Annotated in this window: 54 protein-coding genes and 2 pseudogenes (2 of these 56 running past the window's edge); 39 read left to right on the plus strand and 17 right to left on the minus strand. The window is 64.3% G+C overall.

Annotated features, from left to right (window positions below; genetic code table 11):
• The 8 genes from AC56QQ_RS25670 to AC56QQ_RS25705 form a co-directional block, all read left to right on the plus strand.
• On the plus strand, positions 1-294 hold the 3' end of the coding sequence (locus AC56QQ_RS25670) for a FadR/GntR family transcriptional regulator (protein WP_497123850.1). The gene continues 507 nt to the left of window position 1, outside the view; only the last 294 of its 801 coding nucleotides appear in the window; its start codon lies off the left edge, out of view; the stop codon is at positions 292-294.
• Positions 291-2,018 (plus strand): IlvD/Edd family dehydratase, encoded by a 1,728-nt coding sequence (locus AC56QQ_RS25675; RefSeq protein ID WP_497123851.1) that lies wholly within the window; start codon positions 291-293, stop codon positions 2,016-2,018. Before AC56QQ_RS25670 ends, AC56QQ_RS25675 begins: the two co-directional genes overlap by 4 nt.
• An 11-nt stretch (positions 2,019-2,029) precedes the next feature.
• Positions 2,030-2,809 carry an SDR family NAD(P)-dependent oxidoreductase gene (locus tag AC56QQ_RS25680; RefSeq protein ID WP_497123852.1) on the plus strand — a complete coding sequence of 260 codons (780 nt, stop codon included), beginning with the start codon at positions 2,030-2,032 and terminating at the stop codon, positions 2,807-2,809.
• A gap of 32 nt (positions 2,810-2,841) precedes the next feature.
• Positions 2,842-3,840 (plus strand): AraD1 family protein, encoded by a 999-nt coding sequence (araD1, locus tag AC56QQ_RS25685; protein WP_497123853.1) that lies wholly within the window; start codon positions 2,842-2,844, stop codon positions 3,838-3,840.
• 52 nt (positions 3,841-3,892) lie between these two features.
• Entirely contained in the window at positions 3,893-4,918 is a 1,026-nt protein-coding gene (locus tag AC56QQ_RS25690) for an ABC transporter substrate-binding protein (protein WP_497123854.1), read from the plus strand.
• A 76-nt stretch (positions 4,919-4,994) separates the two neighbouring features.
• Positions 4,995-6,098: an ABC transporter ATP-binding protein gene (locus AC56QQ_RS25695; RefSeq protein WP_497123855.1), complete on the plus strand. Its 1,104-nt coding sequence runs from the start codon at positions 4,995-4,997 to the stop codon at positions 6,096-6,098.
• Positions 6,095-6,967, plus strand: coding sequence for an ABC transporter permease (locus AC56QQ_RS25700; protein ID WP_497123856.1), 873 nt, complete (start codon positions 6,095-6,097; stop codon positions 6,965-6,967). The genes AC56QQ_RS25695 and AC56QQ_RS25700 overlap by 4 nt, the downstream gene beginning before the upstream one ends.
• Positions 6,964-7,764: an ABC transporter permease gene (locus tag AC56QQ_RS25705; RefSeq protein ID WP_497123857.1), complete on the plus strand. Its 801-nt coding sequence runs from the start codon at positions 6,964-6,966 to the stop codon at positions 7,762-7,764. Before AC56QQ_RS25700 ends, AC56QQ_RS25705 begins: the two co-directional genes overlap by 4 nt.
• Positions 7,765-7,779: 15 nt before the next feature.
• Here the strand turns inward: AC56QQ_RS25705 and AC56QQ_RS25710 are convergent, their stop codons facing one another.
• The 7 genes from AC56QQ_RS25710 to AC56QQ_RS25740 all read right to left on the minus strand — a co-directional run bounded on the left by AC56QQ_RS25710 (position 7,780) and on the right by AC56QQ_RS25740 (position 13,685).
• On the minus strand, positions 7,780-9,183 hold the full coding sequence (locus tag AC56QQ_RS25710) for an FAD-binding oxidoreductase (RefSeq protein WP_497123858.1): 1,404 nt from the start codon (positions 9,181-9,183) through the stop codon (positions 7,780-7,782).
• Between the two features lie 145 nt (positions 9,184-9,328).
• Positions 9,329-10,588, minus strand: a complete 1,260-nt coding sequence (locus tag AC56QQ_RS25715) for an ABC transporter substrate-binding protein (RefSeq protein WP_497123859.1) — start codon at positions 10,586-10,588, stop codon at positions 9,329-9,331.
• A 48-nt stretch (positions 10,589-10,636) separates the two neighbouring features.
• Complete coding sequence (locus tag AC56QQ_RS25720) at positions 10,637-11,068, minus strand: DUF4440 domain-containing protein (protein WP_497123860.1); 432 nt, start codon at positions 11,066-11,068, stop codon at positions 10,637-10,639.
• Positions 11,065-12,120: an aldo/keto reductase gene (locus AC56QQ_RS25725; RefSeq protein ID WP_497123861.1), complete on the minus strand. Its 1,056-nt coding sequence runs from the start codon at positions 12,118-12,120 to the stop codon at positions 11,065-11,067. The genes AC56QQ_RS25720 and AC56QQ_RS25725 overlap by 4 nt, the downstream gene beginning before the upstream one ends.
• Positions 12,117-12,470: a TIGR04076 family protein gene (locus AC56QQ_RS25730; RefSeq protein WP_091576721.1), complete on the minus strand. Its 354-nt coding sequence runs from the start codon at positions 12,468-12,470 to the stop codon at positions 12,117-12,119. Before AC56QQ_RS25730 ends, AC56QQ_RS25725 begins: the two co-directional genes overlap by 4 nt.
• Positions 12,463-12,954: a DUF3830 family protein gene (locus tag AC56QQ_RS25735; RefSeq protein WP_497123862.1), complete on the minus strand. Its 492-nt coding sequence runs from the start codon at positions 12,952-12,954 to the stop codon at positions 12,463-12,465. Before AC56QQ_RS25735 ends, AC56QQ_RS25730 begins: the two co-directional genes overlap by 8 nt.
• Positions 12,951-13,685, minus strand: coding sequence for a GntR family transcriptional regulator (locus tag AC56QQ_RS25740; RefSeq protein WP_497123863.1), 735 nt, complete (start codon positions 13,683-13,685; stop codon positions 12,951-12,953). Before AC56QQ_RS25740 ends, AC56QQ_RS25735 begins: the two co-directional genes overlap by 4 nt.
• 127 nt (positions 13,686-13,812) lie before the next feature.
• Here AC56QQ_RS25740 and AC56QQ_RS25745 point away from each other — a divergent pair, with 127 nt between their 5' ends.
• Genes AC56QQ_RS25745 through AC56QQ_RS25765 form a run of 5 tightly spaced genes read left to right on the plus strand, consistent with a single transcriptional unit; the run spans position 13,813 to position 18,545 of the window.
• A complete protein-coding gene (locus AC56QQ_RS25745; protein WP_497123864.1) occupies positions 13,813-14,613 on the plus strand; it encodes an ABC transporter ATP-binding protein in 801 nt (266 codons plus the stop codon).
• On the plus strand, positions 14,610-15,359 hold the full coding sequence (locus AC56QQ_RS25750; protein ID WP_497123865.1) for an ABC transporter ATP-binding protein: 750 nt from the start codon (positions 14,610-14,612) through the stop codon (positions 15,357-15,359). Before AC56QQ_RS25745 ends, AC56QQ_RS25750 begins: the two co-directional genes overlap by 4 nt.
• Positions 15,356-16,264, plus strand: a complete 909-nt coding sequence (locus tag AC56QQ_RS25755; protein ID WP_497123866.1) for a branched-chain amino acid ABC transporter permease — start codon at positions 15,356-15,358, stop codon at positions 16,262-16,264. Before AC56QQ_RS25750 ends, AC56QQ_RS25755 begins: the two co-directional genes overlap by 4 nt.
• Complete coding sequence (locus tag AC56QQ_RS25760; protein WP_497129120.1) at positions 16,261-17,244, plus strand: branched-chain amino acid ABC transporter permease; 984 nt, start codon at positions 16,261-16,263, stop codon at positions 17,242-17,244. Before AC56QQ_RS25755 ends, AC56QQ_RS25760 begins: the two co-directional genes overlap by 4 nt.
• Positions 17,241-18,545 carry an NAD(P)/FAD-dependent oxidoreductase gene (locus tag AC56QQ_RS25765; protein WP_497123867.1) on the plus strand — a complete coding sequence of 435 codons (1,305 nt, stop codon included), beginning with the start codon at positions 17,241-17,243 and terminating at the stop codon, positions 18,543-18,545. Before AC56QQ_RS25760 ends, AC56QQ_RS25765 begins: the two co-directional genes overlap by 4 nt.
• Positions 18,546-18,564: 19 nt before the next feature.
• On the opposite strand, the gene AC56QQ_RS25770 is transcribed toward AC56QQ_RS25765, so the two are convergent.
• From AC56QQ_RS25770 to AC56QQ_RS25785, 4 genes are read right to left on the minus strand one after another with little or no spacing between them, the layout of a single operon-like run.
• The gene (locus AC56QQ_RS25770) at positions 18,565-19,221 is read right to left on the minus strand and encodes a GntR family transcriptional regulator (RefSeq protein WP_497123868.1); all 657 of its coding nucleotides are present in this window, start codon (positions 19,219-19,221) and stop codon (positions 18,565-18,567) included.
• 16 nt (positions 19,222-19,237) lie between these two features.
• A complete protein-coding gene (locus AC56QQ_RS25775) occupies positions 19,238-20,548 on the minus strand; it encodes an aspartate aminotransferase family protein (protein WP_497123869.1) in 1,311 nt (436 codons plus the stop codon).
• Positions 20,549-21,607 (minus strand): phosphotransferase, encoded by a 1,059-nt coding sequence (locus AC56QQ_RS25780; protein WP_497123870.1) that lies wholly within the window; start codon positions 21,605-21,607, stop codon positions 20,549-20,551.
• Positions 21,604-22,905: an ArgE/DapE family deacylase gene (locus tag AC56QQ_RS25785; RefSeq protein ID WP_497123871.1), complete on the minus strand. Its 1,302-nt coding sequence runs from the start codon at positions 22,903-22,905 to the stop codon at positions 21,604-21,606. Before AC56QQ_RS25785 ends, AC56QQ_RS25780 begins: the two co-directional genes overlap by 4 nt.
• A 177-nt stretch (positions 22,906-23,082) precedes the next feature.
• On the opposite strand from AC56QQ_RS25785, the gene AC56QQ_RS25790 reads away from it, so the two are divergent.
• The 8 genes from AC56QQ_RS25790 (at position 23,083) to AC56QQ_RS25825 (ending at position 32,105) form a co-directional block, all read left to right on the plus strand.
• Positions 23,083-23,730: a GNAT family N-acetyltransferase gene (locus AC56QQ_RS25790; RefSeq protein WP_489860190.1), complete on the plus strand. Its 648-nt coding sequence runs from the start codon at positions 23,083-23,085 to the stop codon at positions 23,728-23,730.
• Positions 23,727-26,438: a winged helix-turn-helix domain-containing protein gene (locus tag AC56QQ_RS25795; RefSeq protein WP_497123872.1), complete on the plus strand. Its 2,712-nt coding sequence runs from the start codon at positions 23,727-23,729 to the stop codon at positions 26,436-26,438. Before AC56QQ_RS25790 ends, AC56QQ_RS25795 begins: the two co-directional genes overlap by 4 nt.
• An 84-nt stretch (positions 26,439-26,522) precedes the next feature.
• Positions 26,523-27,644, plus strand: a complete 1,122-nt coding sequence (locus tag AC56QQ_RS25800; RefSeq protein ID WP_497123873.1) for a class II histone deacetylase — start codon at positions 26,523-26,525, stop codon at positions 27,642-27,644.
• Between the two features lie 4 nt (positions 27,645-27,648).
• Positions 27,649-28,506 (plus strand): urea ABC transporter permease subunit UrtB, encoded by an 858-nt coding sequence (gene urtB / locus AC56QQ_RS25805; protein WP_497123874.1) that lies wholly within the window; start codon positions 27,649-27,651, stop codon positions 28,504-28,506.
• Positions 28,503-29,489: a branched-chain amino acid ABC transporter permease gene (locus AC56QQ_RS25810; protein ID WP_497123875.1), complete on the plus strand. Its 987-nt coding sequence runs from the start codon at positions 28,503-28,505 to the stop codon at positions 29,487-29,489. The genes urtB and AC56QQ_RS25810 overlap by 4 nt, the downstream gene beginning before the upstream one ends.
• The gene (locus AC56QQ_RS25815; RefSeq protein WP_497123876.1) at positions 29,486-30,190 is read left to right on the plus strand and encodes an ATP-binding cassette domain-containing protein; all 705 of its coding nucleotides are present in this window, start codon (positions 29,486-29,488) and stop codon (positions 30,188-30,190) included. Before AC56QQ_RS25810 ends, AC56QQ_RS25815 begins: the two co-directional genes overlap by 4 nt.
• Positions 30,191-30,192: 2 nt before the next feature.
• Positions 30,193-30,894, plus strand: coding sequence for an ABC transporter ATP-binding protein (locus AC56QQ_RS25820; RefSeq protein ID WP_497123877.1), 702 nt, complete (start codon positions 30,193-30,195; stop codon positions 30,892-30,894).
• Positions 30,895-30,935: 41 nt separating this feature from the next.
• Positions 30,936-32,105, plus strand: a complete 1,170-nt coding sequence (locus AC56QQ_RS25825; RefSeq protein ID WP_497123878.1) for a substrate-binding protein — start codon at positions 30,936-30,938, stop codon at positions 32,103-32,105.
• Between the two features lie 51 nt (positions 32,106-32,156).
• Here the strand turns inward: AC56QQ_RS25825 and AC56QQ_RS25830 are convergent, their stop codons facing one another.
• The gene (locus AC56QQ_RS25830; RefSeq protein WP_497123879.1) at positions 32,157-33,803 is read right to left on the minus strand and encodes an acetolactate synthase large subunit; all 1,647 of its coding nucleotides are present in this window, start codon (positions 33,801-33,803) and stop codon (positions 32,157-32,159) included.
• Positions 33,804-34,159: 356 nt separating this feature from the next.
• Between AC56QQ_RS25830 and AC56QQ_RS25835 the strand changes: the two genes are divergently transcribed.
• Entirely contained in the window at positions 34,160-34,453 is a 294-nt protein-coding gene (locus AC56QQ_RS25835; protein ID WP_497123880.1) for a TFIIB-type zinc ribbon-containing protein, read from the plus strand.
• A 76-nt stretch (positions 34,454-34,529) separates the two neighbouring features.
• Complete coding sequence (locus AC56QQ_RS25840; protein ID WP_497123881.1) at positions 34,530-35,522, plus strand: Tim44 domain-containing protein; 993 nt, start codon at positions 34,530-34,532, stop codon at positions 35,520-35,522.
• A 22-nt stretch (positions 35,523-35,544) separates the two neighbouring features.
• On the opposite strand, the gene AC56QQ_RS25845 is transcribed toward AC56QQ_RS25840, so the two are convergent.
• Positions 35,545-36,642 carry a lactonase family protein gene (locus AC56QQ_RS25845; RefSeq protein WP_497123882.1) on the minus strand — a complete coding sequence of 366 codons (1,098 nt, stop codon included), beginning with the start codon at positions 36,640-36,642 and terminating at the stop codon, positions 35,545-35,547.
• A gap of 199 nt (positions 36,643-36,841) precedes the next feature.
• Between AC56QQ_RS25845 and AC56QQ_RS25850 the strand changes: the two genes are divergently transcribed.
• From AC56QQ_RS25850 to AC56QQ_RS25885, 8 genes are all read left to right on the plus strand, one after another.
• Positions 36,842-37,393, plus strand: a complete 552-nt coding sequence (locus AC56QQ_RS25850; protein WP_497123883.1) for a MaoC family dehydratase — start codon at positions 36,842-36,844, stop codon at positions 37,391-37,393.
• A 2-nt stretch (positions 37,394-37,395) separates the two neighbouring features.
• Complete coding sequence (locus AC56QQ_RS25855; protein ID WP_497123884.1) at positions 37,396-38,556, plus strand: CaiB/BaiF CoA transferase family protein; 1,161 nt, start codon at positions 37,396-37,398, stop codon at positions 38,554-38,556.
• A gap of 14 nt (positions 38,557-38,570) precedes the next feature.
• Entirely contained in the window at positions 38,571-39,716 is a 1,146-nt protein-coding gene (locus AC56QQ_RS25860; protein WP_497129122.1) for an extracellular solute-binding protein, read from the plus strand.
• Positions 39,717-39,742: 26 nt separating this feature from the next.
• Complete coding sequence (locus AC56QQ_RS25865) at positions 39,743-40,930, plus strand: ABC transporter substrate-binding protein (RefSeq protein ID WP_497123885.1); 1,188 nt, start codon at positions 39,743-39,745, stop codon at positions 40,928-40,930.
• An 88-nt stretch (positions 40,931-41,018) separates the two neighbouring features.
• On the plus strand, positions 41,019-41,756 hold the full coding sequence (locus AC56QQ_RS25870; protein WP_497123886.1) for an ATP-binding cassette domain-containing protein: 738 nt from the start codon (positions 41,019-41,021) through the stop codon (positions 41,754-41,756).
• On the plus strand, positions 41,749-42,498 hold the full coding sequence (locus AC56QQ_RS25875; protein ID WP_497123887.1) for an ATP-binding cassette domain-containing protein: 750 nt from the start codon (positions 41,749-41,751) through the stop codon (positions 42,496-42,498). Before AC56QQ_RS25870 ends, AC56QQ_RS25875 begins: the two co-directional genes overlap by 8 nt.
• Positions 42,495-43,445 (plus strand): ABC transporter permease, encoded by a 951-nt coding sequence (locus tag AC56QQ_RS25880; RefSeq protein WP_497123888.1) that lies wholly within the window; start codon positions 42,495-42,497, stop codon positions 43,443-43,445. The genes AC56QQ_RS25875 and AC56QQ_RS25880 overlap by 4 nt, the downstream gene beginning before the upstream one ends.
• A 1-nt stretch (position 43,446) precedes the next feature.
• Positions 43,447-44,418: an ABC transporter permease gene (locus AC56QQ_RS25885; RefSeq protein ID WP_497123889.1), complete on the plus strand. Its 972-nt coding sequence runs from the start codon at positions 43,447-43,449 to the stop codon at positions 44,416-44,418.
• Between the two features lie 21 nt (positions 44,419-44,439).
• Here the strand turns inward: AC56QQ_RS25885 and AC56QQ_RS25890 are convergent, their stop codons facing one another.
• A complete protein-coding gene (locus AC56QQ_RS25890; protein ID WP_497123890.1) occupies positions 44,440-45,279 on the minus strand; it encodes an amidohydrolase family protein in 840 nt (279 codons plus the stop codon).
• A gap of 66 nt (positions 45,280-45,345) precedes the next feature.
• Positions 45,346-46,131, minus strand: a complete 786-nt coding sequence (locus AC56QQ_RS25895) for an IclR family transcriptional regulator (protein WP_489860171.1) — start codon at positions 46,129-46,131, stop codon at positions 45,346-45,348.
• A 168-nt stretch (positions 46,132-46,299) separates the two neighbouring features.
• On the opposite strand from AC56QQ_RS25895, the pseudogene AC56QQ_RS25900 reads away from it, so the two are divergent.
• From AC56QQ_RS25900 to AC56QQ_RS25935, 8 genes and pseudogenes are all read left to right on the plus strand, one after another.
• Positions 46,300-47,618: pseudogene (locus tag AC56QQ_RS25900) on the plus strand (ABC transporter substrate-binding protein).
• A gap of 164 nt (positions 47,619-47,782) precedes the next feature.
• Positions 47,783-48,679 carry a carbohydrate ABC transporter permease gene (locus tag AC56QQ_RS25905; RefSeq protein ID WP_497123891.1) on the plus strand — a complete coding sequence of 299 codons (897 nt, stop codon included), beginning with the start codon at positions 47,783-47,785 and terminating at the stop codon, positions 48,677-48,679.
• A 2-nt stretch (positions 48,680-48,681) separates the two neighbouring features.
• Positions 48,682-49,549, plus strand: a pseudogene (locus AC56QQ_RS25910) (carbohydrate ABC transporter permease).
• A 4-nt stretch (positions 49,550-49,553) separates the two neighbouring features.
• Positions 49,554-50,651 carry an ABC transporter ATP-binding protein gene (locus AC56QQ_RS25915; RefSeq protein WP_489860168.1) on the plus strand — a complete coding sequence of 366 codons (1,098 nt, stop codon included), beginning with the start codon at positions 49,554-49,556 and terminating at the stop codon, positions 50,649-50,651.
• A 5-nt stretch (positions 50,652-50,656) separates the two neighbouring features.
• Positions 50,657-51,769 carry a mandelate racemase/muconate lactonizing enzyme family protein gene (locus tag AC56QQ_RS25920; protein WP_497123892.1) on the plus strand — a complete coding sequence of 371 codons (1,113 nt, stop codon included), beginning with the start codon at positions 50,657-50,659 and terminating at the stop codon, positions 51,767-51,769.
• A gap of 10 nt (positions 51,770-51,779) precedes the next feature.
• Positions 51,780-52,109, plus strand: coding sequence for an L-rhamnose mutarotase (locus tag AC56QQ_RS25925; RefSeq protein WP_497123893.1), 330 nt, complete (start codon positions 51,780-51,782; stop codon positions 52,107-52,109).
• Positions 52,102-53,178, plus strand: a complete 1,077-nt coding sequence (locus AC56QQ_RS25930; RefSeq protein WP_497123894.1) for a Gfo/Idh/MocA family protein — start codon at positions 52,102-52,104, stop codon at positions 53,176-53,178. The genes AC56QQ_RS25925 and AC56QQ_RS25930 overlap by 8 nt, the downstream gene beginning before the upstream one ends.
• A complete protein-coding gene (locus AC56QQ_RS25935) occupies positions 53,175-53,630 on the plus strand; it encodes a MaoC/PaaZ C-terminal domain-containing protein (RefSeq protein WP_497129124.1) in 456 nt (151 codons plus the stop codon). The genes AC56QQ_RS25930 and AC56QQ_RS25935 overlap by 4 nt, the downstream gene beginning before the upstream one ends.
• Before the next feature lie 19 nt (positions 53,631-53,649).
• Here the strand turns inward: AC56QQ_RS25935 and AC56QQ_RS25940 are convergent, their stop codons facing one another.
• On the minus strand, positions 53,650-54,306 hold the full coding sequence (locus AC56QQ_RS25940) for a GntR family transcriptional regulator (RefSeq protein WP_497123895.1): 657 nt from the start codon (positions 54,304-54,306) through the stop codon (positions 53,650-53,652).
• Between the two features lie 176 nt (positions 54,307-54,482).
• Positions 54,483-55,267: the 3' portion of an S-formylglutathione hydrolase gene (gene fghA / locus AC56QQ_RS25945; protein WP_497123896.1), read on the minus strand. It continues 79 nt past the right edge of the window; 785 of the gene's 864 nt are visible here — the last part of the coding sequence; its start codon lies off the right edge, out of view; it ends in the stop codon at positions 54,483-54,485.

Genomic DNA, 55,267 nt, shown 5'->3' on the forward strand with positions numbered 1-55,267 from the left:
GACCTGCTGTTTCACCAGACCATCCTGCGCATGACCGGCAACGAGCTGATCGGCTCGCTGGCGGCCCTGGTCGAAACCGCATTGGTGATGAGCTTTCGCCTCTCAAACGACAATCCGGAAGGGCAGCGCCACTCTTTGCCGCTGCACCGGGAGGTGGCCGAGAAGATTGCCGCCGGCGACGCCACCGGCGCGCAAAAGGCACTGCTGGTGCTCATCGACAATGCCGAGGAAGACGTGCGCCGCAGCGTCGAGAACCGCAACAAGCGTCGCCAGGATCGGGAACAGACATCGTGACGGACAAGAAACGCAAGCTGCGTTCGCAGGCGTGGTTCGGCGGTGAAGGCAAGAACGCCTTCATGCACCGCAGCTGGATGAAGAACCAGGGCATTCCCGCCGACGCTTTCGACGGCCGCCCCGTGATCGGCATCTGCAACACCTGGTCGGAACTGACCCCGTGCAATGCCCATCTGCGCGCGCTGGCCGATCACGTCAAGCGTGGCGTCTATGAAGCCGGCGGCCTGCCGCTGGAGTTTCCGGTGATGTCGCTGGGCGAGAGCAATATGCGCCCAACCGCGATGCTGTTTCGCAACCTGGTCAGCATGGATGTCGAGGAGTCCATCCGCGGCAATCCCATCGACGGCGTCATCCTGCTGGTCGGCTGCGACAAGACCACGCCAGCGCTGCTGATGGGTGCTGCGTCGTGCAATCTGCCGACCATCGCCGTGTCGGGTGGGCCGATGCTCAACGGCAAGTTCCGCGGCAAGGATATCGGTTCGGGAACGCATGTCTGGAAATTCGCCGAGGAGGTGAAGGCCGGCCGCATGCCGATCGCCGATTTCCTGGCGGCCGAGCAGGGCCAGAGCCGATCGGCGGGCAGTTGCATGACAATGGGGACGGCCTCGACCATGGCCAGCATGGTGGAAGCGCTCGGCATCGGCATGCCGGACAATGCCGCGATCCCGGCGGTGGATTCGCGCCGTGGCGTGCTCGCCCAGATGGCCGGACGCCAGATCGTCGAACTGGTCCACAGGGACGTGACGATTGCGCAGATCCTCACCAGGCAAGCGTTCGAGAACGCCATTCGCGTCAACGGCGCGATCGGCGGCTCGACCAATGCGGTGCTGCATCTCATCGCCATCGCCAACCGGCTCGATGTCGATCTCAGCCTCGAGGACTGGGACCGCCTTGGCCGCGACGTTCCAACCATTGTCGACCTGATGCCGTCGGGCCGGTTCCTGATGGAAGATTTCTACTATGCCGGGGGGCTAGCTGCGGTCATGGCGTCGCTTGATGAAGTGGGGCTTCTTCATCGCGACGTCATGACCGTCAGCGACAAGACAATCGGTGAATTGATCGACGGCGCGCCCAACTACAACAGCGAGGTCATCCGGCCGCTGAGCCATCCGCTGACCAAGGAAGGCGGCATCTCGATCCTGCGCGGCAATCTGGCGCCCGACGGGGCGGTCATCAAACCGTCGGCGGCTACGCCCGAGCTGATGCAGCATCGTGGCAAGGCGGTGGTGTTCGAAAACATCGAGCACTACTACGCCCGCATCGACGATCCGGAATTGGATATCGACGCCTCCTCGGTGATGGTGCTCAAGAACTGCGGACCGCGCGGCTACCCGGGGATGGCCGAGGTCGGCAACATGCCGCTGCCGGCGAAGCTGCTCAAGCAGGGCGTCTCGGACATGGTGCGCATCTCGGACGCACGCATGAGCGGCACCGCCTACGGCACCGTCGTGCTGCACGTGGCGCCGGAGGCCGCGGCAGGTGGCGTGCTGGCCCTGGTGCGCGACGGCGATCTCATCGAGCTCGATGTCGCCGGCCGCCGCCTGGAGCTTTTGGTGTCGGAAGAGGAGCTGGCGATCCGCCGGCGCGACTGGCAGCCGCCGACGCCGCCCGAAGGCGGCTACCAGAGCCTCTATGTCGAGCGCGTGCTGCAGGCCGACAAGGGCTGCGATTTCGACTTTCTCGTCGGGCGGCGCGATGCCGGCATCCCCCGGCATTCCCACTAGAGAGGCGCGCGATGACGAATGAAATCGGCAGCTACGCGACCTACCCAAGCCTCAAGGGCCGCAGCGTCTTCATAACCGGCGGCGGCAGCGGCATCGGCGAAAGCCTGGTCCGCCATTTCTGCGCGCAAGGCAGCCGTGTCGCCTTCGTCGACCTGGCGGAGGAACCTTCACGGCGCCTGGTCGACGCGATCGCGGCCGACGGGCATGCCGCGCCGCTGTTCATTCCCTGCGACCTGCGCGATGTCGAAGAGCTGCAAGCAGCCACGGCGCAAGCAATGCGGCACAACGGTCCGATCCAGGTGCTGTGCAACAATGCCGGCAATGACGACCGCCACCAGACCAAGGACGTGACGGTCGCCTACTGGGACGACCGCATGGCGGTCAATCTGCGCCACCAGTTCTTCGCGGCGCAGGCGGTGCGCCCGCAGATGAGCGGGCTGGGCGGCGGCTCGATCATCAATTTCGGCTCCATCACCTGGATGGTCGGCGATCCCGATTGCCCAGCCTATGTCACCGCGAAAGCCGCCGTTTACGGCATGACGCGGGCATTGGCGCGCGAACTCGGCCCCGAGCGCATTCGCGTCAACTGCATGGTGCCGGGCTGGGTGATGACCGAGCGCCAGATGCGGCTGTGGCTGAACCCGGCTGGTGAGCGTCAGATCGAGGAGAGGCAGTGCCTGCCCGACCGGCTGCAGCCCGCCGATATCGCGCGCATGGCGCTGTTCCTCGCCGCCGACGACAGCCGCATGTGCACAAGCCAGCAGTTCATCGTCGATGCGGGCTGGGTGTGACCCACACGGTCTCAAGGGAAGAAGGGTATTTCATGCGTCTTGTTCAGTACAGAATGCCAGATGGCAGCAGGCGGGTCGGCCATGTCTCCGATGACGGCAATCACCTGCACCCGCTCGAAAAGACCAGCACCGTGCTGGAACTGGCAGAGGCGGCAATCGCCGAGGGCGCGTCGATCGCATCGCTGGTGGAGAAGCGGACAGGCGTCGCAACGATCGACTATGACGAGCTGTTGCGCGATGGCCGCGTGCTGGCCCCTGTCGACCATCCGGAACCGGCGCGCTTCCTGGTCACCGGCACGGGCCTGACCCATACCGGAAGCGCCGCCGCGCGCGACAAGATGCATGTGCTGACCCACGGCGAGGATGCCGAGGAATCGGATTCGCTGAAGATCTTCCGCATGGGCTTGGAGGGCGGCAAGCCCGGCGCTGGCAAGATCGGCGTCCAGCCGGAGTGGTTTTTCAAAGGTGTCGGCACCTGCGTTGTGCCGCCCGGTGCTGAGCTGCCGATGCCGGCGTTCGCGAAAGCCGGGGCAGAGGAAGCCGAGATCGTCGGGCTTTATCTCAATGGGCCGGACGGCCATCCCTATCGCATAGGCTATGCGCTCGGCAACGAATATTCCGACCATGTGACGGAAGCCGAGAACTACCTCTATCTCGCCCATTCCAAGCTCCGTTCCTGCTCGATCGGCCCGGAGCTGCTGATCGGCGACCTCCCCGACGAAGTGCGCGGCCATTCCCGCATCCTGCGCGACAGCGCCGTCATCTGGGAGCAGGAGTTCCTGTCGGGCGAAGCGCACATGTCGCACTCGATCGCCAATCTCGAACACTTCCATTTCCGCTACCCGATGCACCGCAGGGCGGGCGACCTGCATGCCTATTTCTTCGGTGCGGCGGTGATGAGCTACGCCTCCGGCATCAAGACGGCCTCCGGCGACGAGTATGAAATTCAGGCACAGACATTCGGCAAGCCACTGCGCAACCGGATGGTTTCGGTGCCGGACGAGGGACTGGTCGCTGTCACGCAGCTGTGACGGCGAGGGTCCGGAAATAGCGGTCCACCAGAACGACAATGGGAGATTGAAAATGGGACTGAAAAAACTGTTTCTAAGAATGGCGACAATCGGGCTCGGCATCGGCCTGATGACATCGGCGGCCCTGGCCGCGAACCTGCGGGTTCTGGCCTGGGACGGCTACGCCGACCCGGACTGGGTGAAGGATTTCACGGCGGCAACCGGCATCGGCGTCGATGTCGTCTTCATCGGCAGCGATGACGAGATCTGGGCCAAGATCAAGGGCAGCGAAGGGCAAGACTTCGACGTCTTCGCCGTCAACACCGCCCAGCTGCAGCGCTACATCAAGGCCGATCTGGTGTCGCCGATCGACATCACCAAGCTGGCCAACCAGAAGGAAGTGCTGCCGCGCTTCCGCGATCTGTCTCAGGTCAGCGGCGACACCAAGGACGGCAAGGTCTACGGCATTCCGTTCTGCTTCGACTCCATCGGCCTGATCTACGACACCGACAAGGTCAAGCCGGCGCCGACGTCGATGTCGGTCCTGTGGGACCCGGCCTACAAGGGCAAGGTGCTGGCCTACGACAATGGCGAGCACAATTTCTCGTTCACCGCGCTGACGCTCGGCTACAAGGATCCGTTCAATCTCAACGAAGAGCAGATGGCGGCGGTCAAGGCCAAGCTGGTCGAACTCAAGCGCAACGTGCTGAGCTTCTACACCACCGCCGACGAGGCGCAGCAGATCTACCAGAACAATGACGTTGCCCTGATCTGGGCCAATTACGGCCAGCAGCAGGTCAAGGCGCTGCAGAAGATCGGCGCCCATGTCGCCTACGTCAATCCGAGCGAGGGCGCGCTTGCCTGGCTCGACAACTGGGTCATTTCCAAGGGCGTTCGCGACAATGCGGCCGCCGAGAAATGGATCGACTTCATGCTGAGCAAGAAGGTCAGCGGCGAGCTTTCCGAGCGCACCGGCTTCGGCAACACGGTGACCGAAACCGGCAGCGCCGGCGGCAATGACAAGCTGGTCTGGCTCAACAATGTCGAAGACCCGCTCAAGCGTTCGGACATGTGGAACGAGGTCAAGGCCACGCCCTGATCTTTCCTCACCCTGACTTCGAAGGACCCGGCGGTCCGGACATTCCGGACCGCCGCAGCGTATGCGAGAATATCTTATGAACCAGAACACCGACCTGCTGACGCTGCGGTCCGTCTCGAAATCCTACGGCACGGTTCCCGTGCTGCACGACATCGACCTGTCGATCCGCGACGGTGAGTTCCTGACCGTTCTCGGGCCCTCCGGCTCCGGCAAGACCACGGTGCTGCGGCTGATCGGCGGGCTGGAGCCGCTGACCTCGGGCGAGATCCGGCTGGACGGCCAGGACATCGGCCACATGCCGATCAACCGGCGGCCGTTCAATACCGTGTTCCAGGACTATGCGCTGTTCCCGCACCTCACCGTTTCCGGCAATGTCGGCTATGGGCTTTCGGTTCGCCACGTGCCGCGCAAGGAGATCGTGCGCCGCGTCGCGGAGGCCCTGGAACTTGTCCAGCTTGGGCGTTTTGCCGATCGCTTTCCAGCACAGCTCTCCGGCGGCCAACGCCAGCGCGTCGCGCTGGCCCGTGCGCTGATCTGCCAGCCGCGCCTGATCCTGCTCGACGAGCCGCTGGCCGCGCTCGACCTCGAGCTGCGCCGGCAGATGCAGGAGTTCCTGAAATCCATCCAGCGCGAAATCAAGACCACCTTCCTGTTCGTCACCCATGACCAGGAAGAAGCCATCGGCATGGCCGATCGGATCTGCGTGATGGAAGCCGGCCATATCCGCCAGCTCGGCACGCCGCACGATCTCTACTACAAGCCGAATTGCGAATTCGTCGCGCGCTTCTTCGGCGAGAACAATCTGGTGGCCGGACAACTCGGGATGGTCCAGGGCGAGCTGCGATCGATCGAGACGGCGCTCGGGCGCCTCATCTGCTCGATCAGTGGCCAGCCGCATTTGAAAGCCGCACCGGATGGCGCCAGCGCCTACGCGGCGTTCCGCCCCGAGGCCCTGCACCTCGCCGATACACAGGGCACCGACAACCGTTTTTCCGGCACGATCGCCGATCTGGCCTTTGCCGGCTCATCGACCGTCGCCACCATCGCGGCCGGCACCGGCAATGCCGTGCAACGCCTGCGGCTGCGCGTGCCAAGCCGGGTCGACGGCAGCGCGCTGAAATCCGGCGAGACGGTATCGCTTTCGTTTGCGCCGCATGAAGGCCATCTGGTGCTGGCATGAGCGAAGCCGGTTCGATGCAGCCCGCGGAAAGACGGTTGTCGCTGTTGGTGACGGTGCTGGCCTTCGCCTTGCCGGTGCTCTTCGTCCTGGTGCCGCTGGCGATCTTCCTCGGCTACAGTTTCTTCAGCGTCGACCAGGGCACGATCGTTTACGGGCTGTCGCTCGGCAACTATGTCCGCTTCTTCACCGACCCGATCTTTCTGCCGGTGTTCTGGAACACCATCGTGCTGTGTGTATCGGTGGCCATCATCTGCATCCTGCTCGCCTATCCCGCCGCCTATTTCCTGACGACGCTGAAAGGGCGCTGGCGTTACGCCTTGCTGATGCTGCTGCTGGTGCCGTTGCTGATGAGCTACGTCATCAAGATCTATGCGATCCGCAGCATCCTTGGTCTCAACGGCTTCCTCAACAAGGCGCTGGTGGCGGTCGGCATCCTGCAGCAGCCGTCGACGCTTTTCGTATTCAACATGAATGCCATCCTGCTGACGCTGACGCTGCTGCTGATCCCCTTCGCCATCCTGCCGATCTTCCTGTCGCTGGAGCGTATCCCGCAGGTTCTGCTGCGCGCCTCCGACGATCTGGGGGCGAGCGGATTGCAGACATTCCTGCGCATCACCTTGCCGCTAAGCCTGCCCGGAGTCGCCTCGGCGGCGAGCTTCGTCTTCGTGCTGGCGATCGGCGATTTCCTGACGCCGCAAATGGTCGGCGGGATCAGCGGCTTCACTTTCGGCCGCATCCTCTACAGCCAGTTCGGCACGGCCTACAACTGGCCGTTCGGCGCGGCGCTGTCGGTGGCGCTGGCGGTCGTGGTGATCGCCGCCATTCTCATTGGCGAACGCTTCGGGCGCAATCGGGGGACGTCGATATGAGCGCCCTGCCCCGGCTGTCCACCGTCCTTCTGGCAGCGATCACGACACTGGTTGCGGTGCTGCTCTACAGCCCGCTGTTCGTGCCGATCGTGTCGTCGTTCTTCACCATTTCGCATGGCGATGTCGACTGGTCGTCACCGACACTGTCGACCTATGTGGCGTTGGCCGAGAACCATGACATCCTGGCCGCCTTGCGCACCACACTGATCGTCGGTGTCTGCACCGTCGTCCTGTCGGTGGTGAGCGGAACGCTGCTGGCGCTCTACTATCACGGACGCCGGGCCGGGCGTTCGGTGCTGCAGTTCATCATCTTCCTGCCGTTCCTGATGCCGCCGATCATCAGCGGCCTGGCGCTGCTGATCTTCTTCCGCGAGATCCACCTCGAACGCTCGCTGCTGACTGTCATCATCGGACACACGGTCTTCGTGCTGGCGATCGTCTACCGCACGGTGCTGACGCGGTTGCAGTCGATGAGCCGCACGCTGGTCGAAGCATCCTACGATCTTGGCGCCACCGGCTGGCAGACGTTCTGGCGCATCATCCTGCCAAACCTGTCGAGCGCGATGGTCGGCGGGGCTATCCTGGCTTTTGCCCTGTCGTTCGACGAGACGATGATCACCATCCTGGTCACAGGCACGCAAAGCACGTTGCCGGTCAGGCTGTGGGCGATGATGCGGCTTGGCTTTTCACCCGACATCAATGCGCTGGTGGCGCTGATCCTGATGTTCACCGTGCTGCTCTGCGTGCTTGCCGCCCGTTTTCTTATTCCCAGGCAAGTCGCGACGGAACGGACCTGAGTTACCGGGCAACTGTCATCGAGGCAAGGCAGACGGGTTGAGGTCGAAGACCCGCCCGGGATTGAGGATGTTCTTCGGGTCGAGTGTCGCCTTCAGCCGCCGCATCGTGGCGATCTCGGCGTCGCTGCGGACCAGAGGCAGCCACTTCTTCTTGTCGAGGCCGATGCCATGTTCGGCCGAAACGCCACCTCCGGCCGCCGCCACGCCGCGATAGACGCAATCGTATGCCGCCGCCGGATCCACCGTACGGACCTGATAGTGCAGATTGCCGTCGCCGAGATGGCCGAACACATAGATGTCGGCGCCGGGGTCGAAGGCGTGGATGGCAGCGTCCGCTTCCCGCAGGAAGGCGTCCATGCGCGCCAGCGGGACGCTGATATCGACGCTGACCAGGTCTTTTATCGAAAACAGAACGCGATTGGCATCCTCGCGCACATCCCAGAGCGCCCGGAATTCGCGCGGCGACTGCGAGACGACCACATCGTCGATCACGCCATCCTCGACCGCCTGCATCAACACCTCGGCGAAGCGCTCGCCGTCGCGTTCCGGCTCGCTGCCTTGGATCTCGGCCAGCACATAGGCAGGCGAGCCCGGCGGCAGCGGCGCCGGCATGGCCATGCTGGCGACCATGACGTCATAGAGCGGTGCGAAGTTGACCTCGTAGGCGGACAGGAGCGGGCCGAGCTTTTGCCGGAGCAGCCCAAGCAAAGCGATCGCCGCATCGAGCGAAGCGAGTGCGCAGAAGGCGTTGACCTCGGAGGCCGGCTTGGGATGCAGCCGGAGCGCGGCGCGCGTGACGACGCCGAGGGTTCCTTCCGTGCCGATGAAGAGCTGGCTGAGGTCGTATCCGGAATTGTCCTTGGGCAGGCCCTTGAGCGAGGTCAGCACGCTGCCATCGGCAAGCACCGCCTCCAACCCCAGCACCTGCGCCCGGTACATGCCGTAACGCAGTACGCGAATGCCGCCGGCATTGGTGGCGACATTGCCGCCAATCGTTGCCGAGCCACGGGCCCCAATATCGACGCCGAACATCAGCCCGACGCCGTCGGCCGCTTCCTGCACCGCCTGCAGTGTCGCGCCCGCTTGCGCGACGATGCTGGCCGCCTGGTGATCCGGCGCGGCAAGGCCGGCCATGCGCTCCAGCGAGAGCACGATCTCACCCGGCTGCACGCGCGCAGCGCCGGTCAGCCCGGTACGTCCGCCCTGCACGACAACTGGCTGGCCGAGATTGTTGCATGCGGCCAGCGCAGCCGCGACACAATCGGTGTCGCGCGGGCGCAGCACCGCTTCCGGGAGCGCGCCAAGCCTGCCCTCCGGATCGTCGCGATAGCGTTGGTCTACGTCGGAGCCAGCGAGCACGCCGCCCGCGCCCAACCGATTACCGAGAGCAGAGAGCAGCTGTTGGGTTTCAGGCGACATCGGCCAATCCTATTCATGATCGACTGCCGGTCAAACCCAGCCCGTGCAGGCCCCGTCCGCACGGCCGCCCGGGACAATGCCGACAGGCCAACCGTCCGGCATCGTTCACGATGGGATCGGATCGACGCCGGACAACAGGATCGTCTTACTGAAGCTTGGCCTGCAGCGCGTTGACGTCGTCGCTGGTCATTTCGCCGTCGGTCGTCACCTTGCCGTCGACAATCTTCCACAGCCGGAACGGGCCGGTGATGTCGCCATACTTGTCGAAGGCGACCGGACCGATGACGCCTTCATAGCGGATCGGCTTGCCGTCCTTGATCAGGCCGAGCGCCTTGGCGAATTCGTCCTTGCCGGCAAAGATAGGCGTGCCGGCCGGGTCTACCGCCTTGTACATCGCGTCCTTGATCTTGGCCGGATCCTCGGAGCCGGCGATGGCGATAGCGAGGCCGACGATGGCGCCGGCGTCATAGGAACGGTCGGCGGCTGGATTGGACGGCTCGATGCCGGAAAATTCCTTGTAGTTCTTCATGAAGTAGTCGGTCGATGCGGTCGGGCTGGTGCCCGACGACGTGCCATAGGCATCCTTCAGATAGTCGGCGCCGACCGACTCGATGAAGTCCGGGCTGTTCATGCCGTCATTGAGCAGGAATTTCTGCACGCCGCCTTGCGAAATCCAGGTGCGGGCAACGGTTGCTCCGTCGACAGGCGTGCTGACGAGATAGAGCCCGTCCGGTTCGCCGGCCATCGCCGCCGTGACTTCCGAGGCATAGCTCGACTGCTTTTCGTTGTATGGCGTGTCGGAGACGATGGTGCCGCCGAGCGCTTTGTAGGCGCGCGAGAATTCGGCCACCATGTTGACGCCGAAGTCGTTGTTGACGTGGATGATCGACAGCTTCTTGAAGCCCTTGTCGATGGCGTATTTGGCGGCGGCGACGCCCTGCAGCGCGTCCGACGTAATGGTGCGGAAGAAGATGCCGTTGGTCTTGCCGTCGCGGCCGAGTGCCGTCAGCGTCGGCGAGGACGAAGCCGGCGACACCTGGACGATCTTTGCCGGCGCGGTGACCGAAGTCAGGATCGGGATCGACACCGAGGAGATGATGCCGCCGATGATGACCGGCACCTTCTTGACCTGAACCAACTGGGTCGCCGCGTCGACGGCGATGTTGCCCTGGCTCTGGCTGTCGCGCGTGTCGGTGGCCAGATCGCAGCCGCGCACGCCGCCGGCGGCGTTGATGTCACGGAAGGCCATTTCGACCGACTTGGCGCCGGCCTGGCCGTACTCGCCGGCCGGACCGGTCAGTTCCATGACGAGGCCGACGGTGATCTTGCAATCAGCGGCCTGCGCCGCGCCGGCCATCGTCACGAGCGCGAGCGCGGTGGTGAGTTGGAGTATCGTCTTTGTCATTGTTGTTCCCCTTTCGTTACTCGACTGTATTTGATCTCTGGAGCCTGTTCAGCTTTCCGGCACCTGCAGCCAGGTTTCATGCAGATGCCGCCATTGGACGCCGTTGGGCGCCGATGAACTGGTGGTGAAGACGGCGCTCGACTGGCGACGGCTGCGCTTGCCGGCGCGCAGTTGCGCCTCGACGTAGAAGACGACGACCGTGCCGGCGTCCTGCCAACCGGGTCGGATATCCTCGATCGAAATGGTGAAGCCGTCGTCGCAAGAGGCGCGGCTTGAGCGGACATGATCGACGACCGCGTCGCGATCGAGGACCTTGCCGTCCGGCGCGACCATGCCGAAGCCGTCGCCCATGGCACGCTCGAAACGGCTGAAATCCGCCTTGTCGGCGCGCTCCGCGACGAACCACTCGACGAAGAAGCGATGCAGGTCGATGACCTCGGCGCTGGCCCTGGAAAACAGCGTCTTATTGATGGCGCTCATGTCCGGCCCGCGTTCAGATTGTAGTGCATGATCGAACCGTGGCGGCCGTGACGGTCGCGCTCCAGCGTGTAGACGTCGCCCAGGGGGCCTTGGCTTTGCGCGATCACGGCGGCGATCCCCGCCATGTCCTCGGCGTCGAGCGCAACGTCCATGATCTTGGCATTGGCAAGCGCATGCGCCTGGTTGCGGGCACCGACGATGACGGCCGCCACTTGCGGCTGCTGCAGCACCCAGGCGCTGGCGACGGTGGCGACGTCGACGCCATGGCGATCGCCGACAGTCTTCAGCGCCCGAAGCAGCTGCTGGAACAGCTCCCAGCCGCCAAAGTCATCGATGATCAGCTTGTATTTGACCAGCGAACGGTTTTCGAGCGGCGTGGCGGGCTCGGCCACGCCAAGCCATTTGTCGCTGAGGAAGCCACCGGCAACAGAGCCGTAGCAGAGGAAGCTGACGCCGTTTTTCGCGGCAAGGCCCGCCAGGCTGTTCGCTGGCCGCTGGTCGAGCACGGAATATTGCAGCTGCTGGCTGACCAGGGGGATGCCGGCGGCGAGGATTTCGGCCAGCCGAGGGGTGTCGAAATTGGTGGTGCCAAGATTGCGCACCTTGCCTTCGAGCCGAAGCTCGTTGAGCCAGCCCATCGCCTCGACATAGCCGGCTATCGCATAGTCCCACCAGTGGAACTGCACGAGATCGAGCCGTTCGGTCTTCAGCCGCCGCAGCGACTGGTCGACGATGCCCCTGATATAGTCGCGGCTGATGCTAGCAAGCCTTTCAAGGTCAGGCACCAGCTTGGTGTGCACCTTCATCCTGGCGGCGACGTCGAGGCCGCGCTCGCTGGCCAGCCGCAGGCGCGCGGCACCGATGAGTTCCTCGACACCGGTGTAGATGTCGGCGCAATCATAGGTCCAGATGCCGGCATCGAAGGTAGCGATCAGGTCGGTGACCGCTTGGCTGCGATCGATGGCGCCGTGGCCGCCGGCCAGTTGCCAGCCACCGCGAATGACGCGCGAGATCGTGTAGCCGGGGCCGAGTTCGAAGGTCTTGGCGGTCATCTCTGGTCATTCTCCTTCGGCAGCGGCACGGCCGTGGTTTCGGCATGGCTGAACCGCCGCTTGCCGGTCCTGACGATCCTCAGCCGGCTGGCGCAATTGGGATCGGGACAAGCGATCTCGGCATCCGAGGTCATCCAGTCATTCCTGTCGGTCGGGCGCTGCTTGGCCGCCAGCAGCGGCAACACGGCGGCGAGCGAATAGATCGAAAAGCCTTGCCCGGCCGGCATCGACAGCATCTCGCCCTTGAGCTCGAAATAGTCGCCGGCCCTGGCCCCGCAATAGATCGGCTTGCCCTCGGGGATGACCGCCTCGACGCGAAGGTCGAAGAGCTCGAAACTGTCGTCAGCCATTTGAGGCCTCCACCAGGCTGAAGGTGATGTCGCAGGCGCCGTTGCGCCGGATCACACCGCAGGCGGCGGCGAACTGATCGCGGTCTTCGGCAAGCACCTGCGCCACCACGCTGCCGGCGAGCCAGCCGATCGGGAACAACAGCCGCGCGCCCTGCCCGTAGAACAGGCCGATGTCGAAGATCGCGTTGGGGTTGCCACCCCACATGCGTGGCGGCACATAGGACAAGACAATGTCACCGGGCTGCGGCGTCAGCGTCGCGTTCTCCGCCGGCAACGGCCTGGCATAGGCCTGCCCCTCAAGATCGGCTGATGGAACCGGGCAGGAGATTTCGGGCCCCGTCCACATCGCATGAATGCCCGGGACGACGCGCGGCGTGCCGAGATACGCCTGGAGGAAGGCGGCGTTTTCCGGCGCCTTCTCCGGCAGCATTAGCGCCGTCACGGAAAGCTTCGATCGCGGCTCGGTGATGCTGATGGCAGTCATGTCTGGTCTTTCGCGGCAGCGGCTTGCAATTTGCTGCGCAGGAAGGTGAAGGGCCGGCTGATGTCGGCGACCAGCGACTCGCGCGCTGCCTGCGCATCCTGCGTGGACAGGGCCGTCACGATGCGGCGGTGATACTGGGCGGTGTCGACCTCGCCGGCTTCCGAGAAAGCGTAGATGGCGACACGAATGCAAGGTCCCGATTGCAGCCACAGGCTCTCGATCATCGGGATCAGCACGGCCGAGCCGCAGGAGCGGTAGATCTCGAAATGAAAGCTCTGGTTGAGCGTCACCTCACGATCGACGTCCTTCTTGTGTTTCAGCGCCCGCATCTCGTCCCATTCGCCCAGAATGGTCTCGATGGTGGCGATCTGGCGTGGACCCATGCGGGCGGCGGCAAGCGCGATGGCCTCGCCCTCGATCAGGATGCGGGCCCGCAAGAGATCGTCTAGCCGCTCCAGCGTGATCGGAGGCACCCGCACCGAACGGTTGGGCAGCGCCTCCAGCGCCTTTTCGGTGATCAGCCGGCCAAGCGCCTCGCGCACCGGCATGGTCGAGGTGACCAGCGCGTCGGCGAGGCCACGGATGGTCAGCACCTGGCTTGGCTCGAACAGGCCGCCGATCAAGGCGCGGCGCAGTTCGGAATAGACGCGATCCTGCACGGTCTCGCGGCCGACCGGCGCAAGCTGGGCAGCGATCACCTCGTTGTTCTTTTCGATGGCAGCCTTTTGCATGGAATTCCGTTCTTGGCCGGTTTTCGGCTTGCGGACGAAATTAAAGCCGAATAGCGTGATCAAAGCAAGTGTGATCACAAATCAAAAATCAGGAGGCGGCGATGATCGTCTTCGGCCAGAGGGTTTGATGAGCGAGGCAGCCAAACGGCAAAGGGAGGAAAACCGCGCCCCGGTTCTGGCGGCAAGGAATGTCGTCAGGCGTTTCGGCGGTCTCGTCGCCGTCAACGATGTCTCGTTCGATGTCAGGGCGGGAGAAATCCTTGGCCTCATCGGACCAAACGGCGCCGGCAAGACGACGATGTTCGACCTGCTCGCCGGCAGCATCTTGCCAAGCAGCGGCGAGATCTTCCTCAACGGTGCGCGCGTCTCGGGGGAAGCCGCGCATCTGCGCATCAGTCGTGGCCTCGGCCGCACTTTCCAGATCCCTCGCCCGCTGCCCAACCTGACGCTGATCGAAAACATCATGCTGGCGGCGCAGGGCCAGGCCGGCGAAAAATTGCTCGCCAACTTCGTCACGCCGTGGCGGGTGGCGGCGCAGGAAAGAGCGGCCAGGGCAAAAGCGCTCGAACTGCTGGAACTCGTCACCCTCACCCACCTCGCGCATGAACCGGCGCGCGTGCTTTCCGGCGGCCAGCGCAAGCTGCTCGAACTCGCCCGCGTGATGATGGCCGACCCGGCGATCATCCTGCTCGACGAACCGGCGGCAGGCGTCAACGCGACGCTGCTCGAAGTCATCATCGACCGCATCCGCGACATCAACGCGCGCGGCATCACCTTCCTGCTGATCGAGCACAATATCGACATGGTGACACGGCTCTGCCATCGCGTCCTCGTCATGGCGAGCGGCCAGTTGCTCAGCGAAGGCACGGCGGAAGAGGTCGCTCGCGACCCACGCGTCATCGAGGCCTATCTCGGAGGCACCGCATGAGCGAAACCGTCCTCGATGTCCGCGACCTGGAAGCCGGTTACGAACCCGGCGTGCCGATCGTGCGCGGCGCGTCGATCACCGTCAACAAGGGGGAGATCGTCGTTGTCCTCGGCCCCAACGGCGCCGGCAAGTCGAGCTTTATCAAGGCGATCTCCGGCCTCGTCCCGATCACCGGCGGCATGGTGTTTCTGGACGGCAAGGACATCACCGCCGCACCGGCCCACACCATGGTACGGCTTGGCCTCGCCTTCGTGCCGCAGACCGAAAATATCTTTCCGCTGATGTCGGTCGAGGACAATCTCAGGGTCGCCTGCGGCATCCTCGAGCGGCGCGAAATCCCTGCCCGCCTCGAGGAAATGTATGCGGCTTTCCCCGACCTCGTCCGCCAGCGCCGCACCGCCGCCGGCAACCTGTCGGGCGGACAGCGGCAGATGCTCGCCGTCGCGCGGGCGCTGATCGTCCATCCCAAGGTGCTGGTGCTCGACGAACCGTCGGCCGGCCTGTCGCCGAAATTCGTGGCGATGGTGTTCGAGATGCTGGCCGGCATCCGCAAGTCCGGCGTCACCATCCTGCTGGTCGAACAGAACGCCAAGGCAGCACTTGCCATCGGCGACCGCGCCTATGTGCTGGTCGAGGGCAAGGACCGGCACGAAGGCATTGCCTCCGAACTGTGGAACGATCCCGTCGTCGCCGAACTCTACCTCGGCCAGCGCCCGCTGCACGCCGAGAAAGGAGGCGCGGCATGAGCCTGCAATTTGTCGTCGACGGGTTGCTGACCGGCTCGATGATCGGCTTGGGCGCGATCGGCGTGACGCTCACCTATTCGATCCTGCGCTTCTCGAATTTCGCCCATGGCGACTTCATGGCCTGGGGCACCTATGCGACGCTCGCCGTCGTCAGCGCCATCGGCGCGACATTCGGCAAGGTGGCGCCCATCGCGCCACTGTCCTTCGGCTGGCCGCTCCTTGTCGCACTGGTCGTCGGGATGGCATTCACCGCACTCCTGGCGCTGCTGCTGGACAGAGTGCTGTTCGCGCGGTTGCGCTCGCAAGGCCAGGCCATCATCGTGGTGATGGCGAGCTTCGGCGCCTCGATGGCGCTCCGGAGCCTGCTCGAATTCACCTTCACCTCGCGCCCGACCTATTTCAGCCGGGCGATCCAGATCGCCATGCCTGTCGGCTTCGGCATCCGCATCACGCCCGACCAGATCGCCCTTTTGCTGCTGACCGCCGTGCTCGTGCTCGGCGTGCATCTGTTGATGACACGCACGCAGACCGGCCGCTCGATGCAGGCCTTGAGCCAGAACGCGGCACTTGCCCGCATCGTCGGCATCGACGTCGCCAGCGTGGTGCGCGTCACCTGGATCATCGGCGGGGCGCTGGCCTGCGTGGCCGGCGTGATGATCGGCATTCTAGTGCAGATCCGCCCCTTCATGGGCTTCGACATGCTGCTGCCGATGTTCGCCGCCGCTATCCTCGGTGGCATCGGCAGCATCCCCGGCGCCGTTCTCGGCGGCCTGATCATCGGGCTCGCCGAAGCCGGCGCGGTGCAGCTGATCGGCGCCGAATGGCGCGCCGCCGTCTCCTTCATCATCCTGATGGCGGTGCTGTTCGTGCGGCCGATCGGCCTTTTTGGTGTGAGGGAACGCTGATGGATCTGCTCGGCTATGGCGCCTTCTTCCTGACCACCGCGCTGATCTTTTCGCTGGTCACGCTGGGGCTCAATCTGCAGTGGGGCCTGACCGGTCTGTTCAATGTCGGCCTCGCCGGCTTCGTCGCCATCGGTGCCTACACCTCGGCGCTGCTGACGACACCGGACGACGCCGCGCGGCTCGGCGGCTTCGGCCTGCCGATCCTTGTCGGCTGGTTCGGTGCCATGGTCGTCGGCGGCATCGCCGCCGCGCTTACCGGCATGGCCACGCTGCGGCTCAGATCCGACTATCTGGCGATCACCACCTTCGGCGTCGCCGTCGTCGTGCAACTGGTGGCACTCAACGCGCAGAAATTGACCGGTGGTCCGTTCGGCATCGGCTTCATCCCGCGCCCCTTCGGCAGCCTCGCCGAGACGCCGCTGCTGTTCAACCTCTCCAACCTCGCCGTCGTCTGCGCCGTCACGCTGATCGCCTATCTCGCCTTGGAGCACCTGTCGCGCAGCCCGTGGGGACGCGTGCTGAAGGCGCTACGCGAGGACGAACGGGCGGCGATCTCGCTGGGCAAGAGCGCGCGTTTCTACCGTGTCCAGGCCTTTGCCGTCGGCGGTGCCATCATGGCGCTGGCCGGCGCGCTGCAGGCGCATTTCACCGGCTTCATCGCCCCGGACAATTATCTGCCTATCCTGACCTTCCAGGTCTGGGTGATGCTGATCGTCGGCGGCTCGGGCAGCAATCTCGGCGCCGTCATCGGCAGCATCCTGGTGTGGGGGATATGGGCAGGGTCAGGCACGCTGACCAGCGTGCTGTTCCCACCGGAGCAGCAGGCCCGCGCCGCCTCGCTGCAGATCGTCGCCATCGGCGTCATGCTCTGCGTCATCCTGCTGATCCGGCCGAACGGCCTGTTCGGCGACAGGCCGCGGCGGCCACGCTTCGGCAAGCGGGCGAAGATCGCTGCGGCCAAGAGCAGTTCCGGGTCATGAACGCAGTAGTCCGGCCGGAGGCGCATGGCGCTTCGCTCTGGCATGCCGTCAGCCGCAACCACCGCGTCCGGCCGTCACTGCAAGGTGGCCTCGATGTCGACCTCGCCATCATCGGCGGCGGTTTTTCCGGTCTTTCAACCGCGTTGCACGCCGCCGGGAAAGGACTTTCCCTCGCCGTTCTCGAGGCGGAATTCGTTGCCTGGGGCGCGACCGGCAGGAATGCCGGTTTCGTCGTGCCGAACTTCGCCAAGATGGACCCTGACAGCATCCTTGCTCATCTTGGGTCCGAACGCGGCGAAAGGCTGATCGATTTCGCTGCCGGCAGCGCCGATCTGGTCTTCGACCTGATCAAGCAGCACGGCATCGACTGCGACGCACTGCAGAGCGGATGGATTCAGCCGGCGCATTCCCCCGCCGCGTTCGAAAAGGTCAGATCACGCGCCAACCAATGGGCGCAACGCGGCCGGCCGGTCGCAGCATTGGACCGGCAGGAGGTCGAAGCCCTGACGGGCGCCAAGGGCTATGTCGGTGGCTGGATGGACCGTTCGGGCGGCGTGCTCAATCCAGTGGGATACGCGCGCGGGTTGGCCGATACGGCGGAGAAGGCTGGCGCGCGCATCTTCGAACAGACACGCGTTACCTCGGTCGATCGCATGGCCGATGGGTGGGTGCTGAAAACGCCGGCGGGCTCGGTGCGCGCCGGCAAAGTGCTGATCGCCACCAACGCCTATGGCGGGCCGCTCCACCCCGCGCTGCAGCGAACCTACTTCCCGCTGAAAGTCTTCCAGATCGCCACCGCGCCGCTGCCGCGCGAGATACGCACCCGCCTGCTGCCCGGCGGGCAAGGCGTCGGCGACACCGGGCGCAATCTCTTCACCTTCCGCTTCGACGCCGAAAACCGGCTGATCAGCGGCGGCATGCATATCCTTGGCGCCGGCGCCGATACGCGCGTGCCGCGGGCGATCTGGCGACGGCTTGGCCATCATCTCGACCTGCCTGACCTGCCGCCGCTTGCCTACAGCTGGTCGGGAATGGCGGCGGTCGAACCGGATTTCCTGCCGCATCTCCTCGACCTTGGGCCGGGCCTGATCGCTGGTCGCGCCTGCAACGGACGCGGCATTGCCATGACCACGGCGATGGGCAAGGCGCTGGCCGACTGGGCCGCTGGAACCGACGCCCGCGACCTGCCGCTGCCCTTTGCGCCGCCGGCGCCGATCCCGTTCCATGCGCTGCTGCGGCACGCGCCCAACATGCTGCTAGGCTGGAGCATACTGCGCGATCGAATGGACGAGGCTGGATAGCGTGAAGCCGTGCGGAAGATCAGTCGGTCGTGCGAAGATTCTCGGAGAGAATCGCGGCCGCGACGGCGATGTCTTCTTCGAGGGATGCTCGAACCGCCGAACCGCTGTGCTGCTCCAACGCGGCAACGATCCTGCGATGCGCATCGTTCGACTGCGGGATGTAGCGATCGGCCTGCATCAGCAGCTTGAGATAGGGCCCTACCCGCCCCCAGAGGTCGCGGATCATGTTCAAAAGGATCGGCGCGCCGGCATGCTGGTAGATGGCGAAGTGGAAGGCCTCGTTCAGCGTGAGATAGGCCCTGGCGTCACCAGCCTCGATGGCGCGCTGCATGCCGTCGAGCGTGATCTGCAGGTCAACCAGCCCGCTTTCGGTCATCCGCGAGGCGGCCATCTCGCCCGCCAGTCCCTCGACGGCGATGCGAATGCGCGTCAGTTCCTCGAAGGCAGCCGCGGACAGCAAAGGCACGATGATCGAGCGGTTGTTCTGCATCTCGAGCAGCCGCTCGGCGACGAGCCTCTGCAGCGCCTCGCGGATCGGCGTCGTCGATATCCCAAACGTCTCGGCGAGCTTGCGGATGACCAGTGTCTGGCCCGGGCTGAAGCCACCTGAAATCAACTCCTGCTTGAGCGCGCCATAGGCGCGGTCGTTCAGGGTCTGATGTTCAAGCTTCAACATGCGCGGCCCGCTCCGATCACCATTGCGACAGTGCGCGATCGAGCGTCTCGGCCAGTTGCTCGGCATTGTCCCCGGCAAACGGCAGAGGCGGCCTGATCTTCAGCACATTGCCGCGCGGACTGCAGGATGAGATCAGCACGCCATCCTCGCGCATGGCTTCGACAACCGCTGACGTCTTGGCCGCGGCCACTGAGGCGTCGCCCTCGGCCGACAACTCGACGCCGAAATAGAGGCCATTGTGCCTGACATCGGCGACCATGCCGTGCCGGCTTTGCAGGGCGCTCAACAGGTCAGCCGTGTAGGCGCCGACCATGCGAGCATTCTCGATCAGCCCCTCGCCTTCGATCACGTCCAGAACGGCGATGCCGACGGCGGCCGCGACAGGATTGCCGCCGAAGGTGTTGAAGTAGCCAGTGTTGGAACCGAAGGAGGCAACGAGTCGCGGCCGCACGAGCACGGCTCCCATCGGATGCCCGGCGCCGATCGGCTTGCCCAGCGTGACGATATCGGGCTCGATGCCATAGTTGGCGAAGCCCCACATGCCCTGGCCGAGCCGTCCGAAGCCGGACTGCACCTCGTCGGCGATGACGATGCCGCCGGCGTTTTTGACGTGATCCGCCGCCTCGCGCATCACTGCAGCGTTGGGAAAGAAGATGCCGTCGCTGGAAAAAGCCGAGTCGAGGAGCATTGCTGCCGGACGGATATTCTGTGCGCGCATGCTGTCGATGGCGGCGGAGACATTTTCGGCAAAATCGTGCGCGGTTCGGCCATGGTCGCGAAACGTGTCGGGCGCGGCGACAGTGCGGTGGTGCGCGGGCACACCCTTTGCCCCGACCGCCGCCGGCGACAGCTGCGCGGTGGCGATCGTCGCACCGTGATAGGCGAAGTCGGTGATGATCACCCCGGTGCCGCCGCTGGAATGCTGGGCGATGCGGATGGCGAGGTCATTGGCCTCGCTGCCGGTACAGGTGAACATGGCATGTCCGAGATGGGGCGGACAGGTGCCGAGGAGCTTTTCCGCATAGTCGAGGATGATCTCGCTCAGATAGCGGGTGTGCGTGTTGAGCGTGGCGGCCTGCCCCGACAGGGCCTCGACGACGCGCGGATGGCAGTGCCCGACCGAGGCGACATTGTTGTAGGCATCGAGGAATTTCCGGCCCTGCGCATCGTAGAGCCAGACGCCGCTGCCGCGCACCAGATGGATGGGGTTGCGGTAGAAGGCGCGATAGGTCGGGCCAAGCAGTCTGGCGCGACGCTCGAGCAGCGCGCGCTGGGATGCCGTCGCGTCGGCATTTGCAGGGTTTGGCGAGGACTGGGACACGAGCATCTACTCCGGATTGGAATGGTCGAGGAAATAATGGCGGGCATCGGTGGACGACAGACCGTCCAGCCGTTCGAGCGAGGCCCAGACTTCCGCGCCGTGGCGCAGGACATAGTCTCGTTTGGCTGGAAATCGCTCCGCTTGCCAGGTGGCGATGTTCACGATGAGTGCAAGGCGGGCGCGGATCAGATTGAAAAGAATGCCGATCTCTTCGACCTCGAGCGGCTGCACCGATTGATAGCCGGCGACGAAGCGCGCGGCCGGTGCCAGTGGATGGCCTTCCGCCGGCCAGCGATAGACGGCGCCTATGGCGAGGTCACAGATCAGCGGCGAATGGATCATATCGCCGAAATCGAGGATGCCGCTCACGACTTCCGGCCGCGAAGCGTCCATCACCACATTGTAGGAGTTCATGTCGTTGTGGACGATCTGGGCGCGCAGTTTCGGGATGACCGGCGCCGCATGCTCCTCGAAGGCGTCGATCGCACGTTCGACCATGGCGCGCCGGCCAGCGTCAGTGATATGCGCCATCATCGGCCGCGTCTTGGCGACTTTGCGGATATCCCAGAGCAGATCGCTGCCGGCGGCCGGATGGAAGAAGCCGCGCAACGCCCGACCGAGGCGGGCGAGGAAGATGCCGAGATTGCGATCCTGCGCCGTTGATGCCGGCGAGCGCGAAAGCAACTGGCCGGGCAGATAGGTGACCAGCCGGATGATACGCGGCGCCGACCCACCGACGCTGACCGCGAATTGGGCTTCGCCCTGAAGGCTTTTGCGTACCGAGGGAACCGGCAGAGTGGGGTCGACCGCCAGGATATGGTCGAGCGCCTTGTTCTGGAAATCGGTGAAGCCGGGCTCTTCCGCCGGATGGGAGATTTTCAGGACGAACTCGCTCTCGCCGTCTGTCTGGATGTGAAAATTGTGGTCGCGTTCACCAGGCAATGGGCGCGCGGTGCCGGTGAGCCCGTAGTGCTGGCGCAAGATGGCGAGTGCGTCGGCTGTCGAAACGTGCGGCGCGCCCTCGGCGAGCGTGTCACCGAAAGCATCGGGTACGGCCGCGTTCATGATTTTGCCTCGGGAGCGACCGGTTCGAGGCCGCACCAGTCGGCAATGAACAGCGCGATGGTCTGGGTGACCTTGCGCACCGATTCCAGATCGACGGCTTCGTCATAGCCATGCGGCATGCGGCAGATCGGGCCGTAGACGATCGCCGGCGTGTCAGCATAAAGGCCGAAGAAACGCGCATCGGTCGTCGCCGAGGTAACGTGTTCCGTCAGCGGCTCCCCCCAGACCGCGACATGGCTGCGCCGCAGCACGGCTTCCATCTCGTCGGCCCCTTCCAGCACATAGCCCTCGGCCATGAAGCCGTTATAGGTCATCTTTGGCGGGCGATTGGCCAGGAACGGATCGGAGCGCGCCGCATCGGCGATGCACGCCTCGAGCTCGGCTCTGGCGTCCTCGAGCTTCTGGCCGGGATAGGTGGCGACGCGCATCTCGAACACACAGCGCGCCGGAACGCTCGATGTCCACTCGCCGCCTTCGATCTTGCCGAGGTTGAAGCGGATCGGATGCGGATGATCGCAAAAATGCGGGTCATCGACCTTGCGCGCGTTCCAGACGGTTTCGAGCTGCTTCAGCGCCTGGATGATGACGAATGCCTTTTCGATGGCATTGGCGCCGGCCGAGAAAGCGCCCGACGCGTGCTGCGGATCGCCATCGACCTCGACCCTGAACCAGATCGGCCCGACCTGCGCCCGCATCAGCCTCGGCTCCAGCGGTTCCGGGATGAAGGCGGCGTCGGCGCGGTAGCCGCGCTGCAGGCAAGCGAGCGCGCCATTGCCGGTGCACTCTTCCTCGACCACCGATTGCAGGAACACGTTGGCGGCCGGCTGATAGCCGATGCTGCGCAATGCGGTCAGTGCATAGAGACAGGCCGACAGGCCGGCCTTCATGTCGCCGGCGCCGCGGCCATGCATCCAGCCATCCTCGATCGCCGGATCGTAGGGATCACGCACCCAGCGGTCGAGCGGTCCCGTCGGCACCACGTCGATATGGCCATTGAGGATCAGCGAGCGGCCGGTCGCGTTTCGCGGCGTGTGGGTGGCAACGACGTTGAAGGCATCGTCATAGGAAACCGCCACGGGTGAAAAACCCGGCAGGTCGCGAATCGCATCGACATCGACACGCCACATATCGACCGCATAGCCATCCGCTTCATAGGCAGCCGCCATGAAGGATTGCGCGGCGTGTTCCTCGCCACGCTGGGAGGGAAAGCGCACGAGGTCCACCAGGAACGCGACTTGCCGCGCGAAGCCGTCATCGACCGCGCGCAAAATGGCTTCGTCGGCAATTCGCTCAGGCATGATATTCCGCTTTCCCGTGGATGGTGTATCATATCTCATATGCCATTTCCTGGAAAGCCAAAGAGACAGGTCAGGCCAAAACGATGGCCCAACCAGGGAACCTCTTGGCAGGCGGGCGCAGACTTGGCATCAGCTTAACGCATGCCAGCGAAATTGCGTGGCAGAGATCGAGGACAGATGCTGGTCACCGAAGGCGCATTGCCGGATGAAATCACCGATCTGTCGTCCGGCTACCGGCGCGTGCCGGCCGGCAAGATCGTCAATGCGGTGACCTGGATGGAAGCGCGCGCCCCGGTGCCGGGTCTCGCCCAGCCGCTGGCCATGACCCGGATCACCAAGCCCGACCGCACTTCGTACCGTGCGATCTTCCTCGAGATCGGCGCTCCCTGGCTGTGGGACCGCGCTGCAGAAATGTCGGATGCCGAAGTTGCCGCGCACTTCGCCGACCCCCGCCAGCATGTCTATTACGGCCATGATGATAGCGGCGACCATGTCGGCATGGTCGAATTCTCCGTGGCGGACGACAATGAGATCGAGATCACCTATTTCGGCCTGTTCCCGTCCTTGCCCGGCAGGGGCCTTGGCAAGCGGCTGATGGCCGGCGCGCTTGATCAGGCATGGCGCCTCAGCCCTCGCCGCATCTGGCTGCACACCAGTAGCATCGATCATCACAGCGTCATCGGTTTCTACCGGGCTTGCGGGTTTGAACCCTATGCGGCCGGTTTCGAAATCACCGACGACCCCCGGATCAAGGGAACCCTGCCGCGCGATGCGGCCCCGCAAATCCCGTTGATCGAAACGGAATGGGTGCCCGGCGCCAGATGAAACCGTCTTCGCAACCCGGCAGCCAGGCATCGCCCCATCATCGCCGGTGGGTAAGGCGCGAAAACATCCTGTCGAGGCTGGAGCGGCACATCAACACGCGCATCGTGCTGTTCGCCGCGCCTGCAGGCTTCGGCAAGTCGACGACGATGGCGCAGTGGGCGGCGGAAGTCGCGCGCCACGGACGGTTGACCGCATGGCTGTCCTGCGAAGCGACGGACAATGACGAAGGTGCCTTCCTGTCGCATCTGGTGGGGGCGCTGCGCCACCTCGTCCAGAACCCGGCCGAGCTCGACCTTGCCTTCCAGTCGAGCCCGATCCCGCAGCTCGACGTGGTGCTGGCAGCACTGGTCGCGGGTTTTGCGGCGCGCGACGCCGACATCACCCTGTTCTTCGACGACTTCCACGCCATCGAAGCGCCGGCGGTGAAGCGGTTTATGGAGCGGCTGACCCGGCAGGCGCCCGCCAACGTCGCCTTCGTCATCGGTTCGCGCAACCTGCCCGACCTGCAGCTCGGCAAGCTCAGGGTGCTTGGCGATGTTTTCGAAATCGGCCCGGACGATCTGCGCTTCGCCTCGTCAGAAGCCGAAGCCTTCTTCAACGACAAATTGGGCCTGAGCGTCAGCAGCGGCACGGTGGAGACCTTGTGCTCACGGACCGAAGGCTGGGCCGCTGGCCTGCAACTCGCCTCGCTGTCGCTCAGTGCCGCGCATGCGCCGGAAACCGTTATCGGCAATTTCACCGGCGCCAACCGCAACGTCGCCGATTTCTTGATGGGCGAAGTCTTCCTCGGGCTGCCGCCGGCGCTGGCGAAATTCCTGCTGCACAGTTCCATCTTCGAGCGCTTCAGCGCCGAGGCCTGCCGGGCGGTGATGCGCGCTGCAGAAGCCGAGGCTGATATCACGGAGATCGAGACCCGCAATCTGTTCCTGGTGCCGCTCGACGAGGAGCGGCGCTGGTTCCGCTATCATCATCTGTTCCACGACTTCCTCAGCCGCGAAATGGAACGGCGTGAACCGGAGATGATCGCACCGCTGCATCTGGCCGCCGCCGAATGGTTCGGCGAACGCAAGATGCTGACCGAGGCGATCGGACATGCGCTCGCCGCCGGCGACCAGGCCCGCGCGGCGGTGTTCGTCGAGAACAATGCGCTCGAACTCATCGCCCAGTGCCAACTGCTTTATGTGCGCCAGTTGCTGGCACTGCTGCCGAAGAAACTGGTCGACCAGCGCATCCGGCTGCAACTCGTCGTGTTGTGGCTGGCGGTGCACTCAAGCCAGCCCGAGATTGCCCAGCAGACGCTCGCCAATGCGCGCAAGCTCGTCGAGACCGGGCCGGCCGACGGCAAGGATCCGGGCACATTGACCGGCACGACGATCGAGGCAGAGATCGTGGTCCTCGAAGCCGCCGTGCACAGCACGCTGGAGCAGTTCGAGGCCGCGCGCGATACCGCGCTGGCCGCCCTGCGCATCATCGCCCCCGATGCCTGGTTCATGGAGGGTGCGACCGCCAATGTCATCGGCTACAATCTCTACGCGCTGGGCGACCTCGAAGGCGCACGCGCGGCAGCGGACGCGGCGCGCAAGGCGCATGAGCGAAGCGGCAGCCTGCTCGGCGTCACCATCGCCAATTGCTACATGGCAGTCATCGAGCGATCGGCCGGCCGCCTGCCCGCCGCCGAGCGGCTGCTGCGCAACACCATCATCGAGGCCAGGACGCGGATCGGGGCAAACTCCTATGCCGAGGCGCTCGCCGGAACGCTGCTCGCCGAACTCGCCTACGAGACCAACGCATCCGGCGAGGCGCTGACGCTGGTCGAGAATCTCGGGCCGCTGATCGAGGGCGCCGCGGTCATCGTCTATCCCCTGGCCAGCGTACCGACCTATGCCCGTGTGCTGCAGCTGACCGGTCGCGGTGACGCGGCATTGGATATGCTGGAACGCGTCTACCAGCGTGTGCGCGGCTCCGTCTACCGTCGCCTCGCTTCGGTGCTGGTGCATGATCGCATCCGGCTGCTCATCGACCAGAACCGCGTCGCCGAGGCACGCGCCCTGCTGAGCGAGCATCGCCGCGAAAGCGCTGAACCCGCCCCCACTGTCGCCAACGAATTCGAGTTCTTCGCCGAAGGCCGGCTGTTGACGGCGGAGAAATCCTACGCGGCCGCCGCGGCGCTTTTCGACACGCTGCTGGAGCGAACGAAAAGCAGCGGGCGCATGCGCCGCCACATACTGGCGCTGATCCTACGCGCCAAGAATGCCGGCCCGGACCAGCGCGAGGCCGATCGCCATCTCCTTGAAGCGCTACGCCTTGCCCAGCCTTCAGGTTTCATCCGCTCCTTCGTCGATGAGGGCAGGCCTGTTGTCGAAGGGCTGCTGCGGCTGCGCGCCGCTCAGGCAAAGACCGACCCCGCCCTTTCGGCCTATGCGACGCGCATCATCGATGCCGCGCAGACGATGCCTGTCGCGACACGCAAGCCCGCCGCACCAGCCGAGAAGGAACATCTGACCCAGCGCGAGTCCGAGCTGCTGCTCTGCCTGTCGGAAGGCCTGTCCAACAGGGATATCGCGGTGGCGCTGTCGGTTAGCGAGACGACGGTGAAATGGCATTTGAAGAACATTTTCGGCAAGCTCTCGGTATCGAACCGCGTCCAGGCCGTGCGCGCCGCGCAGGCCGCCGCGAACTTCCGCCCCCCTCCGAAAGGAGGGGCATAGGCATCTGGCACACCCCCTCTTTCGGGTCGGGCCATGAGATCGTTACCCTGCTAAGCCTCCTCTGGATTTCAGAGGACGCTGCTTATGGCGACAGGTTACGTTTTTCACGAACAGCTGATGTGGCATGACACCGGCTCCAGCGCCGACATGATGCCTCCCGGCCGTTTCGTGGAGCCCGGCCGCCATCTGGAATCGCCCGGCTCGAAGCGCCGGTTGAACAACCTTATCCAGGTCAGCGGCCTGTCGCGCCACCTGGTGCCGATTATCCCCGAGCCGGTCTCGGTCGAGGACCTGCTGCGCGTGCATACGCAACGCCACGTCGACGATATCAGGATGCTCAGCGAGCGGGGTTCCGGTTTCGCCGGACCGCAGGCGCCGATCGGCCTCAACAGTTTCGACATCGCCCTGCTGTCGGCCGGCACCACCTATGCCGCCATGCGCGCCGTGCTGACCGGCCGCGTCGACAACGCCTACGCGCTGGCGCGGCCGCCCGGGCACCATGCCGAACCCGACCAGGCGTTGGGCAACTGCCTTTTCTCCAACATCGGCGTCTCCGTGCGCCGGCTGCAGCACGAAGGCCTGCTTGGCCGCGCCGCGATAGTCGACTGGGACGTGCATCACGGCAACGGCACCGAGACGATCTTCTATTCCGACCCGTCGGTGCTGACGATTTCCGTGCACCAGGACAATCTCTACCCGACCGGCCGCGGCGCACTGGCCGACAACGGCAAGGACGCCGGCGAAGGCTACAACATCAACATCCCGCTGCCGGCCGGCAGCGGCACAGGTGCCTACGAATCGACCTTCGACCGCGTCGTCGCCCCCGCACTGCGCGCCTTCAAGCCCGATCTCGTCATCGTCGCTTCCGGCTTCGATGCGTCTGGCTTCGATCCGCTCGGCCGCATGATGCTGAACAGCGAATGCTTCCGGCGCCTCGCCGCGCGCATGGTGGCGCTGGCCGCCGAGACGTCGCAGGGACGCCTGATGATGACCCATGAAGGCGGCTACTCCGAGGGCTATGTGCCGTTCTGCGGCCATGCCGTCATCGAGACGCTGGCCAATCATCGCACCGAGGTGGTCGACCCGCTGTCGGACCATATCGACGAATGGGCCGGGCAGGATCTGCAGCCGCATCAGGCTGATGTGATCGACGCCGCCGAAGCCTTGCTCGCCGGCCTGCGCCAACGCCTTGCCAGCGCGGCCTGACGCGATGGATTTTGTCGTCACCACGCTCCTCAACGCACTGACGCTGATCAGCATCCTGATGCTGGTCGGGCTCGGGCTGGCGATCAGCTTCGGCCTGATGAACGTGACCAATCTGGCGCATGGCGAGTTCGTCACCGTCGGCGCCTTCGCGGTCTATTTCGTCCAGAGCATGGGCGGCTCGTTCTGGCTGGGTCTCGCAGCGGCGCCCATCGCCGGCGCGGTGGTCGGCTGCATCCTGGAATTCGCCATCATCCGCCATCTCTATTCGCGCCCGGTCTCGACCGTGCTCGCCACCTGGGGCGTCAGCCTGATCCTGCAGCAAGGGCTGGAACTGACGTTCGGCCTCGGCGCCAAGCCGGTGACACCGCCGATCGAAGGCACGTTCGACCTGTTTTTCACCGTCTATCCGGCCTACCGGCTGATCCTGATTGCTATCGCCATGGTGACTTTGCTCGGCGTCGTCCTGCTGATCAGCCGGACGTCGTTTGGCCTCGATATCCGCACCGTCATCCAGAACCGCGAGATGGCCGAGGGCGTCGGCATCAACACGCGGCGCACCTACGCCATCGCCTTCACTTTCGGCGCGGCCATCGCCGGGCTTGCCGGCGGGCTGGTCGCGCCGCTGGCGATCGTGCTGCCGCAGATGGGGGTGAACTATCTCGCCAACGCCTTCTTCGTCGTCATCGTCGGCGGTGTCGGCTCGATCGGCGGCCTGGTCGCCGGCAGCGTCTTCGTCGGTGGGCTGACCAGCGTCCTCAACTACCAGATATCGCCATCGCTGGCGCAGGCGACCGTGCTGCTCGCGGCCATCGTCGCTGTCCGGCTGCGGCCCAACGGACTGTTCAACGGGGCAGCGCGATGATCACCCGGGACCGCAACTGGCTGCTGGTCTTCGCCGTCTGCGTAGGACTCACGATCGTCTATCCGTTCATCGCCGACGGTTACCAGCTGACGGTGATCCGCGACGCGCTGATCTTCGGCCTGTTCGCCGCGAGCCTCGACTTCTTCTGGGGCCGTACCAGCATTCTCTGCTTCGGCCACGCCGCCTTCTTCGGTATCGGCGGCTACATCATGGCACTGGTCACGCTCAACGACACCATTCCCTTCGCCAGCCTGCTGGGTATCGTGGGCGCCGTGACTGGTGCTGCCTTCGTCGCCGCCATCATCGGCTACTTCCTGTTCTTCGGCGGCATCCGCGGCAGCTATTTCACCATCGTCACGCTGGCCATGGGCGTCATCTGCCAGCAGGCGGCGGTGTCCTGGAGCTCGGTCACCGGCGGCGACAGCGGCCTGATCGGCATCCCGCCGATCGAATTCGATCTTGGCGGTCTGCACATCGATCTCAGCCAGGACCTGCCCTCCTATATCTTCGTCGCGGCTATCGTCGCCGTGGTCGTGCTGGCTCTGTGGTCGATCAGCCGCGGTCGCTGGGGCACGGTGCTGACCGCCATCCAGGACAATGAGGTCCGGGCGGCGGCACTCGGTCACAACGCACCCTTGCGACTGCTCGTCACCTTCGTCCTCTCGGCAGCCATCGCCGGTCTTGCCGGCGCGCTTTATGTCTGCATGGCGGGTCTGGTGGCACCCGATCTTTCCGGGCTGCTTCTGTCCACGGAGGTCATCGTCTGGGTGGCGGTCGGCGGGCGCGGCACACTGCTTGGTCCTGTTCTCGGCGCGATTTTCATCCAGCGCGCGCAGCAGACGATCAGCAGCTTCAATCCGAGCCTGTGGCCACTCCTGCTCGGCTGCGTCTTCGTTGTCATCGTCTTTGTCTTGCCTGATGGCATCCTGTCGATCTACGCGCGGCTGAAGGCCCTGCTCAAGGGCCGGAGGCGCGCGTCATGAGCGACGTCTTGCTCCAGGCCGAGAATGTCGGCATCCGCTTTGGCGGGCTGCAGGCGCTTGAGGCGTTGAATCTCACGGTGCGCGACAAGGAGCTCTGCTGCATCATCGGGCCGAACGGCGCCGGCAAGAGCACGTTTCTCAACGTTTTGACCGGCACGCTTCGCCCAACCAGCGGCAGCGTGCGGTTTCTCGGCCACGACATTACCGGCCTGCCGCTGCACCGCATCGCCCGGCTCGGCATCGCGCGGAAATTCCAGATCCCGTCGGTGTTCCCGAGCCTCTCGGTCGAGGACAATCTGAAGGTGGCGCGCTGGGGCGCGCCCTCGCCGGTTCGCCCTGTCGGTGACCTGCTGGAGCTGGTCGCGCTCGGTAACCGCGCCGCCACGTTGGCCGGCGAACTCGCGCATGGCCAGAAGCAATGGCTGGAGATCGGCATGGCGCTGGCGATCGAACCAAAACTGCTGCTGCTCGATGAGCCGACCGCCGGCATGACGCCGCAGGAGACGCTGGCAACCGCCGAGATGCTGCTGCGGCTGAAGGGCGAGTTCTCGATCGTCGCGGTCGAGCACGATATCCGCTTTGTGCGGGCGCTGAACTGCGAGACGCTGGTGCTGCATCAGGGGCGCCGGCTGCGCAGCGGTCCTTTCCATGACATCGAGACCGACGAAATGGTCCGCGACGTCTATCTGGGGAGGCGCTGACCATGCTGCGGACACTTGCCGTCTCGGCCGGCTACGGCCTGCTCCCGGTGCTCAACGGCATCGACCTCAGCGTCGCGCCGGGCGAAGTCGTCGGCCTGCTCGGCCGCAACGGCGCCGGCAAGACGACGCTGCTGCGCGTCATCGCTGGCGGCTTGCGGGCGAGCGGCGGCGCGGTGGTTCTCGGCGACCAGGACCTTACCAATGCACCCGCCTTCCGCCGGGCGCGAGCCGGCATCGCGCATGTGCCGCAAGGGCGTGGCATCTTCAACCAGCTGACCGTGCGACAGAACCTCGAAGTCGGCACCCGCGCCGCCGGGGACCGTGGCGCCGGCGGCATTCCAGACGACATCTTCGGCTATTTTCCGATCCTGCGCGAACGCGAAGCCCAGGTCGCCGGGACGCTCTCGGGTGGCCAGCAACAGATGCTGGCGATCGGCCGCGCACTGTGCGGCCTGCCGTCGGCACTGCTGCTCGACGAGCCCTCGGAAGGCATCCAGCCGAACATCGTACAGTCGATCGCCGAACTGGTGCCGCGCATCGCCCGCGAGCGCGGCATCGCGATCGTTCTCGTCGAACAGAATCTCGATCTCGTTCTCAAGGCGGCCGACCGCTGCCTGGTGATGGAGAAGGGCAGGATCGTGCATGAAGGCGCGCCGGAGGCGTTCGCCGACGAAACCCTGCTCAAGGATTTGTTGGCTTTGTAAGGCGTGCATGGGGCGCGCCTGGACTGGAAGGGAACACAACAATGATAAGCAGAAGAACGATCCTGAAATCCGGCGGCGCTGCGGCCGCCTTCGCCATGGTGGGCGCGCCGGCAATCCTGCGCGCCGCCGACACCGTCAAGGTCGGCCTGTCGATCCCGATCACCGGGCTGCAGGCGATCCTCGGCGAGACGCTGCTCAATTGCTACAAGCTGGCCGCCGCCGAACTCAACGCCGCCAACGGCATTGGCGGCCGCCAGGTCGAGTTATTCATCGAAGACAACCAGACCACGACCAAGGGCTCGATCGACAAGGCGCGCAAGCTGCTCAACGAAGACAAGGTCGACGTGATCATGGGCACGATCATTTCGCCGGAGCGCAGTGCGACGCTATCGGTGACCTCGAAGGCCAAGAAGCTGTTCTTCTACCCGACCAATTTCGAGGGCGGCGAATGCAACCGCTACTTCGTCGCCACCGGCCCGATCCCGATGCAGCAGGTCGACCCGATGATGCCATGGGTGGCCGAGAACCTCGGCAAGACGATCTACGTTATGGCTTCGGACTATGCCTGGCCGCAGAAGATGACCGAGGCGATCACCGCGGCCTATGAGAAGGCCGGCGGCAAGATCATCGGCGCCGATTATTATCCGTTCGGCACCACGGATTTCGGCCCCGCCTTCCAGAAGATCAAGTCGCTGAAGCCCGATGTCGTCTGGTCGATGGTGGTCGGCAACGACGCCGTCACCCAGCTCAAGCAGTATCGCTCCTTTGACATCAAGCAGCCGCTGATCGCGCCGCTCGACGAGGTCTTCAACAAGGACGCGCTGCCGCCCGGCGTGGCGGCCGGCACCTACGCGCCGCAGCCCTACTGGATGGCGCTCGACAATCCGGTCAACAAGAAGTTCATCGCGAGCTTCCGCGAAAAGTTCGGCCAGGAGAAGATGGTGAACGGCATCGGCGAAGCCGGCTACAACGGCCTGCATCTCTACGCGCTGGCCGCCGAGAAGGCCGGATCACTGAAGGACGACGATGTGCTGGCCGCATTGCCGACGATCGAGTTCGACGCGCCGCAAGGCAAGATCCGCGTCGACGCGACCAACAACCACACGCTCTGCCACTCCTATGTCGGCAAGGCGGCGGCGGATGGCATCGGCTACGAGATCGTCAAGGATTTCGGCACCATCGCGCCGGTAACGCCCTACTGCAAGGTGTAGGAGTTTCGGCTGCGTCTCCAGGCAATCCTGACGGCGGCGTTGCCGCTGCCGTCAGGGCGTCTGCGGCGCCGGCAGCCGCTCGCGCAGTTCGTCGACGAGCACCCTGGTGTTTTCGGAATAGTCGATCGGCACAACGACGAGATGTACGCCGCCGCCGGCGAAGGCCTGCTCCAGCGCCGGCCGCAATGCGGCAATCGCGTCAACCCTGGTCCCCTTGGCGCCATAGGCCTCTGCGTATTTGACGAAATCGGGATTGCCGAAGGTCATGCCGAAATCCGGAAATTCATCGACCGCCTGCTTCCATCGGATCATCCCGTAGGCATGGTCTTCCAACAGCAGGACGACGAGGTTGAGCTTGAGCCTGACGGCGGTCTCCAGTTCCTGGCTGTTCATCATGAAGCCGCCGTCGCCGCAGATGGCCATGACACGGCGCTGGGGATAGAGCAGTGCCGCCATCATGGCCGACGGCAGGCCCGCGCCCATGGTGGCGAGCGCGTTGTCGAGCAGCAGCGTGTTTGCCATGCGCGTGCGGTAGTTGCGCGCAAACCAGATCTTGTACATGCCGTTGTCGAGGGCGAGGATCCCGTCCGCCGGCATCACAGCACGCACGTCGTGCACGATACGCTGCGGCGTGAAACGGTCTTCGGTGGCGCGCGCGGCGATCCGGCTCAAAATGCCTTCCCGCAGCGGCAGCAGGGCCTGCGCATTGGGGATCTTGCCCTCGATACGGTCCGCCAACAGCGCCAGGGATGGGCCGAGGTCGCCGACGATCTCGGCCTGCGGGAAATAGACCTGCTCGACATCGGCGGAGTGATAGCCGACATGGATGACCGTCGGCCCCTTGGCGCCCATGATGAAAGGCGGCTTCTCGACCGTGTCGTGGCCGATGGTGATGATCAGATCGGCCTGCTCGATGGCCTCGTGTACATAGTCGCGTTCCGAAAGTGCCGCCGTTCCCATGTAGAGCTCGGTTCCGCCCGGCACGGTGCCCTTGCCCATCTGCGTGGTGAAATAGGGAATTTGCGTGCGCAGGACGAACTGGGCGACATCGGGGGTGACGCGTGGCCGCGACGCCGCCGCGCCGAACATCAGCAGCGGACGCTTGGCTTCCATGATCATGCGGGCGGCACGATCGAGCGCGGTCGCACTGGCCAGGGGCAGCTCGACCGGATGCGTCGGCACAAGCGCGACCGGCTCACATTCCGCAGCGGCAATGTCTTCAGGCAATTCCAGATGCACGGGGCCGGGACGCTCTTCCTGGGCGACGCGAAAGGCTTCGCGCACCAGTGACGGGATCATCTTCGGCGAGACGATCTGGCGCGACAGCTTGGTGAGCGGCTTCATCGCCGCGACGATGTCGACGATCTGGAAGCGCGCCTGCCGGGACGACAGGATGCCCTTCTGGCCGGTGATCATGATCATCGGCATCGCGCCGAGCAGCGCATAGGCCGAGCCGGTTGTCAGATTGAGCGCGCCGGGGCCAAGCGTGGTGATGCAGACACCTGCCTTGCCGGTGAGCCTGCCATAGGTGGCGGCCATGAAGGCGGCCGCCTGCTCGTGGCGGGTCAGGATCAGTTGGATCGACGAGCGCCGGATCGATTCGACGATGTCGAGATTTTCCTCGCCCGGAATGCCGAAGATCCGCTCGACCCCTTCGTTCTCGAGGGCCGCAACGAACAGATCCGAACCTTTGGTCATGAACCAACTCTCCTGCAATGCGTACATTCCGCCAGCCACCTTCATATGGCACCGGAACGCGGCGCCTCAAAGAGGCTACGGATCGTAACAACAACCATTGCCCGTCCTAGGATCCAGCACTGGCTCAGCGATCCGACACCATTATGCCGAATAGGGCGGTCTCAGCCGCAATGCCAACAAATCATTGTTGCGGGCAATATCGCCCTTGAAGGCGCGGCTGTGCATTCCTAACTGTTCGGTGCGGGCCGGGCCCCTCTGACGATCGCTTCTGTGATTGTGATGTCGGACCGCTTTAACGGGCCCGTTTCCATCCTTTTCGGTCAAGCGGGCTCATTCCTTTCGGTTTGGAGCCCCGTATGACATCTTCCGTCCTTGGTCTGGTTTGCCCCTCCTGCCGCGTCGCGCTCACAATGAGCGAACGCCAGGGTATCGAGATCGATTACTGTCCGCAGTGCCGCGGCGTCTGGCTTGATCGAGGCGAACTCGACAAGATCATCGAGCGTTCCAGCAGGGAGGCGCCAACCGCGCCGCAGCCGCAGCCGGCGGCATTCTCCCAGCCGCAGCACGGTCGCGATGAGGATTATTCCCGCTCGCAGGGCCACCGCTATCCTAAGCGGAAGAAATCCTTCTTCGAAGAATTGTTCGATTGACGCATGACGCCGCCCAGTAACCGGGCCGGCATTTGCTGAAAATTTCCAAGAAACACACCGACAAAGGCCAACCCCGATGATGTCTCGCACAAGCCGATTTGGCACCCTCTTTGCAGGACTGTTCCTGGCGTTCTCCATGATCGCGATCGATCATGCCGAGGCTCGGCGCGGCGGCAGCTTCGGCAGTCGCGGCACCCGCACTTTCCAGTCGGCGCCACCGACCAGGACCGCACCGGCGCCGACCGCTCCGGTCGAGCGTTCGATGACGCCCAACACCGGTGTGAACTCTGCCGCCCGGCAGCCGCAGGCCGGCCTGCAGAGGCCCGGCTTCATGAGCGGCTTCGGTGGAACGATGATGCGCGGTCTGCTGCTCGGCGGCCTGATCGGCCTGCTTGTGGGCCAAGGCTTCGGCGGCCTGGCCGGAATGTTCGGTTTCCTGCTTCAGGCCCTGCTCATCGGTGGCGCGATCATGCTGGCTATCCGCTTCTTCCGGTCGCAATCCGCGCGTGGCCCTGCCCCAGCGCTCGCCGGTGCAGGCAATGCCCAGGCGTCGAGATTTGAGAACCGCGCAACGGCACAGCAGCAGACGGACCCTGCACGCTCCTTCACAATTCCCGGCTTTGGCGGCGGTTCGGGCGGCGGCTCCCCGGCCGCGGGTTCCGAGGACCTCACGCTGGCTCAGACCGACCTCGACGCATTCCAGCAGCTGTTGACCGATGTCCAGGAAGCATTCGGGCGCGAAGACCATGCCGCTCTGCGTCGGGCGACGACGCCCGAGATGGTGTCCTATCTGTCCGAAGAGCTGGCAGACAATGCCCAGAAAGGTCTCAGGAACGAGGTGTCTGACATCACCTTGCTGCAGGCCGACATCGCGGAAAGCTGGCGCGAGGATGACCGCGACTACGCCACGGCGGCATTGCGCTACGAGTCTCGTGACGTGACGCGCGAACGGGCCAGCGGCAAGATCGTCGAGGGCGACGAGGACCATCCCACAGAGACGACCGAGTTGTGGACATTCACGCGTGAGAATGGCTCGAACTGGAAGCTCTCGGCAATACAACAAGCATGAGCCCTGGTTCGTTGCAGGCGGTTCAACGCACGATCTTGACGCACATGGGCGTGCCGATCTCGATGGCGCGGCCGGTGTCGGTCAGCATGCCGCTGTCGGCGTCGCGGGCAAAGATCGAGATGCGGTCGGCATTCTGGTTGGCCGAGAACAGATGGCCGCCTGACGGCGTCAGCGCCAGGTTGCGCGGCGTCGCGCCGCCGCAAGGAAAATAGCCGACGAGGCTCAAAGCGCCAGTGCTCTGGTCGACCGCCATGATGACGACGCTGTCGTGGCCACGGTTGGAGCCATAGACGAAACGACCGTCGGGCGAGATCTGGATGTCTGCGCAATGATTGCTGTCGCGCGCCTCGGCCGGCACCGCCGGCCTGGCGTCGATGATCGACAGCTTGCCGGTGGCATCGTCGAGCGCCATCGACACGATGGTCGAATCCAGCTCGTTCATGACAAAGACGAAGCGCCCGTTGGGATGCAGTGCGAGATGGCGCGGACCGGCGCCCGGCGGCAAAGCGGATTCGGCTGACTTGCTCAGGCTGCCATCATGCTCGATGCGGTAGGACACCAGGCGGTCGATGCCGAGGTCGGCTACAATAGCCGTTCCGCCGGCGATGGTTTCGGTGACGCTGTGGGCATGCGATCGTTCCTGCCGCGCCGCATTCGGGCCGGTGCCCTTATGCGAAACGCTGGCCAGCGGTGCCGACAAGGCACCGTTCTTGTCGAAGCCATAGACCGCCACGGCGCGATCCGGACCACCCTCGCCCATGCCGTAATTCGCGACCAGCAGTTTCGTCCCGTCCTGGGTGATGGTGTTGTGGGCGGTGATGCTGCCCAGCGAGGGCTGCTTGTTCAGATAGCTGAGCGTCCCCGAGGCGCGATCGAAGCTGTAGGCGGAGACGGTTCCCTCGCGCCAGGTGAAGACCTCCGAATTGGCGTAGAGGCGCGAGCCATCCGGCGTCACCGACAGGAATGTCGGATTGTCGATGTCATTGGTCTCGGCCAGTTTCCGTGTTCCCAGCGTTTCCTCATCGAACCTGTAGACGCTGAGACCGACCCCGCGCGCGCCCTGAAAATAGGGCGCCTCACGGTTCAGGCTGCCGACAAAGACTAGACAATCCTCGCGCATGATTTCCTCCCCTGCCCGCCAGCGCTTGGGTGCGCGGGAGCAGCCAAAATTTCGCCTGTTCACGCTTGCAACGCAACCCCATATGTGAAAATACTATTTACAAAAGAAGATTGGCGGGAGGAGAAGCCGTGCTTTTCGACGCTTTGATGCGCGTTCAAACGGTTGCCCGGAACCTCGCGAGAGACCATCGGAGCCAGCCATGACCGATTTCGCGCCCACCGTCGGCGTCGCCTCGACGTATCCCACCAACATGCCCGCGGACCACGCGGCCCTGCCGGTGTGGAACGCCGAGAACTGGTTCTATGAGGACTGGCCCGTTGGCCAGAAGATCCGCTCGTTGCGCCGCACCATGGCCGAAGGCGACAGCCACCTTTTCAACACGCTGGTGCTCGACATCCACCCTTACGTGCAGGACCAGATGTTTGCCGAGACCGAGGGCATTTTCGGCAAGCGGCTGGTGGCCGGCGCCTTTGTCTTCTCGGCGGGCCTGGGGCTGGTCGCCACCAATTGCGTCAACGCCTTTTCGTATGGCTACGACAGGCTGCGTTTCATAAAGCCCGTCTTCATTGGTGACACGATCTATTCGATCCGCTCCAACCTCGACAAGCAGCCCCGCTATAAGGAAATGGGGCTGATCCGCGCCAGCTATGAGGTGTTCAAGGGCGAAGGCGAGCTGGTTCTCTATTGCGAGCATCTGCAGACGGTGAAGTACCGCAACCCGGCCGATTTCGTCGGCAAGACGGAGAAATAGCCATGCCGGCAGCAGCCGAATTGCCGCTTGCCGGTCTCGTCGTCGTCGACATGAGCCAGTTCCTGTCCGGGCCCTATTGCTCGCTCAGGCTGCTCGATCTCGGCGCCCGCGTCATCAAGATCGAGCGTCCGGATGGCGGCGACCTGTCGCGCCGGCTCTATCTCAGCGACACCGAGATCGGTGGCGACTCCACCATCTTCCATGCCATCAACCGGGCCAAGGAAAGCCTCGCCATCGACCTCAAGAACGAGGCCGACCTCAAGGCGCTGCGCGGCCTTCTGGCCAAGGCCGACGTGCTGATCCAGAATTTCCGGCCGGGCGTCATCGAGCGGCTCGGCCTCGACTATGAGGCTGTGCGCAAGATCAACCCGCGACTCGTCTATGCCTCGATCAGTGGCTATGGCGAGGATGGGCCCTGGGTCAAGCGTCCAGGCCAGGACCTGCTGGCGCAGTCGCGCTCCGGCGTGATGTGGCTGAACGGCGATGAGGACCAGGGGCCGGTGCCGTTCGGGCTTGCCATCGGCGACATGCTGGCCGGTGCCGCCTGCGCGCAAGGCATCCTGGCGGCACTGGTGCGGCGCGGCATCACCGGCCAGGGCAGCCATATCGAAACCAGCCTGCTGGAAGCGCTGGTGGATTTCCAGTTCGAGGTGCTGACCACCCATCTCAATGACGGCCGGCGCTTGCCCAAGCGCTCCAACTTCCGCAGCGCGCACGCCTATCTGTCGGCGCCCTATGGCGTGTATCCGGCCAAGGACGGTTATCTGGCCATCGCCATGACGCCGATCCCCAAGCTGGCCGATCTGCTGTCGCTCGAGGAGTTGGCGCCCTATCGCGACAGACCGGCATCGTGGTTCACCGCGCGCGACGACATCAAGGCGATCATCGCGCAGAGGATCGCCACCAAGACCATCGACGAATGGCTGGCCATTCTTGAGCCGGCCGACATCTGGTGCGCCAAGGTGCTGACCTGGCCGGAGATGCTGGCAAGCGAGGGCTTCCAGTCACTCGACATGCTGCAGACGGTGACGCGTGAGGACGACGTCTCGATCCTCACCACCAGTTCGCCGCTCAGGGTCGATGGCATCAGGGCCAAGGTCGATCGGGCAGCGCCCCGCATCGGCGAGCATAGCGCGGCAATCCGCGAGGAGTTCGGCCTGTGAGCACCCTCAAGGGCATGACCTGGAGCCATCCGCGTGGCTACGATCCGATGGTCGCCTGCTCGTCCCTGTGGCGGCAACGGACGGGTGTCTCGATCGAGTGGGACAAGCGCTCGCTGCAGGATTTCGAGTCCTTCCCGGTCGAGGAACTGGCGCGGGCCTACGATCTCATCGTCATCGACCATCCGCATGTCGGCCAGATCACGGCGGAGCGCTGCCTTGAGCCGCTTGATGTCGTCGCTCGCGAGGCGGAGGGCGCGACGCTCGCCTCGGGGAGCGTCGGCCAGTCCTATCCGAGCTACAGCTGGCAGGGGCGGCAGTGGGCGTTTCCGATCGATGCTGCCAGCCAGGTCCAGGCCTGGCGGCCGGATGCGCTCGATGCGCCGCCACCGCGCTGGAGCGATGTGCTCGATCTCGCCCGGCAAGGCCATGTGCTTTTGCCATTGCGGCCGCCGCATGTACTGATGACGTTCTACACGCTTGCCGGCAATCTTGGGCATCCCTGCGCGACCGATCCGTCCCGCGATCTCATCGATGTCGAGACCGGCAGCAAAGTCTTCGAGACGATGCGCGAGATCACCGCGCTGGTCGACCCCGCCTGTTTCGACATGGACCCGATCGCCGTTTCGGAGCGTATGGCGGAGGCCGGTTCCCGGTTCGTCTGCGCGCCTTTGATCTACGGTTACGTCTCCTATGCGGTGACGGGATTTCGCGCGATCCGGCTGGCCTTCACCGACATCCCGGTCATCGGTGCGAACGGCCCCGTCGGTTCTGCGCTCGGTGGCACAGGCATCGCCGTGTCAGCCTTTTCGAAGGCGAAAGAGGCCGCGATCGACTTTGCCTATTGGGTCGCCAGCGGCGATGTCCAGCGCAGCGCCTATGCCGCCGCCGGCGGTCAGCCCGGCCATGCGGCCGCCTGGGAAGACCAGGCCGTCAATGCCGCGACCGGCAATTTCTACAGGGATACGCGCGCGACGCTGGAGGGCGCATGGGTGCGACCGCGCCATGACGGCTACATGGCCTTCCAGCAGGCGGCATCCGACCGCATCCTTTCCGGCATGACCTCCAGGCATCAGTCCCGACAGGTCGTTGCCGATCTCAATCGCCTGTTCCGGGAGAGCTCTCCGGCGCAGGTGTCCGGCGCTGCCGGTGGAGGAGCCTGAACGAAACCGAACGGAGGAGAACGAGAATGACAGCAATGATCCGCGGCCTGCTGGCCGCAACGGCGCTTGCCTCGCTTGCAACGACCGCCTTTGCCGAGGACGTGCAAGGCGTCATCGGCGGGCTGCCGACCGAACTCAAGGCGCAATATGACGGCGCGCCGCAGAAGGTGCTGCCCTCGGCCTGGGACAATTTCACCCCGCCGCCGAAGCCGTGGAAATGGTGCCACTCGGAATCCTACCAGGGCAACCCGTGGCGGGTGACGGTGACCAAGGAACTGAAGCGACTGGTCGACGGGCTGATCGCCGACGGCACGGTATCCAGCTTCGAGGTGTCGGATTCCAACAACGACGCCAGCCAGCAGATCAACCAGATCCGCGCCTTCATCGACAAGAAATGCTCAATCATCACCTCGATCCCGGGTTCGGCGACGGCGCTTGACGATGCGATCGATGCCGCCGCCAAGGCCGGCATCCCGTTCATCACCGCGGCCGGTTCGGTGACAAGCCCGAACGCGATCAATGTCGATTCCAACTATGCGCGCTGGGGCTATGACATGATGACGGCGATCGGCAAGGCACAGCCGGACGGCGCCAGCATCCTTCTGGTGGAAGGCATTGCCGGCCACCCGATCGTGGTCCAGGAACGCCAGGGCGCGGACAAGGCGCTGGCGGAAAATCCGAAGCTGAAAATCTCGCGCAATGTCAACGGCAACTGGACTGCCAACGTCACCAAGACGGTGGTGCTGCAGGCCATCGCCACCAACCCGGCACCGATCGACGCGGTGTGGACGACCGGCAGCGAAAGCCGTGTCGTCGCCGAAGCCTTCGCCGAAGCCGGCCGGCCGGCGCCATTGATCACCGGCTCGATCACCGGCGATGCGCTGGGCTACTGGAAGGCCAACCCCGACAAGTACCGCTTCGAAGGCCACGCCGTGCTGCCGCACTGGACCGCCGAGACGCTGTTCCGCGTTGGCGAGCGCATGCTCGACGGCCAGAAGCCGAAGCTGAACACGCTGCTGATCCCGATCCCGCCGGTGCACAGCGCCGATCTCGGCCAATGGTACAAGGACTGCATGACGACGGACGCCGTCTCGATCTTCCCGATCCCGCCCAAGGACCCGATGCCGGAGGAATGGCTCGACGCCTATTTCTCCAACCCGGCGCCGGCCAAGGGCTGGGATTATTCGAAGGTGCCAGACGCCTGTGCAAAGTGACGCCTGCGCAAAGTGACGCCTTCACCAAATATAGTCTCGGCAGGCCAGCTCCTTTCGGGGAGCCGGCCAGCCAGCACCGAAACACGACATGCTTGAAATCAGAAACATATCCAAACGCTACGGCGAAACGATCGCGCTTGCGGACGCCTCGATCGCATTCCGGGCGGGGACCATCCACACCATCCTGGGTGAGAATGGTTCGGGCAAGAGCACGATGGTCAAGCTTCTGTCCGGCATCGTCCAGCCGGACAGTGGCGCGATCCTTTTGCAAGGCAGGCCGTTCTCAGGCGCTGGCCCCTCGGCTTTCCAGGCGCAAGGTTTCGCCACGGTGTTCCAGGAGGTGCTGATCGCACCGGACCGCAGCGTGACAGACAACATCCTGCTTGGCCTCGACGGGATGATCCGACGTACCGTCCCCCGCAACGAGCGTCGCGACCGGGCGGCTGCGGCGTTGAAGCGCTTCGCCGTCACCGACGTTCCGCTCGATTCGCCCGCCGGCCTGTTGCCGCTTGCCGCGCAGCAACTGGTCGTCCTCGCCCGAGCGCTCGTGCGCAATCCAAAAATCCTGATCCTCGACGAGGTCACCGCCGCACTCGATTTCGCCGATCGCGAGTCTGTCTTCTCGTTGATGCGCGCCCTTGCCGGCGAAGGTTGCCTCATCCTGTTCATCACCCATCGCATGGACGAGGTGATGTCACTTTCGGATCGCATTTCGATCCTGCGCGGCGGTAGCGTTGTGCGCACCGAGGAACGCGGCGCCTCGACGCCGGCTGAACTGCTGAAGGCCATGGCGCCACGCACGGCGGCGGAGTTGGCGCATGGCTGATCACACGGCTCCTGGCCTCGCCGCCCGCGATCTCGTCATCGCGCCCGGCGCCAGCGCAATAACGCAAACCATCGCTCCCGGTGAAATCGTCGGCCTCGCCGGCCTCGACGGCCATGGCCAGGAGCTGTTCCTCAAAATGCTCGCCGGACTCGCCTCGCCGCTTGGCGGCTCGATCGAGTTTGGTGTGCCGGGCGCTTCCCGCAAGATCACCGGCTTTCGCAAGGCCGTCGCCAGCGGCATTGCCTATCTGCCGCGCGACCGGCGCGCGAACGGCATTTTCCCGACGCAGTCGGTGCTCGACAATTTCGCTGTCTCGACATTGTCGCGCGATACGCGCCTTGGCCTGATCAGCCTTGCGGCGCGCAAGGCGCGCTACGATATCTATCGCAAGAAACTGTCGATCGTGGCGCCCCGTCCCGATGCGCCGATCACCACACTGTCGGGCGGCAACCAGCAGAAGGTGCTTTTGGCGCGGGCATTGGCGCTGGAGCCTGCGATCCTGCTGCTCAACGACCCGACGCGCGGCGTCGACGTGGCGACGCGGCATGTGCTCTACGATGTCTTTCGCGGGCTGGCGGCCGAGGGCATGGGGCTCGTCATCCTGTCCAGCGAGATCGAAGAGATTCTTCTCCTCTGCCAGCGCGTTCTGGTGTTTCGTGAAAATGAGGTCGCAGCCGAAATCGCCGATGAGCGGCTCACCGCCGACAGTGTAATCGCTGCCATGTTCGGACGGGCGGCATGACCCCGGCAGCCCGCCTCCTGTCTCTTGGACGAAGCGTCGGTTTCGCCGTCGTGCTGCTGGTGATCCTGCTCGCGGTCAATCTCATTCTCAGTCCGGGGCGGTTCCAGCCGGGCTCCTGGGGCGCGCTGGTCGGACTGGCCGCGCCTCTTATCGGCGCGGCCATCGCGTCGACCCCGGTGATCCTTGCCGGGCGTGGCGGCATCGACATTTCGGTCGGACCGCTGATGGGCTTCGTCAACGCCTTGGCGATCCAGGTGCTGTTCCTTGGCGCCGGCATCTCGTCGCCCCTGCTGCTCGTTCCGGCAGCGCTGCTCGTCGGTGCGCTGGTGGGCGCGGCGAACGGCTTCCTGGCGACGGTCGTGCGCATCCAGCCGATCGTCGCCACGCTTGGCACCTATCTGATCCTCAGCGGCGTCACGCTGACGATCCTGCCGGCACCGATCGGCCCGGCGCCTGCCTGGCTCAAGGCGCTGTCCGGCCCGCTGTCGATGCTGCCGCTGGCGGCGATGTTCATTGCCTGGTGGCTGGTGCGGCGCACTCCCTATTACGACCAGCTGATGGCGGTCGGCAGCGACGACCGCGCCGCCTACACCGCCGGTGTCAATGTCACGCGTGTGCGCTTCATCGCCTATGTCATGACCGGCATCTTTAGCGGATGCGCCGGGCTGATGCTGACGGCGTTGATCGGCTCCGCCGACCCCAATATCGGGCCGACCTACACGCTGATCGCCATCGCCGCCGTCGCGCTTGGCGGCGTCAGCCTGGCCGGCGGTCGCGGCGGTGTCGCGGGCGCTGCCATCGGCGCCATCGACATCTTTCTGCTGCAAAGCGTGCTGACGACGTTCAACGTTTCGACCTTCGTGCTGCAGATCGCCTATGGCGCCATACTGGTGCTGGCGGTGATGCTGACCGCGCTGCAGGAACGTCTTGCCATGAGGGGGCGCTGACATGGCCACTGGGCGAAACCTGTTCGCGACAACCAATGCCCGCGTCGTCGGTGCTTTCTTTGTCGCCGCCGTTCTGCATCTCGCCGGCACAGTCCTCATCCCCGGCTACTCCTCGCCATTCGCGGTGCGCGCCATGCTGGTGCTCGCCTCGCTGCTGGCGGTCGCCTCGATCGGGCAGACGCTGGTCGTCATCATGGGCGGCATCGATCTGTCCATCCCCTTCGTCATCGGCTTCGCCAATGTCGTGGCGGCGCAGCTCTACGGCGATGGCTGGAATTTTGTCCTGGTCTGCGGCCTCGTCGGCGTACTGGCGATTCTGATCGGCGGGCTGAACGGGCTGATCTCGCGCAGCCTCGACATCCAGCCACTCATTGTCACGCTGGGTATCGGCATGGTCGTGCAAGGACTGGTTCTGTTGTGGACAGCCGGCTTCCCGTCAGGCTCCGCGCCGCAAGCGGTTTCCAGCTTCGTGTCGATCGGCGGATCGGCCGGGCCGCTGCCGGTTCCATGGCTGGTGCCGAGCCTGGTCGTGCTGGCGGCACTCGTCGTCCTGGTGCTGGAACGGACGCCCTATGGGCGTCGGCTCTATGCGCTGGGCAGCAATCCGGGCGCGGCCCCGCTGGCACTGATCGACCCGGTTCGCATGTGGGTCATCACCTATGCGGCGAGCGCCTTCTTCGCCGCGGTCGCGGGCGTACTGCTGCTCGGCTTCACCGGTTCGGCCTATGGCGATGTCGGCCAGCCCTATCTGTTCCAGACCATCGCGGCGGTCGTCGTCGGTGGTGCGGCGCTGGTCGGTGGCCGTGGCAGCTATCTCGGCACGATCGCCGGCGTGCTGGTGCTGACCGAAATCAACACGCTGCTGATCGGCCTCGGCTTCCAGCCTTCAGCGGTTCAGGCGGCACTCGGCTTCATCATCGTGCTGCTGGTCTCGCTCTATGGCCGCGAACGGCACGTCTCGACGACGATCTGACGCAATGCCAAGGGGACCCGCCTATTCGAGCCGCCACAGCTTGCGGGCATTCGCGGACAGGAGCCTGTCACGTTCCGAAACGCTGCAGCCCGAAAGCAGCGCATGGGTCGCCGCGACCCAGGTCGAGAGCCCGCCGCCAAGCGTGCAGACCGGCCAGTCGCTGCCCCAGATGACACGGTCCCAGCCGAATACACCGATGGTGTGCTCGACATAGGGCCGCAACGTCCGGGCCGTCCAGCTGCCGGGATCGGCATAGGCGACGACACCGGAAATCTTGGCCATGACATTCGGGCGCCGTGCGATCTCGCTCATATGTTCGCGCCGGGGATGCTCGGCTCCGCCCTTGATGTCGGGGACGCCGCAATGGTCGAGGACGAACTTTACATCGGGCGCGAGGTCGGCAAGCGCTGTCGCCTTGGGAATCTGGTGCGGCAGCACGACGAGATCGAAGGTCAGGCCGGTACCGCCAAGCCGCTTGATGTTGTCTCGAAACTGCGCGCCTTCCGAGAGATCGTCGGGCACGACATGGAGAACGCGGCGGAAACCCTTGACGAAGGGATTTGCTCGTTGACGTTCGAGATAGGCCGCAAAATCCGCCTCTTCCGGCCGGCAGGAGGCGATCACCCCGGCCAGCATGCTACCGGGTTGCCCGGACAGTCCTTCGACCCGAGCGGTCTCTGCCTCGATGTCGGCTGGATCGACATCGACTTCCATGTGCAGCACGCGCTCGACGCCGACACGTTGCGCCTCGACAGCGTATTCCTCGTAGGAGAAATCGCGGTTGAGCGCCGGCACGCCGGCGAGCCAGGGATAGCGCAGTGCCGAGCGATCGATGAGATGCAGATGGGTGTCGATGATCATGGTGGCTCCTCCTCTTTTGGCTTCTTCAGATCATCTCACGGAGGAATTCTTCATTCAAATAAGAATTTACGTCGATGAGCCGACCGCCGACCCGGCCAGGCGCGACAACTTGTCAGCCGTGGCCAGCAGCAGTTCGATCGTCCTGGTGATGTCGGGCGCGGAAGGCGCATTGACGACAGTGATGTAGGGAATCGACAGCGCAGCGATCGCCTTGCCGTCGGAACTGCGCACCGGCGCCGACAGGTTGAAGACGCCGGCGGTCTGCATCGAGGCCATCATCTCGTAGCCACGGTCGCGGATCTGGTCAAGGCGGGTGAAGAATTCGGCCGATTGCGCCGTCTTGTCGGTGCTGCGGACATGCTCGGAAATCATCATCTGCCGCTCTTCGGGTGAACGGAAGGCGAGCAGGACATGTCCCGAGCCGGTGTCGAACAGGCTGATATGCGAGCCGACCCGGATCGAGATGCCCCAGTAGTTCGGCGCCTCCTGCTGAGCGATCACGACGGCGGAACCGCGATCAAAAACAACGAGTTGATTGGCCTGCTGCGATGTCTCGGCCAGTTCACGCATCAGCGGCGTGGCGTAGGAAACCAGGCGGCGCACCGGGGCATGCAATTGCGCCAGGCCGAACAGCTTGAGCGTCAGCGAATAGCGGTCTCCATCCAGCCGCGTGACGTAGCCGCGCCGTACCAGCCGGTCGAGCATGCGGTAGAATTCGTTCGGGCTGCGGTCGAGTTTCTTGGCGATTTCCGCTTGCGTCAGGCCGCCGTCGACGCCCGCCAGCAGCTCAAGGATGTCGAGCCCCTTGTCGAGCGCCGGCGCGCGATAGCGCTCGTCTTCGCTGTCATCCATGGCTCGTCCCTCCAGTGAATTCTGTCCTTCATATACGCAGGAATGTGACCAGCGGAAACAAATTTCGCCTTGACGTATCCATGAATGTTTTGTTTGTATATGAATGTAGCGCTTCTTGTCATCAGACGAGTTGCGGTCGCCGCTGAGGCGCACCAAGGGAGGATACCAATGAACAGACTGCTTTCCGGCGTATCCGCCGGCGCATTGTTGCTTGCATTCGGCGCAGGCACTGCCCTTGCCGGCGACCTGCCCGGCAAGTTCGAAGGCGTCACCATCGACGCCAAGCTGATCGGCGGCCAGCAATATGAAAAACTCTACGAGCGGATCCCCGAATGGGAGAAGCTGACCGGCGCCAAGGTCAACATCCTGACCAAGAAGAACGGCTTCGATATCGACAAGGAGCTCAAGTCCGACATCGCCTCGGGCAGCACCAACTGGTGCGTCGGCTGGAACCATTCGTCGTTCGCGCCGCAATATACGAGCCTCTACACCGACCTCGGCAAATTGCTGCCCAAGGAAGAGATCGACGCCTTCGTGCCTTCGACGATCAAGGCGGCGACCATCGACGGCAAGCTGGAGATGCTGCCGCGGGCGCAGTTCGACGTTTCGGCGCTCTACTACCAGAAGAACCTGTACGAGAACGCCGACAACAAGACCAAGTTCAAGGCGAAATACGGCTATGACCTGGTGCCGCCGGACACCTGGAAGGAAGTCACCGACCAGGCCGAGTTCTTCGCCAACCCGCCCAATTTCTACGGCACGCAATTCGCCGGCAAGGAAGAGGCGATCAACGGTCGCTTCTACGAGATGGTGGTCGCCGAGGGCGGCGAGTATCTCGACAAGGACGGCAAGCCAGTCTTCAATTCCGAAGCCGGCATCAGGGCGCTCGACTGGTTCGTCAATCTTTACAAGGCCAAGGCCGTGCCGGCCGGAACCACCAACTACCTGTGGGACGATCTCGGCCAGGGCTTTGCCTCCGGCACCGTCGCCATCAATCTCGACTGGCCGGGCTGGGCCGGCTTCTTCAACGATCCGAAGTCGTCCAAGGTCGCCGGCAATGTCGGCGTGAAAGTCGCGCCGAAGGGTTCGTCGGGCAAGCGCACCGGCTGGTCCGGCTTCCACGGCTTCTCGGTGACCGAGAACTGCCCGAACAAGGAGGCCGCAGCCTCGCTGGTGTGGTGGTTGACCAATGAGGACAGTCAGAAGCTCGAGGCCGCCGCAGGCCGTTGCCGACCCGCACGGCGGTCTGGGACTGGGATCTGCAGCAGGCAGCCAATGATCCTTACAAAAAGGAAGTTCTGGCGGCTTTCCAGGAAGAGGCAAAGAGCGCCTTCGCCGTGCCGCAGACCCCGTCGTGGATCGAGATCTCGAACGCCGTCTATCCCGAACTGCAAGCGGCGATCCTCGGCGACAAGACGTCCAAGCAGGCCCTGGATGAAGCCGCGGCCAAGGCGACGCAGATCCTGCAGGACGCCGGCAAGCTCTAGCAACCGCTCCCAAGGCTGCCTCCCCCATCAGGAAGATGGGGGAGGCGATCGCGCCTTGCCAGGCGAGAGCGCGGACCAATCCGCGACAGTCTTCAGTTCCCCCGGACCGGTCCTCGACAAGCAAGAGGCACCGACAGTCGCATGCAACATCACACAGGACCCCGATGAAGGGCTTCAAGCCATCCGCGCCATTACTGCTGCTGCTTCCGGCAATGATCGTGCTGGCGGCGGTCGTCGTCGTGCCGCTGCTTCTGTCGCTCTATTCCAGTTTCACGCCATTCCGCCTGACCAAGCCCGAGACATTTTACGTCTTCATCGGCATCCGGAACTATCTCTCGATCCTCTCCAACACCGATTTCTGGTGGGCGTTCGGCCGCACGGTTCTGCTGCTGACGATCGCGCTCAATCTCGAAATGCTGCTCGGCCTTGGCCTGGCGATGCTGGTCGAGAAAGCGACACGCGGCCAGCGCATCCTGCGCACGCTGATGATGTTCCCGATGATGTTCTCGCCGATCCTTGTCGGCTTCCAGTTCAAGTTCATGTTCAACGACAATATCGGCCTAGTGAACAACGCCTTGCAGTCGCTCGGCATCACGCAGGACGCCATACCATGGCTGATCGAAGGCCATCTCGCCTTCATCGCCATCTCGATCGCCGAGATCTGGTCGTCGACGGCGATCTTCGCCATCCTGATCCTCGCCGGCCTGCTGGCCATGCCCAAGGAGCCGATCGAAGCGGCGCGGGTCGACGGCTGCACGCCGTGGCAGACATTTCGCTATGTGACGTGGCCCTTCGTCATGCCTTTCGCCTACATCGCCATGACTATCCGCTCGCTCGACGTCGCGCGCGCCTATGACATCGTCAAGATCATGACCGATGGCGGACCGGCCGGGCGCACCGAGCTGCTGTGGACGCTGGTGGCGCGCACCGCCTATAGCGACGGGCGCATGGGCATGGCCAACGCCATGGCCTATTTCTCGATCCTGCTGTCGATCGCCTTCACCGTCTACTTCTTCAACAAGCTCGCCGCGGCGCGCACGCAGATCGGTGCGGAGTGGTGAGAATGGACGAGAATACTTCCGCCCGCCTCAAGCGTCGGTTGCTGGGCATCGTCTATCGTATCGGCCTGTTCCTCGGCGATGCTGACGATCTGCCTGCCGGGCCTGTGGATCGTCATCTCGTCGCTGCGGCCGACCGTCGAGATCATGGCCAAGCCGCCGGTGTGGATCCCGCAGGAGATCTCTCTCGACGCCTATGTCGCGATGTTCAGCGGCATCGGCAAGGGCGGCATCCCGGTGATCGAATATTTCCGCAACTCGCTGATCATCTCGGTGACCTCGACGGTGATCGCGGTCGCCATCGGCATGGCCGGCGGCTACGCCTTCGCGCGCTACCGCTTCCGCGGCAAATCCAGCGTCTTTCTCGGCCTGATGCTGACACGCACGGTGCCGGGCATTGCGCTGTCGCTGCCGCTGTTCTTCCTCTATGTGCGGCTCGGCATCATCGACACGCATTTCGGGCTGATCCTTGCCTATGTCGCGCTCAACGTGCCGTTCACGATCTGGCTGATCGACGGCTTCTTCCGCCAGGTGCCAAAAGACCTCGCCGAAGCGGCGCAGATCGACGGCTGCACACGCTGGCAGGCCTTCTGGCAGGTCGAGTTCCCGCTCGCCGGGCCGGGCATCGCGTCCGCCGCCATCTTCGCCTTCCTGACCTGCTGGAACGAGTTCGCGCTGGCCTCGCAACTGACCCGCTCGGTGAGCGCCAAGACGCTGCCGGTCGGCCTGCTCGACTACACGGCCGAGTTCACCATCGACTGGCGCGGCATGTGCGCGCTCGCCGTGGTGATGATCATTCCGGCGCTCACCCTCACCTACGTCGTCCAGAAACACCTTGTCGGCGGCCTGACCTCCGGCGCGGTGAAAGGCTGATCCAATGGCAACGGTTTCCCTCCGAAGACTGACCAAGCGCTACGGCAATATCGGGATCGTGCATGGCATCGATCTCGACATCGCCGACCGCGAATTCATCGCGCTGGTCGGCCCCTCCGGCTGCGGCAAGTCGACGACGCTGCGCATGATCGCCGGGCTCGAGGAGATCAGCCAGGGCTCGATCGAGATCGGCGGACGCGTCGTCAACGATCTGCCGCCGCGCTCGCGCAACATCTCGATGGTGTTCCAGTCCTACGCGCTTTATCCGCACATGACGGTGCGCGAGAATCTCGGCTTCTCCCTGAAGATCGCCGGTGCGGCCAAGGAAGACATGGACCGGCGTGTCGCCGAAGCCTCGGCCATCCTCGGTCTCGATACGCTGCTCGACCGCCGTCCCTCGCAACTGTCCGGCGGCCAGCGCCAACGCGTTGCCATGGGCCGCGCCATCGTGCGCGACCCCGACGTGTTTCTGTTCGACGAGCCGCTTTCCAACCTCGACGCCAAGCTCAGGACGCAAATGCGCACCGAGATCAAGAAGCTGCATGCCAAGGTGCAGTCGACAGTGATCTATGTCACCCATGACCAGGTCGAGGCGATGACGCTTGCCGACCGCATCGTCATCATGCGCGACGGCCATATCGAGCAGGTCGGCACGCCCGACGAGGTTTTCCGGCGGCCGGCGACACGCTTCGTTGCCGGCTTCATCGGCTCGCCACCAATGAACCTGCACGAGGCGACAATCGACGACGGCCAGATGGTTTTCGCCAGCGGCGAAAAGCTGCCTTTGCCCGGCCAGTTCAAGGCCAATGTCGCCACAGGCGACAAGGTCGTGTTCGGGCTGCGGCCGGACGACATCTATCCGACCGGGCATGGCATCAGCTCAGGTGGCGTCGCCGACGTCCACCAGATCGAACTGCCGATCACTGTCACCGAACCGCTCGGCAACGAGACGCTCGTCTTCGTCGAGTTCAACGGCGTAGACTGGGTGTCGCGCATGCTCAATCCGCGACAGCTGCGGTCGGGCGAGCGGATCGCCATGAGCCTCGACATGTCGCAGGCGCATCTGTTTGCCGCCGACACCGGAAAGACATTGCGGAGCTGACCGACATGGCTAGAATCGAGAGAGTCGAACTGCGGATGGTGGACCTTGTGCCCAAGGTCAAGCGCACCGACGCCATCCAGAGTTTCGTCAGCCAGGAAACGCCGATCGTCACGATCACCGATTCCGACGGCGCGGTCGGCACCGGCTACAGTTACACGATCGGCACCGGCGGCTCGTCGGTGATGCGGCTCCTGTCCGACCATCTTGTGCCGCACCTGATCGGCCGCGACCCCGACATGATCGAGGCGATCTGGCACGATCTCGAATTCGCTACGCATGCCACCACGATCGGAGCGATCACGGCGATAGCGATCGCTGCGGTCGACACGGCGCTGTGGGACCTGCGGGCGAAGAAGCAGGGCCTGCCGCTGTGGAAATTGGCTGGTGGCGCCAAGGACCGCTGCCCGCTCTACACCACCGAAGGCGGCTGGCTGCACATCGAGACGCAAGCGCTGGTCGACGATGCGCTGGCCGCCAAGGCCAAGGGCTTTCGCGGCTCGAAGGTGAAGATCGGCAAGCCGCATGGCGCGGAGGATTTTGCGCGCCTGTCGGCGGTGCGCAAGGCGGTTGGCGACGGCTACGAGATCATGACCGACGCCAATCAGGGCTTCTCGGTCGACCAAGCGATCCGGCGCGCCGCAAGGCTGCGCGAGCTTGACCTCGCCTGGATCGAGGAGCCGCTGCCGGCCGACGACATTGACGGGCATATACGGCTGTCAAATTCGACACCGACGCCGATCGCCATCGGCGAGTCGCTCTATTCCATCCGCCATTTCCGCGAATACATGCAGAAAGGCGCCTGCTCGATCGTCCAGGTCGATGTCGGCCGCATCGGCGGCATCACGCCCTGGCTCAAGATTGCCCATGCGGCGGAGGCGTTCGACATTCCGGTCTGCCCGCATTTCCTGATGGAACTGCATGTCAGCCTGACCTGCGCTGTTCAGAACGGCAGGTATGTCGAGTACATTCCGCAGCTCGACCAGTTGACCGGCAAGCACATGCGCATCGAGGATGGCCAGGCGCTGGCGCCCGACGAACCGGGCATCGGCATCGACTGGGACTGGGACGCGGTCAAGGCCATGAGCATCGCCGAATTCACCACGGCGATCTCGAAATAGGGAGACTGGCATGCAGCGGATGGGGATGGTTCTGGGGCTGAAGCCGGAAAAAGTCGAGGAGTATGTCCGCCTTCATGCCGCCGTCTGGCCCGACGTGTTGACGATGATCTCGGCCTGCAACATCAGGAATTACTCGATCTACCTAAAGCGCCCGGAGAACCTGCTCTTCAGTTATTTCGAATACCATGGCACCGACTACGAGGCCGACATGGCCAGGATGGCGGCCGATCCCAGGACGCAGGAATGGTGGGCGGTTTGCATGCCTTGCCAGGAGCCGCTGGCGACACGCAAGGATGGTGAATGGTGGGCAGCGATGGACGAGGTCTTCCATCATGACTGAAGGCGGTTTCGATCCTGCCTCGCTCGTTCAGTCCTGGCCCAAGCCTTCGAAGCCCCGGCCGATCGTCACCTTCGGTGCCGGATCGATCGTCGGCGACGCGCATTTCCCGGCCTACAGGAAGGCGGGCTTTCCGGTCACCGGGCTTTACGATCCCGATCATGCCGGGGCCGCAAGGCTGGCGGATCAATGGGGTGTAACCGCCTTTCGCTCGGCGGAGGAAGCCGCCGCCGTCGAGGGCGCGATCTTCGACCTCGCGACGCCGCCATCCCGCCATGCCGATGTGCTGAAATCCCTGCCCGACGGCGCCGTGGCGCTGATCCAGAAACCGATGGGCAGCAACCTTGCCGAGGCGACCACGATCCTCGAGATCTGCCGCGCCAAGAAGCTGCAAGCGGCGGTGAACTTCCAGCTGCGCTTCGCGCCGATGATGCTGGCGCTCAAGGACGCGATCGCCAAGGGCTGGCTCGGCGAGGTCGTCGACTTCGACGCATGGCTAGCGGTAGCGACACCTTGGGAGCTGTGGGAATTCCTGCTCAAGGCGCCGCGCGTCGAGATCGCCATGCATTCGATCCACTATCTCGACCTGATCCGGCAGTTGCTCGGCGATCCGCAAGGTGTCCACGCCAAGACGCTCGGCCACCCCAACCATAAGGTGGCGCAGACGCGCACCAGCGCCATTCTCGACTACGGCGACACCGTGCGCTGCGCGCTGTCGATCAATCACGACCACAAATTCGGCCGCCGGCACCAGGCCTGCGAGTTCCGCATCTGCGGCACCGAGGGAGCAGCCTATCTCAAGCTCGGCCTCAATCTCGACTATCCGCGCGGCGAGCCGGACGTGCTTGAGATCTATCCGAAAGGCGGGTCGGACTGGATCGCGGTGCCATTGGCCGGCGAGTGGTTCCCCGACGCCTTCGTCGGCCGCATGGCCAATGTCCAGCGCTTCGCGGCGGGAGAAGACGCAACACTGATCAGCCCGGTCGAGGATGCCCGGAGCACGATGGCGCTGGTCGAGGCGGCCTATCAGTCGAGTGCGGCGCCGGCGACACCGATCGCGGAAAGACCCTGATGGAACAGATCCAGTATTTCGAGGACTACGAGATCGGCTCCTCGCGCCTCACCAGCGGCCGCACCATCACCGAAACGGACTTCATCGTCCATGCCGGCCACACCGGCGATTTCTTCCCGCATCACATGGACGCCGAGTACATGAAGACGACGCCGTTCGGCCAGCGCATCGCCCATGGCACGCTGGTGTTCTCGGTCGGCATCGGGCTGACGGCAAGCGTCGTCAATCCCGTCGCCTTTTCCTATGGCTACGACCGACTGCGCTTCATCAAGCCGGTGTTCATCGGCGACACGATCCGCACGCGCACCACCATCGCGGCCAAGGAAGACGATCCCAAGCGGCCAGGTTCGGGACGGGTGATCGAGCGCTGCGAGGTGATCAACCAGCGCGGCGAAGTGGTGCTGGCGGCCGACCACATCTACATCGTCGAACGCAAGCCGGCGCAGGGCTGAAACTCCAACATGGCCTAGACTAAGATGTTCGTGACAGACCATCTCGCTTTATCGCGTTGACGAGCGTCTCGCTTCCTTCGCGAAGATGCTGCCTGAGAATGCTTACGGCCTTGTCGCCGTCGCGCCGCCTGCAGGCGGCCAGCAGGTCGCGGTGCTCCATCTGCGAGCGGTTGCGATAATCCAGGTTCGATAGCAGTATACGCACATAGCGGTCGGCCGCGTTGTGATGCGCCTCGATCAGGTCGAGCAATCGATGGTTGCCACAGCCATCGTAGAGAGCCAGATGAAAGGCCCGGTTCAGCGCTCCCCAGCGGCCGACATTGCGCTCCGCGTCGATCTGATCGAGCACCTGTTCCGCCTCATCGAGCTTCGCGCCGGTGAGATTGGGAATCGAGAGCCGGAGCGCCTCGCTTTCGAGCAATTCGCGCAACGCGTAGATTTCGCTGATCTCGGCGCTGTCCATCCTGGCGACATGCGCGCCCTTCGTCGGATGAATGGAAACGATGCCCTCGGTTTCCAGCTGACGAAGGGCATCCCGGATCGGCATCCGGCTGAAGCCAAACTGCTCGGCCAAATCGTCCTGGCGAAGCGCAGTGCCCGCCTCGAGACTGCCGTTGGCAATGGCCTCGCGCAGGACATTCGCGACCTGCTCGGCGACGGTCCGCGGCCCCTGCATCACGCTTTCCGCAAACCCTCGCAAGCGACCTCCTGTTTCGCGCGATATCCACTCTAATGGCTATAGGTATTCCCGTATACGCCAGCGGCAATGCGATGCGCCGTCGGCCGGATCTTCACTCTTGCATTCGCCGGCGCCCGTCGCGGAAGGCAATCCCGCCGGGATAGCAAAAAACTTTATGCGCTGGCTTTTGGATCAGACAATCTTTTGGAGTGCCATTTCAGATGGTCGTCCATGAATGTCGAAATGAAGAAATAGGAATGATCGTAGCCGTCCTGCATCCTCAACGTTAGCGGAATGCCGGCCTTGGCGCAGGCCACTTCCAGCAGCCAGGGCCTCAGCCCATCGTTGAGAAATCCGTCAGACGTACCTTGGTCGATGAGAAAATCCGGGAAACGATGTCCGTCCTCGATGAGCGAGGTGGCGTCGTAGTTCCGCCACCAGGTCTCGTCGTTGCCAAGATATTTTTCGAAGGCCGGCCTCGACCAGCCGGCGGTGGCTGGCTGTACGATCGGCGCAAACGCCGAGCAGCTTCTGAAGCGCTCGGGATTTTTCAGCGCGATCGTCAGCGCGCCGTGGCCACCCATCGAGTGGCCGAAGATTCCCTGGCGCGTCATGTCGGCCGGAAATTCCTGTGCGACCAGGGCCGGCAGTTCCCGAGTGACGTAGGAATACATCCGATAGTTCTTCGCATAAGGCTCCTGCGTGGCATCGACGTAGAAGCCGGCGCCACTGCCAAATTGCCAATTGTCCTTCTCGTCAGGAATGTTGGCGCCACGCGGACTGGTGTCGGGACAGACGACGATCAGGCCAAGCTCCGCGGCCATGCGCCTATACTCGCCCTTGTCCATGACATTCGCATGGGTGCAAGTGAGGCCGGAGAGGTACCACACCACCGGGCAAGGCGTTTCACGGGCCTGCGGCGGCACGAAAACGGCAAAGGTCATGTCGCAGGCACAGG

This window comes from Mesorhizobium sp. RCAM 05099 (assembly GCF_059683685.1).

Bases quoted from the DNA above. Each gene is read 5' to 3' on its own strand.
- AC56QQ_RS25680 (WP_497123852.1), top strand. From the start codon at position 2,030: ATGACGAATGAAATCGGCAGCTACGCGACCTACCCAAGCCTCAAGGGC.
- araD1 (WP_497123853.1), top strand. From the start codon at position 2,842: ATGCGTCTTGTTCAGTACAGAATGCCAGATGGCAGCAGGCGGGTCGGC.
- AC56QQ_RS25690 (WP_497123854.1), top strand. From the start codon at position 3,893: ATGGGACTGAAAAAACTGTTTCTAAGAATGGCGACAATCGGGCTCGGC.
- AC56QQ_RS25695 (WP_497123855.1), top strand. From the start codon at position 4,995: ATGAACCAGAACACCGACCTGCTGACGCTGCGGTCCGTCTCGAAATCC.
- AC56QQ_RS25700 (WP_497123856.1), top strand. From the start codon at position 6,095: ATGAGCGAAGCCGGTTCGATGCAGCCCGCGGAAAGACGGTTGTCGCTG.
- AC56QQ_RS25705 (WP_497123857.1), top strand. From the start codon at position 6,964: ATGAGCGCCCTGCCCCGGCTGTCCACCGTCCTTCTGGCAGCGATCACG.
- AC56QQ_RS25710 (WP_497123858.1), bottom strand. From the start codon at position 9,183: ATGTCGCCTGAAACCCAACAGCTGCTCTCTGCTCTCGGTAATCGGTTG.
- AC56QQ_RS25715 (WP_497123859.1), bottom strand. From the start codon at position 10,588: ATGACAAAGACGATACTCCAACTCACCACCGCGCTCGCGCTCGTGACG.
- AC56QQ_RS25720 (WP_497123860.1), bottom strand. From the start codon at position 11,068: ATGAGCGCCATCAATAAGACGCTGTTTTCCAGGGCCAGCGCCGAGGTC.
- AC56QQ_RS25725 (WP_497123861.1), bottom strand. From the start codon at position 12,120: ATGACCGCCAAGACCTTCGAACTCGGCCCCGGCTACACGATCTCGCGC.
- AC56QQ_RS25730 (WP_091576721.1), bottom strand. From the start codon at position 12,470: ATGGCTGACGACAGTTTCGAGCTCTTCGACCTTCGCGTCGAGGCGGTC.
- AC56QQ_RS25735 (WP_497123862.1), bottom strand. From the start codon at position 12,954: ATGACTGCCATCAGCATCACCGAGCCGCGATCGAAGCTTTCCGTGACG.
- AC56QQ_RS25740 (WP_497123863.1), bottom strand. From the start codon at position 13,685: ATGCAAAAGGCTGCCATCGAAAAGAACAACGAGGTGATCGCTGCCCAG.
- AC56QQ_RS25745 (WP_497123864.1), top strand. From the start codon at position 13,813: ATGAGCGAGGCAGCCAAACGGCAAAGGGAGGAAAACCGCGCCCCGGTT.
- AC56QQ_RS25750 (WP_497123865.1), top strand. From the start codon at position 14,610: ATGAGCGAAACCGTCCTCGATGTCCGCGACCTGGAAGCCGGTTACGAA.
- AC56QQ_RS25755 (WP_497123866.1), top strand. From the start codon at position 15,356: ATGAGCCTGCAATTTGTCGTCGACGGGTTGCTGACCGGCTCGATGATC.
- AC56QQ_RS25765 (WP_497123867.1), top strand. From the start codon at position 17,241: ATGAACGCAGTAGTCCGGCCGGAGGCGCATGGCGCTTCGCTCTGGCAT.
- AC56QQ_RS25770 (WP_497123868.1), bottom strand. From the start codon at position 19,221: ATGTTGAAGCTTGAACATCAGACCCTGAACGACCGCGCCTATGGCGCG.
- AC56QQ_RS25775 (WP_497123869.1), bottom strand. From the start codon at position 20,548: ATGCTCGTGTCCCAGTCCTCGCCAAACCCTGCAAATGCCGACGCGACG.
- AC56QQ_RS25780 (WP_497123870.1), bottom strand. From the start codon at position 21,607: ATGAACGCGGCCGTACCCGATGCTTTCGGTGACACGCTCGCCGAGGGC.
- AC56QQ_RS25785 (WP_497123871.1), bottom strand. From the start codon at position 22,905: ATGCCTGAGCGAATTGCCGACGAAGCCATTTTGCGCGCGGTCGATGAC.
- AC56QQ_RS25790 (WP_489860190.1), top strand. From the start codon at position 23,083: ATGCTGGTCACCGAAGGCGCATTGCCGGATGAAATCACCGATCTGTCG.
- AC56QQ_RS25795 (WP_497123872.1), top strand. From the start codon at position 23,727: ATGAAACCGTCTTCGCAACCCGGCAGCCAGGCATCGCCCCATCATCGC.
- AC56QQ_RS25800 (WP_497123873.1), top strand. From the start codon at position 26,523: ATGGCGACAGGTTACGTTTTTCACGAACAGCTGATGTGGCATGACACC.
- urtB (WP_497123874.1), top strand. From the start codon at position 27,649: ATGGATTTTGTCGTCACCACGCTCCTCAACGCACTGACGCTGATCAGC.
- AC56QQ_RS25810 (WP_497123875.1), top strand. From the start codon at position 28,503: ATGATCACCCGGGACCGCAACTGGCTGCTGGTCTTCGCCGTCTGCGTA.
- AC56QQ_RS25815 (WP_497123876.1), top strand. From the start codon at position 29,486: ATGAGCGACGTCTTGCTCCAGGCCGAGAATGTCGGCATCCGCTTTGGC.
- AC56QQ_RS25820 (WP_497123877.1), top strand. From the start codon at position 30,193: ATGCTGCGGACACTTGCCGTCTCGGCCGGCTACGGCCTGCTCCCGGTG.
- AC56QQ_RS25825 (WP_497123878.1), top strand. From the start codon at position 30,936: ATGATAAGCAGAAGAACGATCCTGAAATCCGGCGGCGCTGCGGCCGCC.
- AC56QQ_RS25830 (WP_497123879.1), bottom strand. From the start codon at position 33,803: ATGACCAAAGGTTCGGATCTGTTCGTTGCGGCCCTCGAGAACGAAGGG.
- AC56QQ_RS25835 (WP_497123880.1), top strand. From the start codon at position 34,160: ATGACATCTTCCGTCCTTGGTCTGGTTTGCCCCTCCTGCCGCGTCGCG.
- AC56QQ_RS25840 (WP_497123881.1), top strand. From the start codon at position 34,530: ATGATGTCTCGCACAAGCCGATTTGGCACCCTCTTTGCAGGACTGTTC.
- AC56QQ_RS25845 (WP_497123882.1), bottom strand. From the start codon at position 36,642: ATGCGCGAGGATTGTCTAGTCTTTGTCGGCAGCCTGAACCGTGAGGCG.
- AC56QQ_RS25850 (WP_497123883.1), top strand. From the start codon at position 36,842: ATGACCGATTTCGCGCCCACCGTCGGCGTCGCCTCGACGTATCCCACC.
- AC56QQ_RS25855 (WP_497123884.1), top strand. From the start codon at position 37,396: ATGCCGGCAGCAGCCGAATTGCCGCTTGCCGGTCTCGTCGTCGTCGAC.
- AC56QQ_RS25860 (WP_497129122.1), top strand. From the start codon at position 38,571: ATGACCTGGAGCCATCCGCGTGGCTACGATCCGATGGTCGCCTGCTCG.
- AC56QQ_RS25865 (WP_497123885.1), top strand. From the start codon at position 39,743: ATGACAGCAATGATCCGCGGCCTGCTGGCCGCAACGGCGCTTGCCTCG.
- AC56QQ_RS25870 (WP_497123886.1), top strand. From the start codon at position 41,019: ATGCTTGAAATCAGAAACATATCCAAACGCTACGGCGAAACGATCGCG.
- AC56QQ_RS25875 (WP_497123887.1), top strand. From the start codon at position 41,749: ATGGCTGATCACACGGCTCCTGGCCTCGCCGCCCGCGATCTCGTCATC.
- AC56QQ_RS25880 (WP_497123888.1), top strand. From the start codon at position 42,495: ATGACCCCGGCAGCCCGCCTCCTGTCTCTTGGACGAAGCGTCGGTTTC.
- AC56QQ_RS25885 (WP_497123889.1), top strand. From the start codon at position 43,447: ATGGCCACTGGGCGAAACCTGTTCGCGACAACCAATGCCCGCGTCGTC.
- AC56QQ_RS25890 (WP_497123890.1), bottom strand. From the start codon at position 45,279: ATGATCATCGACACCCATCTGCATCTCATCGATCGCTCGGCACTGCGC.
- AC56QQ_RS25895 (WP_489860171.1), bottom strand. From the start codon at position 46,131: ATGGATGACAGCGAAGACGAGCGCTATCGCGCGCCGGCGCTCGACAAG.
- AC56QQ_RS25905 (WP_497123891.1), top strand. From the start codon at position 47,783: ATGAAGGGCTTCAAGCCATCCGCGCCATTACTGCTGCTGCTTCCGGCA.
- AC56QQ_RS25915 (WP_489860168.1), top strand. From the start codon at position 49,554: ATGGCAACGGTTTCCCTCCGAAGACTGACCAAGCGCTACGGCAATATC.
- AC56QQ_RS25920 (WP_497123892.1), top strand. From the start codon at position 50,657: ATGGCTAGAATCGAGAGAGTCGAACTGCGGATGGTGGACCTTGTGCCC.
- AC56QQ_RS25925 (WP_497123893.1), top strand. From the start codon at position 51,780: ATGCAGCGGATGGGGATGGTTCTGGGGCTGAAGCCGGAAAAAGTCGAG.
- AC56QQ_RS25930 (WP_497123894.1), top strand. From the start codon at position 52,102: ATGACTGAAGGCGGTTTCGATCCTGCCTCGCTCGTTCAGTCCTGGCCC.
- AC56QQ_RS25940 (WP_497123895.1), bottom strand. From the start codon at position 54,306: ATGCAGGGGCCGCGGACCGTCGCCGAGCAGGTCGCGAATGTCCTGCGC.